The organism is Pseudomonas sp. LBUM1652 (assembly GCF_059716105.1).
In genome coordinates this window covers 2650816-2707404 of the sequence record NZ_CP166804.1, presented here as the reverse complement: position 1 = coordinate 2707404, position 56589 = coordinate 2650816, and the positions used below count along the sequence as shown (strand labels likewise).

Sequence of the window (56589 nt, the reverse complement as noted above, 5' to 3'; positions counted from 1 at the left end):
GAATGCTGCCATCTTTCTGGACACAAGCGTTATGCCAACTGGTTTCGCGGTCGCCCAGTTTCACCAGCAATGGTTTGCCGCGATTGAACTGGATGTTTGCACTGCCATCAGACTCCCGGCTGATCAATAGACCGCAATCATCCTCATCAGAGGTGTAACCAATCCCCAATAGACGTTTGTTCGTCTGCTTAACAAGGTTTTCCATCAGAAAGTTCATTTCGCCACTTCGCGGTTCAATCAACAGATAACCATTGTCGGCAAATGAGGTGTCGGTTTTACCCGTGGAATGCAATCTCGTGAACAGTGCCCGGGCATGCGGGATATACATTTCCTGGCAGTTACCGACCAGCACATACTTCCCATCGTCCGCCAGCAGAATGTCCGTGACTTGGGTATGGGTAAAGTCCGGATGAGCGACCCAGACGATGCCGCTCTCGTTGAAATCCGGATCAAGTACGCCATCAGGTGTCAGTCGAATGATCGCGGTTTGAGTTTCTTCTATGCCGTCATAAATCAGCTCATGCAACAGGATTCTACCGTCGGGCAGAATCGCGCTGTTGCCGGTGGCTCGCGCCATGGACGAACTGTGCAAGCTACCGAAACTGTCATCCTGCCCCTCACCGATACTGCCGAGCGCGATCAGCACTGTCCCGTTTTTGCCAAACGTCTGGTCCGGACTGCCATCAGGGTGCAGACGGATCAGGCCTTTCCAGGTATTGAAAGTGCCGTCGTGGTAGTTGCCGATCAGCAATAGCTTTCCGTCGCGCAACTCGACCACTTCGTTGATCTGTGAATAAGCGCGCCCACCGTTATTTTGCACAAACTCTGCGATCACATAGCCCGCCTGACCGAATGTCGGGTCGATCGCCCCGCTTGCCTTCAGCCTGACGCAGTAGTAGGCAAATCGCCTGGTAGAGGTGCGGATACTGCCGCAGACGTAAAAACGACCCGCAGAATCGACAGCCATACCTCGGGGGGAAATGTTGTCTCCTGGCTCATCGGGTCCTTTCAACAACACCAACCCGCCCTCCCCGAACGTCGGGTCGAGCTGACCTTCATCGCGCAAAAACAAGGCGTCGATTTTCATGCTGATTGCTCCTTGTGCGTTTAGCCGACGCGATGATCTGTCCTGATTCAATTTCGCCCGTGATAACGGAGTACCAGGCCTTGGGAATCTGGCGTGGATAGAAAGCCTGCGATCACGATTTTTCCATCGCCCTGCAGGTCTATGCCGTCAAAAGAGCCGACCCGCTCCAGTGAAGTGCTGACCCAGCCGACGCCGTTGAACGTGGTGTCAAGCGAACCATCGCTAAGCAGTCTGGCCACAACCAATTCCCCTTGCTCTTCTGACCGTTGGATCTTGCCAAGCAAAACAAGGGTTCCGTCAGGTTGCATGGCGGCGCGGCGCCAGAGGGTGTCGACGTTATCCAGTCGGGTCAGCAACGGTTGACCACGGTTGAACTGAATATTGGGGCTGCCATCCGGCTCGAGGCTGATCAGCAGGCCTTGACCCGCAGCCGTTCTCCCGATCGCCAATAGCCGCTTGTTCGGTTGCCCGATCATCGCGTTGATCGTAGGGGTCTGCAGTGTCGGCAATGACACAACGACAAACCCGTCATCGCCAAAGGTTCGATCAAGGTGGCCATCGATGTTATAGCGCGCGAAAAATGGCGCCGGCGTACCTGAACGGGGCGCCAGATTGCCGCCGACCACGATCTTGCCGTCGGGATCAATGAAGCCGTTGCGCAGTTTCACATCCGCCGGGACGCCTCCCGGGTAAACCACTTGGACATGGCCTTTCTGATTGAAAGATTCGTCCGCAGAGCCATCGCTGTTCAGCAAAAAGATCAACGCACGGGTGTCCGCCTCATGAGAGACGACATAGTTGTGCACGACCAGGATTTTTCCGCTATCCAGTGCCGTGAGGCTACACGCATGGTCTTGAGTCTCGCCTTGCGATTGCGGGGCGCGTTGCGCCTGAATGTCTTCGGGCAATCGGAGAATAACCAAGCCTTCAGAGCCAAAATCGCTGTCCAGCGTGCCGTCGCAGAGGAAACGGGCCAGTGTGGGGATTGTGCCCACCTGTCCTGTCAGGAGAATTTTGCCGTCAGCGAGCAACGCGATGGATCTACCCGCAGAGTTCATGTTGAGGGCAAATGAGCCGCTGGAAATGCCATCCACACCGAAGGATTCATCCAGTGTTCCATCCGGCATCAAGCGGCCCAATACGTACGGATAACCGAAAGCGCCTCCGATCGCATAGCCCGCAAAATAAAGGTATTCAAGGTTTGCAGAGCGTTGCACTGCGACGTCATGGATTAAGGTTTGCGACCCTACACGAGGAATATCCAGGCGAAAAATACCGGCATCGGCAAAGCTTTCATCAAGCGACCCGGGGGTCCGCACAGTGTTGTTCGAGTGGCTCATGGAGCGTTCCTTGAGGGGGATCTCGACTCAAGTAGCTACCCATCAGTCTTTTCCGTCTACTGTAAGGTCTGACAGTAGACACCGAATTTTATCTGTGTGTGCCGACGCTGCACCTACCGTCAAGTGAAGGTCTATAGTGGATTAATCCATTGCCCTCGTGGCCTGCTGTCGAGCGCTGTCCATGGTCAACACCGAACACCTGATCATTTGCGAACACTGCGATTGCGTGTATGAAAAAGTCGCGCTCGCCAAACATCAGAAAACCCTGTGCCAACGTTGCGGCGGGGTGCTCCAGCGCTACAACGGCCTGACGGTTGAACAACGTCTGGCCCTGACGTTCACGGCGGCGATGCTGTGGCTGTTCGCCAATTTCTATCCGGTGATGAGCATCAGCCTCAAAGGCCTGAAAAACAGTGCGACGCTGTGGGATTCGGTGCTCGCGCTGAGTCAGGGGCCGATCACGTTCATGGCGATGGTCGCGGCGATCTCGATCATCATTGCTCCGGCCTTTCAATTGGTGCTGCTGATCTGGGTGCTGAGTTTCGCCCTGTCGTCGCGCCGCGCACCGGGATTCAAGGTGTGCATGCGCTGGCTGGAAACCCTGCGTCCGTGGAGCATGCTTGAAGTGTGTTTGCTGGGAGCGATGGTGGCAGTGTTCAAACTCGCCGGACTGCTCGATGTCTTGCCCGGTATCGGCCTTTTTGCGCTGGCCGTGCTGAGCCTGATGATGATCCGTATTGCCGGCCGCGATATCCGTGACCTCTGGGACATGCCATGAATCGACCAGCGACCGCCAGCGAACTCAATCTGTGCCTGTGCCACAGCTGCGGCCTGGCCTGCGACATGACCGACGAACCGCATGAATGCCCCCGCTGCGACGCCCCCTTGCACCGGCGCAAGACCAATTCACTGACGCGCACCTGGGCCTATTTACTCGCTGCGCTGGTGTTTTATATCCCGGCCAATCTGCTGCCGGTGATGAACACCACCATGCTTGGCAGTGGCTCCGACAGCACGATCATGAGCGGCGTGCTCGAGTTCTGGCAGCACGGCGCCTGGGACATCGCCCTGATCATCTTCATCGCCAGTATCGCCGTGCCGGGCGTCAAGTTCGTCGCCCTGTCGCTGCTGCTGATTACTGTGCAGCGCGACAGTGGCTGGGCCCGCCGCGAGCGCTCGAAAATGTTCCGTTTCGTCGAGTTGATCGGCTACTGGTCGATGCTCGACGTGCTGGTGGTCGCACTGGTCGCGGCGCTGGTGAAATTCCAGGCGCTGGGCGATATCGAGCCACGCCCGGGCATCCTGTTTTTCGGCATGGTGGTGGTGTTCACCATGCTCTCGGCAATGAGCTTTGACCCGCGGCTGATCTGGGACAACGCCCCCGACGACGAACCGCTCAGCGATGAACAACCTCCAGCAGCACCTGCAATGGATGGCGTAGCGCCCGATCCGACTGGCGCTTGACCTGGCTGCGGCACGAATAACCGGTCGCCAATGCCTCGCCCTTCTCTGCCGGTGCATCGACTTGACGCGCCCACGATTGTTCGTAGATCACCGCCGAGGTTTCGCGGTTACGCGCCTCGTGACCATAGGTGCCGGACATCCCGCAGCAACCGGTGGCCTGAGTGGCCAGTTTCAACCCCACGCGCTCGAACACTTGTTCCCATTGCCGAGTGGCAGCCGGGGCATTGGTTTTCTCGGTGCAGTGCGCCAGTAAACGGAAGGTCTCGGCCCTGCTCTGGCTGGTCTGTTCCGGCATGACGTCGAGCAGCCATTCCTGCAACAGCGCGACCTCCGGGCATTGCTCCATGCCCGGCACTTTCTGATATTCCTGGCGATAAACCAGTGTCATCGCCGGATCCAGACCTAACAGCGGCACGCCGACATCCGCCAGCGCTCGCAATTGCTGCGCGTTGCGCACCGCCGCACGGTTGAATGCCGACAGAAAGCCCTGCACATGCAGCGGTTTGCCGTTGGCACTGAACGGCGCCAGATACACCTGATAACCCAGACGCGAAATCAGCTCGACCAGATCCGCCAGCAGCGGCGCTTCGAAATAGCGGGTAAACGCATCCTGCACCAGCACCACGCTGCGTTCACGCTGTGCCTGGGTCAGGCCAGACAGGGTCGACACCGTCGCCGGTTGCACCTGCCAACGACGCATCGCCGCGTGGAAATCAAAGCGACTGAGCAACGGCACATCGACCATTCCACCGACACGCTCAAGCATGCCGCGAACCCACGAGGCGCCCATTAAACCGTTGTACAACGCCGGAATTCGCGCCATCCAGGGGATGGTGTACTCCAGCGAGGCGATCAGATAGTCCCGCGCCGGGCGCAGATACCGGCTGTGATACAGCTCAAGAAAGCGTGAACGAAACTCCGGCACATTGACCTTCACCGGGCATTGCCCCGCGCAGGACTTGCACGCCAGGCAACCGGCCATGGCGTCGTAGACCTCATGGGAGAAGTCTTCGGACTGCGCGCGGCTATTGCGCCAGCGCTGCCACAACGAAGAGAAAAATGCCGGTCGGCGAACGGCATCCGACAATACATCTACACCCGCCTCGCCCTGCAACCGCAGCCACTCACGGATCAACGATGCCCGCCCCTTGGGCGATTGCGCGCGTTCGCGGGTGGCTTTCCATGACGGGCACATCGCATCGTCAGGGTCAAAGTTGTAGCAGGCGCCGTTGCCATTGCAATGCATGGCCGCGCCGTAGCTCTGCCAGACTTTTTCGTCGATCTGCCGATCCAGTTCGCCACGCAGAGTCACTTCGTCAATTTTCAACAACGCCGCGCCGGTGTTGGCTGGGGTGGCGATCTTGCCCGGGTTGAACTGATTGAACGGGTCAAACGCCGCCTTCAACGCTTGCAGGGCCGGATACAGTTCACCGAAAAACGCCGGCGCGTATTCCGAGCGCAGGCCTTTGCCGTGCTCACCCCAGAGCAGGCCGCCGTAACGTTGGGTCAGCGCCGCAACGCCATCGGACACTGGACGCACCAGCGCCGCTTGCTGTGGATCTTTCATGTCGAGAATCGGCCGCACGTGCAGCACGCCCGCGTCAACATGGCCGAACATGCCGTACTGCAAACCGTGGCTGTCGAGAAGCTCGCGCAACTCGGCGATGTATTCGGCCAGGTGCTGCGGCGGCACGGCGGTGTCTTCGACAAACGGCTGCGGCCGTGCTTCACCGGCGACGTTGCCGAGCAGACCGACCGCACGTTTGCGCATGCCATAGACCTTGTTCACTGCCGCGTGACCGACGGCCAGGGTGTGGCCGAGTCGCTCGACAGTGCGGTCACTGGCCAGGTGCTCGATGAAGGCTTCGACCCTTTTCTGCAAATCCTCGGGATCATCACCGCAAAATTCGACGAGGTTGATCCCCAGGGTCGGTCGCTCGGCGCTCTGCGGAAAATACTCGGCAACGCCGTGCCAGACGATGTCCTGCATTGCCAGCAGCAACACCTTCGAGTCCACGGTTTCAATCGATAGCGGCTTGAGTGCCATCAAGGCGCGAGCGTCGCGCAGCGCGTCCATGAACCCGGCGTAGCGGATGTTAACCAGCATCGTGTGCTTGGGGATCGGCAGCACGTTGAGCCTGGCCTCGACCACAAAACCCAGCGAACCTTCGGCGCCACACAACACGCTGTTGAGGTTGAAACGATTGTCTGCCTCGCGCAGATGTGCGAGGTCGTAACCGGTCAGGCATCGATTCAGGTCGGGAAAGCGCTCTTTGATCAGTGCGCCCTGCTCATCAATGATCTGCCGCGCACAACGATAGACTTCGCCCACCCGATCCTCGCGCGCGCACTGTGTCTCAAGTTCGCTGTCCTCAAGCGGCAAACCGTGCAGACGCTCACCGCCGCGCAGAATCATGTCGAGCTCGAGTACGTGGTCGCGGGTCTTGCCGTAGGTGCAACTGCCCTGGCCGCTGGCGTCGGTGTTGATCATGCCGCCGACGGTGGCACGGTTGGAGGTCGACAATTCTGGAGCGAAAAACAGTCCGGCGGATTTCAGCGCGGCGTTGAGCTGATCCTTGACCACCCCGGCCTGCACCCGCACCCAGCGTTCCTCAACATTGATTTCCAGAATACGGTTCATGTGCCGCGACAAGTCGACCACGATGCCGTCTGTCAACGATTGGCCATTGGTGCCGGTTCCACCGCCACGCGGGGTGATGACCACTTGTTGGTAGGCCGGTTCGGCAATCAGTCGTGCAACGCGCGCCACATCGTCGGCGTCCATGGGAAACACCGCAGCTTGCGGCAAGCGCTGATAGATAGAGTTGTCGGTGGCCAGCACCACGCGACTGGCGTAGTCGGCGCTGATTTCACCGCGAAATCCACTGGCCTTCAGGGCTTTGAGGAACTGCTGATAATCGGAGGTCAGAGCGGTAGCGGGCGACAGCTGGGCAATCATCGGTCAGGGTATCTCGGGTCAAAATCAGGCCGTGTGGCGGTGAACAGTTGTACGCAACGAATGATTGCGTCAGGCTCCGCCATCTCATGTTGTCCATATTCATTGCTGAAGGATCTTGGGACAACCGTAAATTCGACCCGCTATTAATGACTTTTACGAATGAATCCGCGAACTCTCACCCCTTCCATGTCGTTATTGCTCGCCTTCGAGGCTGCCGCGCGCCACGAAAGCTACACACGCGCCGCCCATGAACTGTCGCTGACGCAAAGTGCGGTCAGCCGTCAGGTGCAGATTCTGGAGAAGATGCTCGGCATGCGCCTGTTCAATCGGGAGGGACGCAAAGTCGTCCTGACGGATGTCGGACGCATGTATCAACGCGAACTCGCCGAGGCCCTTGGGCAGATCCGCAGCGCGACCCTGCAAGCCATGGCGTTTGGTTCGGGGATACACAGCTTGCGGCTGGCGACGCTGCCGACTTTCGGTTCGAAGTGGTTGTTGCCGCGACTCAAGGACTTCTACACAGCCCACCCGGGCATGACCGTGCACCTTCATTCACGCATTGAAGCCATCGACTTTGATACCAGTGAAATCGATGCGGCGATTTGTGTGGGCGCAGGGGAATGGCCGGGGCTGAGCGCCCTGCCCCTGCACACTGAAGAACTGGTAGTTATTGCCAGTGCGCAATTGTCCGTCGCCGAGCGCGATGACGCCGAAAAGCACGTCGCCGGGCAATTGCTGCTCAACGTCAGCAGTAACGCCCAAGCCTGGACCGAGTGGTTCACTCATCACGGGTTGCCGCATCGGAGCATGCGCATCGGCCCGAGCTTTGAAATGACCTCGCACTTGATTCAGGCGGTGCGGGCGAATATTGGTGTCGGCTTGGTGCCGAGGATTCTGGTCGAGGATGAATTGCTCAGCGGTGAGCTGCTGCAACTCGGAGAACCGATCACCAGTCGTCGCAGCTATTACCTGGTGTATCCGCCGCGCAATGAAGCGCTGCCATCGCTGAAGGCGTTTCGGGATTGGTTGATGGATACGCTCTGACCCGCATCAGCGCTTTAGCGGTGGAGGCGCACTCGGCCCCTTGAACAGTGGTTTCTCCAACGGCTTTCCGTCGGGCCCAAAGAATAGATATTCGTATTTCTTTGGCATTAACTGCATAGCTCTGGCGGTCATGACGAACCCTCTGATGCCGGGCTGAACTCAACCCATTTAACCTTCGCGGAATCTATCAGCAAAAACTCAGCGCCAAAAGGCACCGTTTGGCCATTGCCATCGAGCCAACGCGGATTATGGATCAGGAACTGCCCATTGGCTGACTCCGGCGGCCACTCGGCCGGCCAGCCAGCGACGCGCCTTTCGTCATGCAAATGCAGGGTGATGAGCCGATCAAATTGCGCAAATGCGCAGAACCATTCACTCGGGTAGGAAGATTGTTTCGTTACGTTTCTGCGACGCAACCAGCCATGCAACCTGTCATTGGTAGCAAAATAACAGGACAGCAATCCAAGTAACAGCGAAGAAAGGAATGCCCATGACGTCTGCGTCTTGCCATCCCATATTCCCACAGAAAGTCCCTTCGCCCCCAACCACAAACAGACCACACCAATACCTGTTACCGCCCCATGAATCACAAACGTAAATATCAACGCCTGCACAATCTGCCCGAAGGTATCAGGCCGCTTGAATGCGGTAAGCGTGTAAAAAATCCAGGTTGAGACAAATCCGGGGATGAGGTACTGCAGCAACGGAATAACTTCTTTGACCAGATCATCCATGATCTGCGGCTCCTTGAAAGACATGCCGCCCCCGATTGAGGGCTGGCACTTAAAAGCCTAGTGCACGCTGAAAAAATGCTCGCCGCCAACTGTCACAGGTCATTACCCGAGACCGAAAAACCTAAGCATCCTGCAAGATCAGATCCGCTCCCTTCTCCGCCACCATCAGCACGGCCGCGTGAGTATTGCCCGACGTCACATTCGGGAAAATCGACGCATCGACAATCCGCAACCCTTCAAAACCATGCACCTTGAGACGGTTGTCGACCACTGAAGTCTGCTCGTCCGCGCCCATCGCGCAAGAGCCGCACAGGTGATAGATCGAGCCGCAGTTCTCGCGGAAGTACTGCAACATCTGTTCGTCGGTCTCTACCGCAGGTCCCGGCAGAACTTCGTCGACGGTGATGCTCTTGAGCGCCGGGGCGTTCATGATTTTGCGCATCAGGCGACTGCCCTGGATGACTTCGTCGATGTCCTTCTGCGTGCTCAGATAATTCGGATCGATCAGCGCCGCATCACGGGGATTTTTTGAAGCTATCTCGATGTGCCCACGACTGGTCGGGCGGCAGGGGTTGAAACACAACAGGAAACCGGAATACGGCTCGGGCTTGAGACTGGCCTTGTTGTTTTTCGGGATCTGGTACGAAAGCGGATTGAAATAGAGCTGCAAATTCGGATGATTCTGTTGCTCGTCGCCACGGAAGAAACCGCCTGCCTGATTGACGCTCATCGCCAGTGCACCTTTGCGCGTCAGCAGGTACTTCACACCGAGCTTGAGCTGGCCGAACAGCGAACTCAGTTCATCGTTAAGCGTCGGGATATTGGCCTTGTAGTAGTAACTGGCGCACAAGTGATCCTGCAGGTTCTGCCCGACCGCCGGCAGATGTTTGACCAGAGGAATCTGGTGCCTGGCCAGCAACGCGCGGTCAGCCACACCGGACAGTTGCAGAATCTTTGGTGTATCGACTGCTCCCGCACAGAGGATCACTTCCTTGCGCGCTGTGAAGGTTCGCACCACGCCGTGCTGGGTAATGGAAATGCCCGTCGCGCGCTGTCGGGTTTCGTCGAACAACACCCGATCCACCAACGCGTAATGCTCAACCGTCAGGTTCGCCCGCTTCAGTGCCGGATGCAGGTGGGCGAAGCTGCTGGAGCAGCGCTGCCCATTTTTGGTGTTGACGTCATAAAGGCCGGCGCCTTCGAATTTCGCACCGTTGAAATCCTCGCTACGCGGGTAGCCGAGCTCAGAGCAGCCCTCAAGGAATACATCACAAATCGGATGAGTCTGGCCCTTCATCGGCGTAATGCTGATCGGGCCGCTGCCACCGTGGTATTCGCTGTCGCCCAGTGGATGGTTTTCCAGTTTGCGGAAGTACGGCAGCACATCCTTGAAGCCCCAACCGTCATTGCCATTGGCTGCCCAATCGTCGAAATCATGAGCCTGGCCGCGCACATAGATCATGGCATTGATCGAGCCCGAACCGCCCTGAACCTTGCCGCGTGGTGCATAGATTTCGCGGTTGCCCAACTGCTTCTGTGGCTGGCTGTAATACATCCAGTTGAAGGTCGGGTTGTAATACATTTTGGCGAACCCGACCGGGATCTTGAACCACAGGGAGCTGTCCTTGCCGCCCGCTTCCAGCAGCAGCACGGTGTGTTTGCCAGAGGCCGAGAGCCGGTTGGCCAGCACGCAACCCGCGGCGCCTGCGCCAGCGATGATGTAGTCGTATGTCATGCACGGTTACCGCGTAAGTCGTTGTACAAAAATCGGAATGAACACTGCGACCCCCTGTAGGAGCGAGCCTGCTCGCGATGGCGGCGTGTCAGTCGACATTTGCATGTCTTGCACACAGCTATCGCGAGAGGGTGAAGGCCTACAGGAACCGTGTCAGCCTCGGGCCGGCGATGTGTCTTTGACATCCACCGGCGTCGGCGCCATTTGCAGGTGCAGACGTTCGCCGGTGTAAGGCGAATGCTTGCGCACCACGTCCATGTTCAACTCGACCCCAAGGCCCGGCTCGGTGGACGGAATGATGTAGCCGTCCTCCCACTGCAACGGTTTGGTCAGCACCTCGGCGTGGAAACCGCCCCAGGTCTCGATGCTTTCCTGAATCAGGAAGTTCGGCGTGCAAGTCGCCAACTGGAAACTCGCCGCCGCACCGATCGGCCCGTTGTAAAGGTGCGGGGCGATTTGCGCGTAATAGGCCTCGGCCATGCTGGCGATCTTCTTGGCCTCGAGCAGGCCGCCGCAGCGTGCGACGTTCATCTGCAAAATCGACGCACCGCCAGCCTGCAACAACTTGAAGAATTCGTACTTGGTGGTCAGACGCTCGCCAGTAGCAATCGGAATGCTGGTCTTGGCCGCGACTTGCGCCATGGCCTCTTCCTGGCCCGGCGGTACGGGCTCTTCGAACCACAGCGGATCGTATTTTTCCAGGCGCTTGGCCAAACGGATCGCCGACGACGGCACCATCTGCCCGTGGGTGCCGAACAGCAGGTCACACTTGTCACCCACCGCTTCGCGAATCTTGCGGCAGAAGGTTTCGCAGCGCTCCAGCACTTCCAGTGAGATCTGGTGCCCGGAGTACGCGGTATACGGCCCGGCCGGGTCGAATTTCACGGCGGTGAAGCCTTTGTTCATATTCTCGATGGCGCATTCGGCCGCCAGATCCGCATCGTCGTAGTCGTATTCGCCGCGACTGTTGATCGGGTACAGATAGGTGTAGGAGCGCAGGCGCTCGTTGACTTTGCCGCCCAACAATTCGTAAACCGGTTTGTTCGCCGCCTTGCCGATGATGTCCCAGCAAGCCATCTCCAGGCCGCTGACCACGCCCATCATGGTCAGGTCGGGACGCTGGGTGAAACCACTGGAATAGGCCTGACGAAAGAAGCGCTCGATGTGGTGCGGGTCCTGATTGAGCAGATAGCGCTCGAACACGTCCTCAATGATCGGCAGCATGGCTTTGGGGCCGAAAGTGGCGGCGTAGATCTCGCCGACACCTTCGATACCGCAATCGGTCTTGAGTTTGACGAACAGCCAATACATGCCTCCGATGTGCGGTGGCGGTACGGCGACGATGTGAGTTTCAAGGGCGATGACTTTCATCTCAGGCACCTGTCTTTTTCAGTGATTTGCGGTTGATCCGGGCACGCAGGGTCAGCGCGGCAAAAGTGCCGAGCAGACCGACGAAGGCGATGTAGCCGAAATACAGCTGGTAGCCGAGGGCGCCCGGGTAGTGTTCGGTGAGGTAGCCATTGATCAGCGGAATAAAGGCATCCGGCATGTAACCCACTACCGAGACGATGCCGATGGCCAGGCCTGTGATGCGCAGCGGAATGTCACAGCTGTCGAGGATCGCCCAGTACAGACCACGAATCGCGTAGGTCATCAAACCGATGAAAATCACCGTGGCAATCAACAAGCCCATGCTGTTGAGTGCCGGAAACACGATCAGCCCGATCATCGCCAGCGAGGCCAGTAGCAGAGCAACGATCAGCACCGAGATGTTGGAAAACTTGTCGCCCAACCAGCCCCCGCCAATGCCACCCAGCGGGCGCATCCACAACTTGATCGTGGTGATGGTGCCCGCCATGACCGCCGTCAGACCGCCACCTTGCAGGTAATCCGAGAAGCTGTAGGTGGCCCAGAAGATGTGGTAACCGCAGAACACGATGGCGGTGACGAGCCACAACTCAGGGATTTTCACCAGCGTCGTCAGATCCTGGAGCAGGTTGAACTTGCCCTTCTCCACCGCTGGCGTGTCCTCCATCGATTTCGGATCCTTGATCAACACCAGCACACAGCCGATGGCGATACAGGTAAAGGCGTAGAGATAGACCACATGCTTGAAGCCTTCGGCAGTGGACTCGCCACGGGTCTCGGTGGCGAACGCAAACAGCGCCAATGCAACCGTCGCCAGCAACGCTTCAACCAGACCGCGACCACCATCAAGGATGCCGAAGAAACGACCCTGCTCGGTGTGATGAGCAATCATCTTCACCCGCTTGAGCACCGAGGCCCAAAAGGTCAAACCGGTGGTCAGGCCCCAGCAGCCAAAGATGATCATCAGCCCGGTCATCGACGGCGCGGTCGAATACCAGAGCCCCAGGGCGCCGGTGGCAACCAGCGAGAAGAAAATCAGAAAGCGTGGCGCAATTCGGTCGGCCAGCCAGCCGCTCGGCAAATAGCTGAGCAGGAAGATCGTGCCGAGCATCGAGTACAGATAGCCCAGTTCACTGTGGCTGATCTGAAACACCTCGAGCATCGTGGTCTGGTAGACCTGGCGCAGGTACAGAATCGGATAGATCGCGCCGGCGGCGAGCACCAGCAACATCAATTGGAAATAGCGACTTCCCTTGTCACTTTGGCTTTTCACAGCCGAATTGGAACCCTGAACAGCGGCAGCAGAGGATGCATGCTTGGACATTGAAGTGACCTCGGGCAACCCGGTGCTCCGGGCGCCCCTGATAATTGTTTTTATAGGTGCAGCGTGAGGCGTGTTGCGGTGGATCAGTACTTCATGACCACGAGTCGGGTCTGGGTAAATTCGAGCATGCCGTGCTTGCCGTCATCGCCGCCCAGACCGGAACGTTTCCATCCGGCGTGGTAGCCCTGATACGGATCGGCCGGGGTGCGATTGACGTACAACTCACCAGCCTCGATGGCATTGGCGATTTTCTGCGCGGTGCGATAGTTCTCGGTGTAGAGCACCGACGCCAGGCCGAACTGGTGGTCGTTGGCCATGGCCAGCGCCTCGTCGATATCCCGATACTTGAGCACCGGCAGCACCGGGCCGAAGATTTCTTCCTGAACGATTTCCATGTCCTGACGGCAGCCGCTCAGCAGCGTTGGCGGGTAGAAATGCCCCGGCCCTTGCGGCAAAACACCGCCACTTTCGAGGATCGCGCCATGTGCAACGGCGCGCTGGACCATGGCGTGGATGTTCTTCTGCGAACTGGCGTTGACCAGCGGGCCCATGAGGTTTGCGTCGGTCGCGCGATCGCCGAATTTGACGTTGGCGATTTTGGTCTTGAGCAGACCAAGGAACTGCTCATAGATGCTTTCCTGCACATAGACACGCTCCACCGCCGTGCACAACTGGCCGCAATGGGTGGTCTTGGAGGCAATGATCGCGCTCGCGGCAGCTTCCAGATCGGCATCCGCCTCGATGATCGCCGGAGTCTTGCCGCCCAACTCCAGCGACGGCTTGGCGATGTTGGTCTTGCAGTAGTCGAGCACGATACGCCCGGCGTTGACGCTGCCGGTCAGGGTAATCAGGCCCACCGCTTTATGAGTGCAAACCGCCGCTGCGGTGGCGTGATCCATGGTCAGGATATTGATGACACCCGCCGGCATGCCCGACTGCTGCACCGCTTTGGCGATTTCGAACGCCGAAGTCGGTGTGTTGTTGCTCGGACGCACCACCACGGTATTGCCGGCAATCAGCGCTGGGGCGATTTTGCGCAGCAAGGTATAGACCGGGTAGTTGAACGGGATCAGGCAGGCCACAACACCAATCGGCTCGCGATGCAGAAACAGGTTCTCGTCGGGACTGTCGCTGGGGATGATTTCGCCTTCAATACGCCGCGCCCACTCGGCGTGGTAGCGGGTGATCTGTGCGGCGTAGCGGGCTTCGTTGCTGGCATCGCTGACGCTTTTGCCGGACTCGGCTGCCAACGCGGCGCCGATGGCCTCGGCGCGATCCTCAAGAGCCGTGGCGAGCGCTCGCAGATGTTCGCCGCGTTCGATGCTGGTGAGTTTGCCCCAGACCTTTTGCGCCGCTGCGGCGGCGTCGACGGCGGCGGTGGCCTCTTCAGCAGTGGCGCCTGACACATGGCCGAGCAGCGCTTCGGTGGCCGGGTTGTAGACCGCGATCAGTGCCGCGCTGGCAGGCTCGATGAATTGGCCGTTAACAAAATTTCGCTCGGTTCGCATGTGCATCGCCCATCGTTGTTTTTATCAATGCCACCAGTCTTGTCATCGATGGCAGGTTGAACAAACGATTTATCGGGCGCCAGAACATTCGAAAAATGCAGGTTACTCCCAATAGCGATGTCTCAGATGGCCGCAGTCGAAGGCTCCAACTGGCGCTGGGCCAACCAGATCTCTTCCTGCAACCACTGACTGAACACCTGCAACTGCGGCATTTCAGTCTGCTCCGGCCGGGTTACCAGCCAATACGACTGATGCCCCTCAACATGCACGTTCAGCACTTGGGTCAACTGACCGCTGGCCAACTCTGCGGCGACCATGTGCCAGTCGGCAATGGTAATCCCCAGCCCATCGGTCGCCGCTTGTATCGCCAGATCCAGCAGGTCGAACTCATAGCCGCCCTGGGTATCGACACCGCTGATACGTGCCGCGTCGAGCCAGTGTTTCCAGGTCAGGTAACGCTGATCTTCCTTGGCCAACACATGCAGCAGTGTCAGGCGATTGAGATCGATGCCCTGCTCGCTACCCTCGCGGGTGTATAGAAAAGGCGCACACACGGCGATATGTCGCTCCTGGATCAGCAAAGAGCTGTCGAGCCCGTCCCACTCGCCGTCGCCAAAACGGATCGCACAGTCCAGGTTGCTGGTTTCCGCCAGGCTGTCCTGCAAGCGCGTGGTGATGCTCAACTCGAGTTCCGGGTGCTGCTCGCGCAAACGCCCCAGCCGCGGCATCAACCAGCGACTGGTAAAGGTTGGCGGCGCGTTGATGTGCAGACGATTGGAGTGGGTTTTCTGCTGGATGCTGCGCACCGTCAGCTCAATCTTGTCGAATGACTGATGCAGTGCCCGCAGCAGAACCTTGCCGGCACTGGTCAGCTCCAGATGATGATGGCGACGCTCCAGCAGGCTTTCGCCGAGCTGCTCTTCCAACTGCCGGACCTGACGGCTCACCGCGCTTTGGGTGACATTGAGCAACTCGGCGGCGCGGGTGAAGCTGCCGGTGCTACCGGCCACTTCGAACGCTTTGAGCGCATTCAGGCCGGGCATTTTGCGTTTCATATCAAGGCACTCGAAAACCACTGACAAGACGCGAAGCATCCCACGAGTTTGACGGACTGTCCTACAGGAATTTCCGAGTAACATGCATTCGACGCAGGTTCTTCTGTCGTTTTTATCGTTTGTTCCAGATCTGTCGGATGGCAAAACTGCGCGGCATCTCTAATAAAAACAATCGAGAGCCGCTCCATGCCCTTCCCCTCTTTGTTTCGCCTGCGCACGACCTCCATCGCTCTGTTCTGCAGCTTTGCCGCTCCGGCAATGGCGGTGCAGGTCACCGATAATCTTGACCTGGGCGGCGCCATTCGCGCGCGCTGGGATGTCGATCCTGATCGCGACATTCAAAAGTTCGGCCTCGACACGGTGTTCCTCAGCGCCAAGTACAACTCCGATACCTGGATCGGCGAGGCGCAGTATCGCTTCTACGGTCGCTCCTACCCTTACCAGTACAGCAAAAACTACGGCGACATCCGCTTCGCCAAGTTCGCGTGGGCCGGGTACAAATTCAATCCCGATCAGCAAGTGCAGGTGGGCTTGAACACGGTGCCGTTCGGTTTGCAGCCCTATTTCGGCAGCACCTTTTACGAAACCCTGGGCAACGTCATCGGCCTGGAAGATGTGCAGCAGGTCGGCGCCAAATACATCCAGCAAAGTGGCGACTGGAATTTCCAGGCCGGTTACTACCTGCGTCCTGCCTGGCAAGGCAAAGGCACCAGCAATGGCGTGACCTATTCCAGCGTGGTGTCCGAGGCTGACAGCTACGTCGCTGACGGCAGCGACAACCAGGAGCGCAACACCCTGGTGCTGCGAGTGGCCAAGGCCATGGATCTTGGTCCCTGGAAATCCGAAGTCGGCGTCTCGGGTCTGACTTCAAGCCTTCAGAACAGAGACACCGACAGCGATGGGCGACGCAACGCCGTCGCCGTCCACTATCTGGGCAAGAACGGCCCGTGGGGCGTGCAACTTCAGGCGGCGCGACAGCAGATGTCGCCGCGCAACCCCGGCAGCGATGAAGTGGTGACCCTCGGCGGTTACGACGGCACCTACAACGTTGCCAGTCGCGGCAATTTGTACGTCGCGGATGTGAGTTATGACGTCGCCGGCAAGTACCTTTTCGATCAAGTCAGCGGGATCAAGCTCTACGCCAACTACAGCGCTTTCGACAAGTCTGCCAGCGGCTTCAAGACATCAGAACGAATGATCCTCGGCAGCTCGTTTTCGGTGAGCAAGTTGTGGGTGGCCGCCGAATGGCTGATCGGCAAGAACGATCCCTACATCGGCGGCAGCAGTTACACCCAGAGCCTGGGCGCCGGCGGACTGGATCAGTGGGAGAACCAGATGTATGTGAACATTGGGTATTACTTCTGATCCGGGATTGACTGCGTATCAAAGTCAGCCTTCGCGAGCAAGCTCGCGAAGGCGTCCTGCCAAACACCACTTGCATCCGCCCCTCACCAATAGTCAGATAGGCCCTACAAACCAAACTTACAAAAATAAAACCGAGCTAAACGCTCGATCCGGGGTTCTGCCTCCATGCGTCAACTGCCCTCGCTCAACACCCTGCGCGTGTTCGAAGAAGTCGCGCGCCATCGCAGTTTCAGTCAAGCCGCACAAGGACTGAACGTCACTCAGGGCGCAGTCAGTCGCCAGATCAAACAACTCGAAGACTACCTGGGCGTGGCGCTGTTCGTCCGCACCCCGCAAGGCCTGTCACTGACCGAAGCCGGCAGCAACCTCAAACCGCATCTGGCCGAAGCGTTCGACCACATGGAACGTGCGCTGCAAGCGGTGCGCGTGCCCAACCTGCGTCAACGCCTGCGCGTGCTCGCACCGCCAACCTGGGCGACACGCTGGCTATCGCCGCACTTGCGTGCGTTCTGTCAGCGCTATCCAGACATCAGCCTGAGCGTGACCAATCAGGCCAGCCACGACAGCGCCGCAGAAATCGACTGCCACATCCGTTTCGGCCTTTGCGCCTCTACGCATTGCGCAAGTCAATTGTTGGTGATGGAACGGCACATCGCAGTGGCCAGCCCTGAGTTATTCAATGGCGATCAAGCGCCGGATTTGAGGGAGTTTCCACTGTTGCACATCCTCCACGACGGCAAGCGCCTGAAGGTTTGGGAGAACTGGCTGGCGGCCATGGGCCGGGAGGACATCGATGCCGGGCAGGGACTGGAATTCAGCACACTGGATCAGGTGATCCACACCGCGCTGTCCGGAGGTGGCCTGGCGGTGATCGATCGGCAGATGATCGAGAAGGAACTGGCTAACGGCAGCCTGTTACCGATCACCCCGATTGAAGTGATCGGCCCCTACGGTTACTGGCTGGATGTGGCGAATGACAAGCAAGGCTTGTCGAAAGTGAAGCTGTTTACCGACTGGTTGAGTCTGGTCAGTAATCCTTGAACATCTCACATCCTCTGTAGGAGCTGCCGCAGGCTGCGATCTTTTGATCTTGAAAGTCAAAATATCGCAGCCAGCGGCAACTCCTGCAGAGTGGTTTGTCAGATCGGGGTGGCGACCTTGGTCACGACAACCGCGCTGCCCTCCACCGGACTCTGCGCCTTGCACGCCTGACTCAACGTCAACGACTTGGTCTCCGGCGCCCACGCCCATGAAAGCAGCGCGCCAATCGCCAGGATCGCCGCCAGAATGCCCATGGTCGGACTCAGACCAATCCCCGCCACACTGACCGGCAGCAGGAACGTACTCACCGCCGAGCCCAAGCGACTCACTGCGGTTGCCAGGCCAATACCGCTGGCGCGCACTTCGGTCGGGAAACTCTCTGCCGGGAACACCCCGACCAGATTGCTCACCGCCGACAACACCAGTGTGAACACGCCGAACACCAGCACCATCAGCCACGCCGCGCTGCCCGGCAACACCGCCAGCAGGAGCAACGCCACCGCAAGGATGATGAACGAGTTGATCAGAAATCCGCGGCGGGTGAACTTGATCGTGCACCAGATGCCGATCAGCGCACCGAGGATCAGCAGCATGTTCAGCATCAGTTCGGTGCCAAAGCCTTCCGCCAGGCCCATCTGCTGCAGGATCGACGGCAGAAATGTGTAGATCGCAAAGTACGGCATCACGATGCACACGAAAAACAGGCAGTTGAACGCGGTGCGTTTGCGGTACTCGCGGCTGAACAACACCGCATAGCCGGAACGGGTTTCCGTGGAGCGGGTTTCATCCAGCTCTACGTTATCGCCCAGATGTTTTTTGACGATCGCCCGCGCCTCGGCCACCCGCCCTTGATTGACCAACCAGCGTGGCGACTCCGGCGTGCCGATCCGCGCAATCAGAATCAACGCAGCGGGGATCGCTGACGAGGCCAGCATCCAGCGCCAGGCATCGTCGCCAAGGCTGAGCATCGCGGTGCCGACGAAGGTGGCGGCAACGTAACCAAACGTCCAGATCACGCTGAACGACCCGAGCAACACGCCACGATGCTTCTTCGGCGAGAACTCGGCCAGCATCGCGTGACCGACGCTGAAATCACCGCCCAACCCAATGCCGATCAGCACGCGGCAGAGAAACAGGCTCATCGCCGTTTCAACGTAGAACTGCATCACCGAGGCAACAGTGATGAGCACGAAACTGACCAGGAAGATTTTCTGCCGGCCGACCTTGTCCGAGATCCAGCCGAAAAACAGACTGCCGAAAAACAGCCCGATCAACGCCGAAGCGCCAATCAATCCCTGCCAGAACGCATCCAGTTGCATTTGCGGGCTGAGCAAGGTGAACGCAATGCCGATCAGGCCAAGGATATAGCCGTCGGTGAAGTGCGCGCCGAAGGTCAGGCCGGCGATTTTGATGTGGAAGCGACCGATGGGCAGGTCGTCGATTTTTATCGGTTGAGCGGACATGTTCATCTCCAATTGTTGTTATTGACGGAGAAATCGATTGCTCTTGTTTTAACGGTGGACGCGATCCCTGTGGCGAGGGGATTCATCCCCGATGGGGTGCGAAGCAGCCCTTCTTTTGAATCAAAAAGCAGGGGAGTACTGCGCAACTCATCGGGGGATAAATCCCCTCGCCACATAACGCCTCACAAGGTTTCATCAGGAGAAGTCAGAGACCGCCCATCAACAAGTATTTGATCTCCAGATAGTCATCCAGACCGTACTTCGAACCTTCGCGCCCGAGGCCCGATTCCTTGATCCCGCCGAACGGCGCTACTTCCGTAGAAATGATCCCTTCGTTGATCCCGACCATCCCGGCCTCAAGTCCTTCGGCCATGCGCCACACCCGGCCAATGTCGCGACTGTAGAAATACGCCGACAGCCCGAATGGCGTGTCATTGGCGCGCTGCAATACTTCGGCTTCATCCTTGAAGCGGAAACACGCGGCGACCGGCCCGAAGGTTTCGTCCTGCGCGATCAGCATGTCGCCATTGACCTCGGTGAGGATGGTTGGCTCGTAGAACGTGCCGCCCAAGGCATGACGACGCCCGCCGCACAACAGCGTGGCGCCCTTCTCCAGTGCATCGCTGACATGGCTTTCAACCTTGGCCAGCGCGGCAGCGTTGATCAATGGGCCTTGCTCGGTATCACCTTCCAACGCACTGCCGACTCGCATCGCCGCAACGGCTTCAGCCAGTTTGCCGGTGAAGGCCTCGTACACACTGTCTTGAATGAAGAAGCGGTTGACGCACACGCAGGTCTGCCCGGTGTTGCGAAATTTGGAGGCCATCGCACCTTTGACGGCAGCGTCCAGATCGGCATCGTCGAAGACAATGAACGGCGCGTTGCCGCCCAGCTCCAGCGAGACCTTTTTCAACGTGTCGGCGGCCTGCCGCATCAGCAATTTGCCAGTGCGCGTAGAACCGGTGAACGACAGTTTGCGCACCACGCTGGAAGCTTGCAGCGCGCCACCAATAGCGACGGCATCGCCGGACACTATATTGAGCACACCCGCCGGAATGCCGGCCTGTTCAGCCAGTACCGCCAGGGCGAACGCCGACAATGGCGTCTCTTCCGAAGGTTTGAGAATCATCGTGCAACCCGCCGCCAACGCCGGCCCCACCTTGCGGGTGACCATTGCCAACGGGAAGTTCCAAGGGGTAATCGCCGCAACCACGCCGATGGCTTCCTTGACCACAATGATCCGTGCATCGGCCTTGTGGCTCGGGATCACATCACCGTAGGCCCGCTTGGCCTCTTCGCCGAACCATTCGAGGAAGCTTGCGGCATACACTACTTCGCCCATGGCCTCGGCCAACGGCTTGCCCTGCTCACGGCTGAGCAAAGTCGCCAGATCTTTCTGGTTGGCGAGCATCAAGTCACTCCAACGCTTGAGCCGTTGGCTGCGCTCCTTCGCCGTCAGTTTTCGCCACGCCGGCAACGCACGGTTGGCAGCCTCGATGGCCAGAACGGTTTCCTCGGCACCGGCCTTTTGCACCTCGGCAATCAACTCGCCATTGGCCGGATTGCGCACCGGATAAGTCGAGCCACCCCTGCCCCATTGGCCATCGATGAAGTTGCCGTACCGGATCAAATCGCTCATGCCACCGCTCCTTGCAGGGTGAACCGCTCCAGCCCCGGACGGGCCATGCGCAAGATGCGTTTGCCAGCGGTGTAATCGTTGATCACGTCGCACGGCGTGTAATTGCGTTCCAGTTCATGCAGCTCGTCAGCGTCGAGCCTGGTTTCCAGTGCGGCCAGCGCACTGTCGAACTGCGCCGTGGTATCAGCGCCGACCAGCATGCAGTCGACACCGGGGTGATTGGCCACCCAGGCCTGGGCGATTTGCGCATTCGACACGCCGCGAGCACGGGCTACGCGCTGCACCGAATGGGCGATCTCGAACGAGGCTTCGTCGCTGTACATCTGCTGGGTAAAGAAGTCGGTCTGGTTGCGGGTCGACTGCACGTCACCGGTCAGCAAGCCGCGAGCCAGCGGACTGAACACCGAGACGCCAATACCCTGGTCGCGGCAGAACGGAATCATCTCGCGCTCTTCTTCGCGGTAGGCGCAATTCAATTGCAGCTGCATGTTGATCGGCTTGACCCAACCATTGCGCTCGCAAGCCATGATGATCTTCGCCAGTTGCCCGGTGAGCATGGTGGATACGCCGATATAGCGAGCCTTGCCCGAGCGCACGATATCGTTCAAGGCGCTCATGGTTTCTTCGACCGGGGTGTTCACGTCGAAGTAATGCAGCATGAACACGTCGACGTAATCCATGTCCAGACGCTTCAGCGACGCATTAATGCTGTCCATGATGTGCTTGCGCGAATGGCCGCTGGCATTGATGCCGGTGCGAGTGCCGTAACCGACCTTAGTGGTAATCACCAGGTCTTCTCGACGAGCCAGACGCTTGACGATGCGCCCCACCACTTCTTCACCGACACCGGCAGAATAGAAGTCTGCGAGGTCGATGAAATTCACGCCGTTATCCAGTGCGTGCGCGACGATCGGCTCGCTCTGCTTTTCATTGAAGATCCACGGTTTCCAGTCCGGCGTGCCCATGTTCATGGTGCCCAGGCACAAGCGGGAAACTTGCAGGCCGGAGTTGCCCAAACGAATGTATTGCATGGCTCTGACCTCAGGCTTTCGGCGTGTAGAAAGGGTTGCTGATGTGCGCGACAACATCTTTGAGTTGCGCGGTTTCCGGCTTGCCGGTCAGGGCTGCGCGAATCGCAGTGCGGCAGGCGTTGTAGTTGTTCAGATACACAGCGTCGAGATCGTCGCAGGCCGGATTGACCCAATTGGCCGTGACGATCGCCCACTCATCTTCGGCTTCCGGTGGCAGCGTGCCATCGAGCAATGCTTCAAGCACTGCTTTAGCGATCCCGGCTTGCGAAGCGCCCCACGTTGCGTTGCCGTGCAAGTCGCTACTGATCGCGGCTTTGTTCACATACAGGGTCATCGGCTTGACTGGAATGTTTGGCTGCGCAATCACCATGAACGGGCAATGGCCCTGGCTCGGCGACGCGAGGCTGTTGGCGAAAGCCTGCCCCGCCGGACCATTGCGCGGACCGATCAGAATATTGATGTGCGCGGCGTTCACGCCCGGGCCTTCGAAACCTTCACCGATGTACAGGTCGAGTTCTTTCATCAGTCATTACTCTTTGTGATGCAGAGGGATTGTTCGGGTGATCGGCAGCTCACGCGGGCCGGATGGCGAGCGTGATCAATAACGGGCATGGGGAGGTGCGACGGGGAAGATGCGACATGGCTGCAAACGCTCTCTGGTTGTTATTGATGAGCTGTGTTTGCGATTTTTTAACACCGGGCCATGAGCCGGCTGTAACCATTAAAAATCATGGGGCAATGACTTTTAGTCATGGCCCCTTGAAGACGACTGGAGAAAGGCTGCTAGCGACGCAAGCCCTGGCTCACGGGCCTGAAGGCATTCACAGCGAGCCAGGCAAAGCCGATGCGGCTTTCGATCTGGTTCATACACACTGAAGGTCAACGCCGACCTGCACAACCCGTTGCTGTGCGTCAGCAGCGTCTATGACATTGCCTCTGGCGACCTCTCGCTGCCGGGCACCTGGAAAATGAAGGAGGGTAAATAATGTTCGTTAAAGTGTTCGATACCCACGTGCGGACCAAAGATGGCCGCTACCTGCACTTCGATGTGCTCACCGATCGCCAGGCAGACGCGGCGAAGTCCTACGCACGGCAGTTTCTGATCGACAACGGCTTGCAAGACGAGGACATTTCCCAGAGCCAGTGCCAGTTCTGCCACAGCGAACCGGCCAATCCGCAGGTCGCTGCGGCGATCAACGAAAAAGGCTACTTCATCATCACTCTGCAAGGCTTCGAGGAGTAACGCCATGACCCGCTATCAGCCACTGAACTGCGATTTGCACGACTATCTGGAAATCGCCTGCATGCGCGGCTATCAATTGGATATCGAGTTGATCGATGGTCAGCGGCTGGTTGCCCGGGCCATCACCACTCGCACCTCCAGCGACAAAGAGGAGTTCCTGGTTATCGAACAGGCAGGTGCGCAACAGGACATCCGTCTCGACCAACTCTTCGCAATCACGCCGCAGGATGCCAATGCCGAGTTCGGTCGGATCGTGCTCAGCGAAGCATCTTGCGGCATCTGAGAAAAAATCCCGTCCGGATTGAACCGGCGCGGGATTTTTTTGAAACGAAGAGGCTTTACGCAACCACAGGAATCATCGGATCGGCAGCCGCCAGAGCGCTCACGCGATCAGCCGCCGGCGGATAGATCCACTGAGTGTTGATCTGGGTTTTCAAAGCTTTGCCTTCCTGTTTAACCAGTTTCACCTGACGATCCCAGCCTTCGGTGTACACCGCGCCCCAGGCACCAAGGTCCAGACACGTTACGTATTTCGGCTGGCTGTACGGCGTCGGGTCAACACCGAGAATCTGCGCCGCAACGTTATTGCCGGCGTGACGACCGAGCGAGATCGCATGCTGGCAGGTCATCAGCGCGTAGTTGCCAATATCGTCGGTAGCGGCGTAGGCCACATCGCCGGTGGCGAAGATATCGTCCTGACCGATGACTTTCAGGTGCGCGTCGACGTGCAGGCGCCCTTGCTTATCGCGTTCGGCGGGGATTTGTTCAGTCAGAGAGCTGGCGCGCACACCGGTGGTCCAGATGACGGTTTTCGCGTCGATGTGCTGACCGTCCGACAGGGTCACACCGTTAGCGTCGATTGATTGCACCGAAACGCCCAAGCGCCATTCAACCCCCAGCTCCTCGCTGGCTTCGACGATGGATTTACTGATTTCTTCGCCCATCGAGGCACCGATCTTCTGTCCACGATCGACGACGATAACCTTGATATCAGCCTGCTCACCGAGAAGCTCGCGCAGACGCGCCGGCATTTCCGTCGCCGTTTCAATACCGGTGAAACCGCCACCTGCGACCACGACGGTATTGCGCGCCTGGTTTTCCGGCAGATTTTTCAGGGCTTTCAGGTGAGTTTCCAGGTGAATGGCCGCTTCGATCCGGTCCACATCAAAGGCGTGCTGGCTGACACCAGGTGTGTCTGATTGTGCCAGGCCACTGCCGGCCGCCAACACCAGTTTGTCGTAGTGGAGCACTTGCTTCACGCCAGAGGCATCGGTGTAGCCGACCGTTTTTTGCGCGACATCGATGGTCTCGGCCGCGCCTTTGATGAAGTGAACGCCGACCACTTCGAACAGTTCACTCAGCGGTGCAGCCAGTTGATGAGCATTCGGCTCGTAGAATCGCGGACGTACACGCAACTCGGCCTGCGGCGCGAGAACGCTGACTTCGACGTCATCACGACCGTGAAGATCCACCAGACGCGTCGCACTCAACGCCGACCACATACCGCCAAAACCCGCGCCGATAACCAGAATCTGCTGCTTCATTGTGTTTCTCCAGAAAAAGCCAAACCGCTGACAGAGAGGTGATCGATGTTGCCTAAAACCACACACTGCCAATCCAATAGCGCCGACTCTATTGGTCGGATATAAATCCAACAAGTCAGATTTACTGATAGATTTAAACGAAATATTAGATATTTATCGCGCTTGATGACCTGCGAAAAACCTAATATTTATTGGAGCAATGACACAGAAAGATGCAACTGCAGTTGATCTGACAGATTGCCGAGTCGGCATCAGACTGTTAGCATTTACGACAAATCAAGTCGGACTTATATATGTCTCTTTATAGCGCAGGCGTCGAATACGGCATTCATTGCCTGACTTTTCTGGTGGGTAGCGGAGGCGACAGCCGCGAAGCCAGCGTGCGTGACCTGGCAGAATTGCAAGGCGTGCCAGTGGAATATCTGGCGAAGATCTTCACCAAACTGGCCAAAGGCAAACTGGTAGTGGCGTCTGAAGGTGTGCGCGGCGGGTTCAGCCTGGCGCGGCCGGCCGACGAAATCACCCTGCTCGATATCGTCAAAGCCATCGATGGTCGCAAGAACATTTTCGAATGCCGGGACATTCGCGGGCGTTGCGCGCTGTTTGAAGGCAGTCCCCCGGAGTGGGCGATTGAAGGCACCTGCTCGATCCACGCGGCCATGATGACCGCGCAAAACCGCATGGAAGAAGCGCTTTCACAGCAAACCATTCTTGACATTGCGAGAAAAGTCGGACGCAAAGCGCCAGCGGAGTTCGGCCAGCAAGTGGAGGACTGGATTCAGGATCGCCGCGAGAAAAAGGGCAATTTCGGTACTATCCCACTGACCGACATTTCAGACTGACCGCCCCTGAAAGCCAAAAAAAAGCAGAAACCGTTGATGCGGTTTCTGCTTTTTTTACGCTCATAAATGGCGTTACAGGCAATCGCGCACCGATTTGCGCAACGACCCGGATTTTGCCCATGGCGGCCCCTGGTACAACGACACGCGGCTACCGTCCTTGTACTTCACGATATCGAGAATCTCGTCAGCCGTGATAATGCTTGGCGCAGTAATACGATAGCCGTTGGAAATCGAAGTCTGCGAGGTCTTGGCTACATCCTGTTGCCATAACGGTAATACACAAGCGGCATAGTCCCTTGGCGTCTTGTCACTGGTTTTGCTCACGTTGGGCTCACCCGGCACCAACGATGTCGGCAGCGAGCATCCCGCCAACATGGCCAACGCCAGACTCCCGATCCATATTCGCATGGTGTTCCCTTAATCAAAAAAAGCGAATGTAACGCCTAACCGTAGTACACATCCATCGTGGCACCGCGCCCTCAATGAACATAGGACAATTTTTTACATCGATCAGGCCAATGACAGACCAGCTACGCGCGACAGCTGAAAAATGCGGCTACTCTTTTCTACCGAGAATGTTCAGGAGGTGATCATGCGGCTCAACGAATACGAACACGAACTTCAGCGCGACCTGCAGAGTGTCGCATCGGATCTGCGCTGGTCGGCAGTCGACCTTAAACGCATCGCCGAACAGTTGCGCAAGTCCGGTAACGAAGCGGACGCCCAGACAGTCCTGAGATCCTGCGAGGTTTTGCAAAGCGATGAAGAGCGACTGCAGTTGTACGCCAGAGAAGTGAAGGCGCGCGCCATCAGCCGAATCAAAGTCCACTGATACTGACTCGCTCCACCCAACACGAGCCCCGGCGTAAACCGGGGCTTTTTCATTATTGCCTCCTGCAGGAACCTTTAAAGAATGGCTCGGCTCGAATATTGCAGTTTTATTACCTATTCGTGACAGGCAGTTAACAGGTAACAGATGAAAGTACGAGCAACCGTCATTTGCGAACAGGACCGTCACATTCTCCTGGTGCGCAAACCTCGATGCCGCTGGACTTTGCCCGGAGGCAAAGTCGAGCCCGGTGAAACCCGAGCGAATGCAGCCGTGCGCGAATTGCGCGAAGAAACAGGGCTGAAGGCCGACGACGTGCTTTACCTGATGGAACTACAAAGCGGCAGCACCCGGCATCACGTCTATGAAGCCTCAGTGCTGAATATTGATCAGGCACGCCCGCAGAACGAGATCATCGACTGCATCTGGCACCCGCTGAATGCCGTGCACAATCTGCATACCAACGACGCGACCTTGCGCATCGTCCAGGCTTTTCAACGACGTTTATGATGTTCAGCCGGCGAAAGCCCTGCGGCCCGCGCTTATTTCCGTGCGTAATTCGCCGATGAAATTGGAAATGTCACGGATCGTGACGAGATGTTCCGGGGAAACGCCATTGAGCAGTAACTCGACGCGCCCGCTGTCCGGCTCATAAACCTTGATCCGCAATAACCCCTGCCCTACTTGCGTGCAGTCGCACTTCAGCGCAGGGAAGCCGGATTCGACAATGCGGCAAATGTCGGCAATGGCGAGCATGAGCGGACGCCTCACAGGCGCGGGATCGATCCGATGAGCATAGATGAGCGATTACCGCCCCGCTCGCCCGAAAAACGCCAACTTGATCACATATTCCATCTGTCTCTCAGTGGGCGTCATGGCCCCAGATCCAGTTCCAGAGCCCCGGCAACTGCACCGACTCAGAGCTTTGCTGAACAGTACGCGCCAGTGCAGCCTTCTCCAATGCAGCGCGGTCATCATAGAACGGCTTGTCCGCCAGCTTCACGCCGGTAGCCGCAGCGCTATCAAGCAGGATTTGCAGGTATTCACGCGTATGCCGCGCGGTATAGCGGTTGAGGTCATGGAAGGTCACTACCACCGGAATCACCCCGTCCACGGTTGGAATTTCGCCTTGGGCAATGCGCTCGCGGACTTCCGATAACTGCCGAAGCATGTTCGCCCGTCGACGCGGGCTGGCATTGAAACCCCAGATCTTGCCGTCATTGGCACTCAAATCGGTCAACAAAACGTGCAGCCCGTGTTGCTGATAGGCGGCGAAAGTACGTTTGTCGTAGTTCCAGAATGGCGGGCGCAACAACTTGGGCGGCGCTCCGGTAATGGCCGCGATGTCCGCTGTGCCGTTGCTCAGGGACTCTTCGAGTTGTTGTGGGTCGAGCGAGCGATGGTTGGTGTGCCAGTGAGTGGCGGTATGAAACGCGAGAATATGCCCCTCATTGTGCTCACGTTGCATGATGCTACGGCCGATCTCGCTATGACCGGCCCGAGGCGCACGAGTCTGGACGAAAAACACGGCTTTGATGTCCGGTTGCAGCGGATTGTCCTTCAGACTGTCGAGCACCGTGGCCGATGGGTTCCAGAAACTTGAAGCGCTGGGGCCGTCATCGAACGTCAGCAGAAAACGAACCGGCGCTTGATCCTTCAGCCGTGTTTCGGTTTTCGCAGTCATTTCGATGGGCGCGGCGATACAGCCTGCCAGTCCGAAAACGATGGCCGTCGCACAAAGAAGCTTGAATCCGGATGTCATGTTTTGCCTTGAGCCCGACCACTGCGGTCATATTGTCGATCGGCAAAGCTCCCTCGCCCTTATCCATCCCTGCGCTCGGTTCTGCGAGCTGAGGTTGGATAAGGTACACAGGGTTTGGTTCCGGCGCTCGTTCAGCGAGTCAACGCCTGCTCGAACGAGGTGTCGATAATCCCCGACGTGGCCAGCGGTGCCGGCAACGCTTTAACTTTAAACAGGAAATCCGCAGTGCTTTGCAGGTCGGTCGCGGCTTGTTGATCGACCGGTCCGACCGTCATGTGCGCCTGGCGCAGCCAGTGCCGCGAAACCTCCTGATCAAGATTGGCCTTCTTCGCCCACAAGTCAGCGTACTCGTCGGTATGGCTATCGACCCACGCGCGCGCCTGCTTTAAACGCCCGAGAAAATCGGCTATCGCCTCACGTTTACTATCGACAGACGGTGTTGATGCTGCAATCGCACTAAGCCCCGGCATGAGATTCTTCGCGGTCAGAATCGGACGAGCGCCGGAGAACAGAATCTGCTGGGAAATGTACGGTTCCCACACCGGAAAGGCGTCGATGCTGCCCTGGGGCAAAGCAGCAGCCGCATCAATCGGCATCAGCTTGACGAAGTCAACGTAGCTCTCTGGCAGACCACTCTGCTCCAGTGCGCGCAAGGTCAGTTGCTGGCTCCATGCGCCGGGCCAGTAAGCGACTTTCTTGCCCTTCAGGTCAGCGATGGTTTTTACCGGCGAATCCTTTGGCACCAGCAACGCGATGGTGTCCGGGTTCTGCCGTGACACGCCGATCAGTTTCACGGGCGCCTGTTTCGCAGCGAGAAACAGAAAACCTGAATCGCCGAGGAATCCCAGATCGAGAGAACCTGTCTGCAAGGCCTCAGCCAACGGTGCGGCTGCCTGGAAATGCTTCCAGTCCACCGTGTACGGCGCGTCCTTCAACACGCCCGATGCTTCCACCGAGGCGCGGATGTTGTAGTAATTCTGGTCGCCGACATGCAGGACCACAGGCTCGGCAGCGTAGGAAAAAGGCGATGCGAGCAATGCAACGGTCAGCGTGTTGCGGAGGAAACGGGAAAGCTTCATGGCGAGTCCTGCAAATGAAGGATGCATAGACCATAACGCTCTTAACTACCTAATTTTAAATTCGATTAATGCATAAGCTCATCACTGCAAATACCGAGAGCCAACTAAGCTGATATTTCCTACAGGAGATTCAGCCCATGTGCGGAAGACTCTCGCAATACCGTGGCATTCACGACTTCGTCGCGGTGCTGAGCATTCCCGATGCGTTGATCAACCATGTCGGCGACGCACCACTGGCACACTACAACGCTGCGCCAACCACTTCGCTGGCCATCCTTCAGCAACACAATCACCAGGTTCATGCGCAAAATCTGCGCTGGGGCTGGCGCCCGCATTGGGCCAAGGACCGAGCACCGCCCATCAATGCGCGCGTTGAAAAAGTTGCCCACGGGCCGTTCTTCCGGTCGATCTGGCGTCATCGCCTGATCGTGCCTGTCGACAACTGGTTTGAGTGGGTGGATGCAGAGGATCACACCCGACAACCCTGGCTGATTCGTAGGGCCGATCACGGGCCGGTTTTCTGCGCCGGCATCGGTCAATTTCCGACACCCGATACGCAAGCACTGGATGACGATGGCTTCGTGATCATCACCGCCGACAGCGAGGGCGGCATGCTCGACATCCACGACCGCCGCCCGGTGGTGTTTTGCGCAGAACTGGCACGCGAATGGCTCGACACGGCCACACCGCTGGAGCGGGCCGAACAAATGCTGTTGTTCGAAGGTGAAAAAACCGAGGTGTTCGAATGGCACAAGGTCGACAGAGCCGTGGGCAATTCACGCAATCAAGGCGCAGGCTTGATTGATGAAGTGGCCTAAAGATTTCTTGCCGTGGCGCGTTATCAAAAGGCACCAACCGAGAGTGATTCCGTTTCGTTACAACGACTGTTTCAACAAAGAAACAGCAACCCGCTAAACAGTCGTTTGAGTGAATTAACCGCCTGTCTGACACTTCAACCGTCATACATACATTTAGATGCGCTACGGATAGCATGCGCGCCGCATTTCCATTTGGTATACCAGTTGACCAAAGAGTCAACAAACAAGGAAATTCCCTACAACTCTTTTTAAGCCTTGCAGAGAACTAAGTTGCGCGACGATTTTGCAATCAAACAGGCCAAGGGCCTGGAGTGTGTATATCTGTCCACGACAGAACGCTTTCAACTCGACTGTTTTATCGGCCATTACATCAAGACCCGAAACCTGAGTTCAGTCCCTGACATCGAACGTATCTTGCGCACCACCCTCGAGGGGTATCCCGGTCATGCGCCGGTGATGGTCAACGAACTCAACGCGTGGATCGACAGAACCTTGGGATATCGGGCAACACATCCGGACTTCACACAGTTGGAAGACCTTTAAAATGCAAAAAGCCCCGTTTGATACGGGGCTTTTTGTATGGGGCATTCAGGGTTTCAGCGGACGCTCCTGATCCCGATCCGACAACTCTCTGCTGTCATCATGTTTCCAGGTCTGTTCTTGTCGTCTTTTTTGCTCCTCTATCTCCGCTTCCGTTGGCTCATCGTCATCATCATCCGGACGTGTCTGCTCGATTGCCATGCCCACCTCGCTTTTGGAAGAAATCATCATCCTTAGAGCGTAGAACAGTTTCATCGACCCACTTAAAACCACCAATGCAGCAAAGCGAAGAAACCAGCCAAAGACTCTGCCAGCAAATGCCGTTGGAAAGCATGAACAATCTTGCGCAATTGCCCCAGCCCTGCGCGTAACATAGCGCCATTCACAATCGCGTCAGGGAAACGACATGCTGTACCGAATCGCAGCCGATGGGCTGGTGCTGTTTCATTTGCTATTCATTCTGTTCGTGCTGTTCGGCGGGCTGCTGGTGCTCAAGTGGCCGCGGCTGATGTGGCTGCATATACCCGCCGCCGCGTGGGGCTTTGCGGTCGAGATGTTGCACCTGACCTGCCCACTGACCTACTGGGAAAACCTCATGCGCCACGCCGCCGGGCAAACCGAATACGCCGGCGGTTTCATCGAGCATTACATCTGGCCGATCATCTACCCCGCCGGGCTCACCCCGCAGATTCAACTGGCGCTGGGCAGTGTGGTACTGGCGGTTAACCTGCTGGTCTACGGGCGGTTGATTCGCTCGTGGAAACTTCGCCGAGCCGCTGCACACTCTTAACTTGTCTCACCCTCGCGGACTGATGTGAAGCGCGCATCGAAATCTGCCGCCAAATCCGCCAGGGTGATGCCGCCCAACCTCGACAGCAACAGCGCCTGCGCTTCATCGAAGGTGCGCGTCAGCGCGGCATTCACCGCTTGCTCGACCAGACACTCCGGATGATCCGTCGACAAGCCGATGGCAAAAATCGACTGCGTGCCCAGCGCCTGATGAATCTCCAACAGCGAGATCTGCCCCAAAGGTTTGGCCAGCGCCCAACCACCCTGATGCCCCTTCTCCGACGTCACGAACCCCTGCTCCTTGAGCAAGCCCATGGTGCGCCGCACCACCACCGGATTGGTGCCCAGCATGCCGGCGATGGTTTCCGAGGTCGCACGTTTTTCGTGGCGATCCATGTGAATCAATACGTGAAGCATGCGCGACAGCCGAGTGTCATTTCTCATCGATGATCCTTTTCAAGCCCTTGCCAAGACGCGCCGAGTATCGCTTGCAATGTCTGAAGTTACGAGACTATTGACAGGCATATTTCACGTAACTTACGGTGTACCGTGAAAATCACACGGAGATTTGATCATGGTGTACGACGTCATCATCGTCGGCGGCAGCTATGCCGGACTGTCTGCAGGCCTGCAATTGGCCCGCGCCCGACGCAAAGTGCTGGTGATGGATTCGGGCCTGCGTCGCAACCGATTTGCCGAAACTTCCCACGGATTTCTCGGACAGGACGGACGTGCGCCAGGCGATATCGCCCACGACGCCCGGGAGCAACTGCTGGCTTATCCGACGGTGCAATGGCTGGCAGATACCGCGCTGGAAGCACGTCAGACAGACCAAGGCTTCCAGGTGCACACCACCACCGGACAGCAAGCCAGCGCCAGACGACTGATCATCGCCAGCGGTGTCATCGATGAATTACCCGCCATCGAGGGTCTTCAAGAGCGCTGGGGTAAAAGCGTGTTTCATTGTCCGTACTGCCACGGCTATGAACTGAATCAGGGCGCAATTGGCGTGCTGGCGACGTCACCGCTGTCGATCCACCACGCCTTGCTCTTGCCGGATTGGGGCCAGACCACTTTCTTCACCAACGGCGTGTTCGAGCCGGACGCCGAACAACTGGCAGAACTCGATCGACGCGGCGTGACGCTGGAACCTCAAACGGTCAGCCATATCAGCGGTAAGCGAGCAGATGTAGTGCTCAGCGATGGCCGGGTGATCAGCGTTGCCGGTCTTTTCGCCATGCCGCGCACTCGAATGGCCAGCCCGTTGGCCGAGCAACTGGGCTGTGTTTTTGAAGACGGCCCGATGGGCCCGTTCATTCAAACCGACGCCATGCAACAGACCAGCATACCGGGCGTGTTTGCATGCGGTGACGCGGCGCTCGCCGCCGGTTCGGTTGCCGTCTCGGTAGGTGATGGCGCACGTGCGGGAGCCGGCACTCACCGTTCACTGGTTTTTGTCTGATACAGACTAACGAGACGTCTGCTTGAGAACTTCCAGCCACGCCGGATCAAGGCGTGGCTGATCGATATCAAAACCAAGCGCATGCATCCGCTCCTTGTGCGCTTCGACTTCACGGTGCAGTTGCGCATGATCGCTGGAGTTACCGTCCAGCTCATGCATCTGCGTCAGTCCCAAGTGATAGAAACGCAATACCTTCATCGCCGTCGGATCATTCTTCTGCACTGCCGCCGTCACCTGATGCATCACATTGGTGACGCTCATAAGATTGCGCTTGAGCCGCCAGCTATAAACAGCCGGGGCCATCCAGGTCTGATTCCAGAAGCGCCCGCGCAACAAAGCCGCCGTCAGCAGGAACGCCGCAAACACTCCGCCAACATTGAAGCGCAGGTTATCGCCGCCGGGCTCGCCAAACAGTGCCACCGCCACCGTCGAAAACAACATCGCCAGCACCAGGAACAGCACGGCGATGATCATTGTGCTGCGCCGCGTCTGCTGGCGAAAAGTGACGGCGTCCATCGGCTGAATCTCGAACATCACGACTGACTTCCTTGAATGACAAAAAGGGCAACGGAAAAAACTGGCCCGCGCATTATCGCCTCTACCAAGGATTTAGCTATGCTGGGGCTCCTTTTCATCTTTTCACCAATCAACGGGGACATGGCGGTACAGCGCAGATCGTGCCATCTTCATTCATGGATACACACTATTCGGATGCCATTCGCCTGGTTTGGGGATGACATCGTTTTAAGGATCATTGCATGACCCAACGACACGTAATCAACGCCTCGGTCAGCCCTAAAGGCAGCCTGGAAACCCTTTCTCAACGTGAAGTTCAGCAACTGAGCGAAGCCGGATCCGGCAGCACCTACACCCTCTTTCGCCAGTGCGCCCTGGCCATCCTCAACACTGGCGCCCATGTCGATAACGCCAAGACCATCCTCGAAGCCTACAAGGACTTCGAAATCCGCATTCACCAACAGGATCGCGGTGTGCGCCTGGAGCTGTTGAACGCTCCGGCCGATGCTTTCGTCGATGGCGAAATGATCGCCAGCACCCGGGAAATGCTGTTCAGCGCCCTGCGCGACATCGTCTACACCGAAAACGAACTCGACAGCCAACGCATCGACCTGAGCACCTCGCAAGGCATCAGCGACTACGTCTTTCATCTCTTGCGCAACGCCCGCACGTTGCGCCCGGGCGTCGAGCCGAAGATCGTCGTGTGCTGGGGCGGCCACTCGATCAACACCGAAGAATACAAATACACCAAGAAAGTGGGCCACGAACTGGGCCTGCGCAGCCTCGACATCTGCACCGGCTGCGGCCCCGGCGTGATGAAAGGCCCGATGAAGGGCGCGACCATCGCCCACGCCAAACAGCGGATACATGGCGGTCGCTACCTGGGCCTGACCGAGCCAGGCATCATCGCCGCCGAAGCGCCGAACCCGATCGTCAACGAGCTGGTGATCCTGCCGGACATCGAAAAACGTCTGGAAGCCTTCGTCCGCGTTGGTCACGGCATCATCATCTTCCCGGGTGGCGCCGGGACCGCTGAAGAGTTCCTGTACTTGCTGGGCATCCTGATGCACCCGGATAACGCCGGCCTGCCGTTCCCGGTGATCCTGACCGGGCCGAAACATGCCGCACCGTATCTGGAGCAGCTCGACGCCTTCGTCATCGCCACCCTCGGCGAAGCGGCCAAGCAGCACTACGAAATCATCATCGACGACCCGGCTGAAGTCGCGCGCCAGATGACTCAGGGTCTGAAAGCCGTTAAGCAGTTCCGCCGCGAGCGCAACGATGCGTTCCACTTCAACTGGCTGTTGAAAATCGACGAAGGCTTCCAGCGTCCGTTCGATCCGACCCACGAAAACATGGCCAACCTGAAACTCAACCGCGACCAGCCACCGCACGAACTCGCGGCCAATCTGCGCCGGGCGTTTTCCGGGATCGTTGCCGGCAACGTCAAGGACAAGGGTATTCGCCTGATCGAAGAACACGGTCCGTATCAGATCCGTGGTGATGCGGTGATCATGCAACCGCTGGATGCTCTGCTCAAAGCCTTCGTCGCCCAGCACCGGATGAAACTGCCGGGCGGCGCGGCGTATGTGCCGTGCTATCGAGTGGTGGCGTAAGCGTTCAAACCTTCACGCCCTCTTGCGGGAACCAGAAAGTTGGCTTCCACAAGTGGGCATTCCTGCGAGGTAAGTATCAATCAGGCCGAAACCGTACCTCGCGATAACGAGGTACTGCCAGATGCCAACCAATGTTGCCGATCCATTGCACCCTGAATGCTTCGGCGCACTGTACGGCCTGCTCGCGAATGACCACATCACAGCCCAATCGATCCAGCTCATCAGGCAGCCGCGCCTTAAGATCGAAAAACATCAAGGCCCATGCTTCGATCCGTTGCCTCACTTCAGTCGCTGCCTGATCAGGGCTCAAGCCTTGATGATGGCGCAGGTGGGTCAGCAGGTTGTAAACATCCTCGTCGGGATTTTCCATAATGCGGAATGACAGAAGATCATTGACCGCCTTCATTAAGTTCAGGGTAATCCTGCGAAGCGTCTGCCATGGCGTGCTGTAGTAGACCGCCGAGGGAAGCTCGATCCGGGTTGCAAAATAGGTGAACTCGAAACAAACCTGAAAACCGCCAGCGTTGCGCCAGATGCTTTCATAATCATCAAGCATCGGTTGAGTTCCTTCAACTCGATGAACGGCAGCACACATACAGGCGTGAATGTAGCTGGTGTATTGATCGAGCGTCCGACATCTCCATTGCTCGGTCATGGACAACCCTGCCCGAGCAATGATGTTTGCCAGTCCCCCTGCCAACCCTTCGCACGTCCGAAAAGCCCCACCAAGCGCAACGTCATGCACCTTGCGCAGTACCTTTTCCAGTGCTTCGGGTGATCGGCTCAGGTCTTCGTCAGCCAAGTCATCCACGCGACTGAACCAACCCGTCAGATCAGAAAGGATATACAAATCTTCACGCTCAGCATCGGGCCACATGTAGCCCCCGTATTTGCCTGGAAGATAGATATCAAGTTGATGCGTCGCACGCGCGGAAGCCTCAAGCCCAAGGCCTTTGAGCCACTGACGAGTATGTTGCTCGGCCTCTTCACTCAGAGGGCTTAATGTAATCTCAAGCCCCTGTAAACAGGGAGGGAGGCAGTAGGTCACAGTGCACCTCGTGGATTTTTCTCATGGCGGAGGGAAACGTGGGGGTTGAGATTTGGCTGTCCTAGAAACTTCGTGACTGAAAGCGCAATACCCTTTGCATCAAGCGCACATTGCTGAAGGACTTCTTCCGGTGTGGCGTGCTCGATAAAGTCGTCCTCGAATCCAAGTTGCAAGGTTGGACGGAACAAGCCAGCGCTGTTCAAATACTCAAGACACGCCGAGCCGGCGCCACCTTTGATACAACCCTCCTCGACAGTAATCAGCACATCGTGACCACGCGCCAGTTCATCCAGTAAGGAATGATCCAGTGGCTTGATGAACCGCATATTGGCCAAGGTCGCATCCAGCGTTATTGCAGCCTCCAGAGAAGCAGCCACAACTGAACCGAAAGCAAGGATGGCAACTCTCGGGTAATCGAGGTGCGTGGACAAACGACAAACCTCACCTCGACCTACAGGAAGGCTTGCCAATGGCTCTCCATCGGGAACACCAACAACCCGCCCCCTTGGATATCGCACTGCAGCCGGCCCATCGTGCATGAGCGCGGTATTCAACATCTGTCGACACTCGTTTTCATCCGCCGGCGCCATCAACACCAAGCCGGGAATACAGCGCAGATAAGCAATATCAAAGGCTCCGGTATGCGTTGCACCGTCCGCCCCAACGACGCCAGCCCTGTCGATAGCCAATACGACTGGCAAATGCTGGATCGCTATGTCGTGGATCAATTGGTCGTAGGCACGCTGCAGAAAGGTCGAGTAGATCACCACCACCGGTTTGAGTCCCTCTACTGCCAAACCTGCGGCAAAAGTCAGGGCAGGTTGTTCGGCAATCCCGACATCGAAACACCGACCCGGAAAGCGCCGCTGAAACTCGACAAGCCCCGAGCCTTCGCACATGGCCGGGGATATGACCATCACTCGCGAGTCGTACTCGGCGACCTCGCATAACCATTGCCCAACGACGTCCGCATAAGTCCGAAGCGAAGCTTTCCCGACCTTGAATCCGCATGCAGGATCAAACTTTCCCGGTGCGTGATAGAGCACCGGGTCATGAACCGCAGGCGCATACCCATAACCTTTGCGGGTGACAACGTGCAGCACTCTGGGTCCTGGGCGCTTGGCGTACACGCGCAAGGCTGAAACCAGTTGATCGAGATCATGCCCATCGATCGGTCCTGAATAGTCAAAACCCAATGCCTGAAAAAAACCGGAAATTACCTGCTTGCCTTCGCTGCGAGCCAACACCTGAAGGTGCTCACACAAAGCGCCGACCGGCTTGGAAATGGACATGTGGTTGTCATTAAGAATGACTAGCAAGGGCAGGTGCGTGTGCATTCCCGCATTGTTCAACGCCTCGAATGCCATCCCACCGCTCAGCGCCCCGTCGCCAATCACCGCAATACAGTGCCTTGATTCACCCTTGTATTGTGCAGAGACAGCCATGCCTAGTACGGCTGACAGGGAAGTACTGGCATGAGCAGTGCCAAAGCAATCGAATTCAGACTCCTGGCGGCGAGGAAAGCCAGAAATGCCACCCCGCTGCCTGATCCCGGCCATCGCTTTGCGGCGACCAGTCAAAATCTTGTGCGCATAGGCTTGGTGTCCAACATCCCAGACGATACGGTCAGCAGGTGTTTGAAAAACGTAGTGCAAGGCGATGGTTAGCTCAATCGTCCCTAGATTTGCCGAGAGATGACCGCCAGTTGCAGCCACGCTTTTCAAGACGAACATACGCAATTCCTCAGCCAATCGAGGTAATGCTGATCGATGCAGACGACGCAGATCAGCGGGCGAGTCAATCAGGGCGAGCAGACCCGCCCTGGGTAATACGCAAGCTCTCGATAAGTCGCTCCATGCCTGAATACGTGCAATACCTTGCTGTTGAACAATCATCTGAAACCAAGCGGTGTACACCGAAGGACGAGCCTCCAGGTCCCGTTCAAGATCGGCGAGCGTCACCCACCTCCAATCAAGTGCCTCTTCGGGATTGGCCAAAGGGTCAAACGAACTGAAACCGACCAAAACGTGATCGTATTCATGCTCTGTCAGTTGATGGGAGACGCTGGCTCGATAGATAAACGCATGAACTTCGGCCAGGGCTTCACACGCCAGCCCCATTTCTTCATGCAGCCTTCGATTGGCCGCGTCAATGGTGATTTCACCCCATCGCGGATGGCCACAGCAGGTATTGGTCCAAAGTCCTTGCGAATGATATTTGCCCAGCGCTCTGCGCTGTAACAGCAGGCGACCCTCAATATCAAAAATAAATATTGAAAAGGCGCGATGCAAAATGCCGCGTTCGTGAATCTCCATTTTCCCTGCATGACCGACGATATTGTCCTGCTGATCGACAAGAATGAGTTGTTCCACGATAAACCTCGCCACACCCTCGACACTGGAAATAGTACGAACGAGAACCTGAATGCAAGCAATCGATATTAAATAACGCTAGTTGAATATAAAAAAAACTCAAAGATACAAACCGCCGTTCGTCACAACAATGCCTATACCTGTCATAGAATGCAATCCGGAAAAATCTATAACAAATAATTCTTTAAACAGTCTCGCAATGGCTAGAGGTCAACGCTATGGTGCAAAAGACATCGACTTATACATCAGCCCCCATGGACGGGTCGGAAGACGGAAACCATTATGCGCCCGATGTCCATACAGCAATACGAAGCCGCCAAACATAGCTGGGTAATGCCCTTCAACTATCAGGAACAACATGCTGGCATGAAAGTCAGGACTTCCCTGACTCATGCACTGGCTGCGCTGTATGGAATCGACCGCGATCAGACCCAGGCTATTTGTCACTGCGTCGAGCGCTTCAATACCGCCTCCCTGATACACGACGACATCGTCGACGAGGATCGGGTTCGTCGCGGAGCGCCGTCGGTCTGGGTCCAGTATGGTGTTGCCACGGCGATTATCTCAGGTATGTATGGATACATTGATGGCTTGCAGAAGCTGTGTCACACGCAAAACATTGCACTGGTGAAGGCGGGGCTGGAAAGTCTGGAGGCATTGCACATTGGCCAGTATCTCGACACACAGATCAGTGAAGGAGCGATGTTACCCACACTGGACGAATACCGATTTATCGCTGAAACCAATACCGGGTGTTTCTTCCTTTTCATCCTTGAAGCTTGCCAGCACATTAATCCGCTACCCGGGCACTGCTATCTTGAGTTGAAAAAAATGTTATTGGAGCTAGCGGTTTACTACCGCTTTATCAACGACTACTGCGACATCAATCACATCCCTCATTTCAAAAAGAAAGGTTTCGCCCCCGACCTTGAAGGCGGCCCAAAGTCCTTCCTGATGATTCTCGCAAAAGAGACATTGATTAAAAAACAAATAAGCAAACTGCAAAAAAAGAAAATCATTATCGCCTGGGGAAATGCCGGCATATTCTCTCGGGCGCTCCAACTAATGGAGGACAGCTATGAACAAATAGAACAGCACTTATATAATTTACAAAAAAACATAGATAATCGAGACTTCCGCCAACTTGAAGGTTTCTTGCAAAGCATTCATTTCCAGCAAAACTTGCAAGATAACTTCTACGAGAACTTGATTCGCTGACACCCGATGAGTCAAGAACTGTGCGGCCATTACCGATAAGCTGGGCTTCTGATACAAAAGCCAGCACTTTCCAGGGTACTAGGCTCCGTTGATGAAACAGGACGCTGTTAGATGCGATACCACGATAGTCATTGGCTGAACCGGCCTCTTCGCGGGCAAGCCCGCTCCCACAGGTTTCAGTGTTGTTCACACACCACATGTACGACTCGGACACTGTGGGAGCGGGCTTGCCCGCGAAGAGGCCCTGATCAGCAACGTTAATCCTCAGCCTTGCTCAGCACCCAATCGCCCCGCCAACGCCTTGGCCTGTAACGCCACATCCGTCACCGCCGTACTCTCCCACCACATTCCGCGCAACGGCGGGCCCATGGCGAACAACCGATCTGCCGCGTGTCCGTGTTGGTTCAGCACTGCGCCATCAATCGCAGCCGCAATTCCCAACGCCAGCGGCCCCGGTTTAACCAGCCCACGCGTCAATAACTGCTGCGGCAACGGTAGCGCGACCCGCCGCCAGTCGTACTCAATACCGCTTGAATTAATCAACGCCGCGCCACGAACTACGCAGGTTTCCGCTTCACCACGGCGACGAATGCGAATACTCACCTCACCCTCCGCGCACGGCTCAAGCCCTTTGAAAGAAGCGGCCTGAATCCGCAAACGTCCCTCGTCATGCAGACGCTCAACCAACTGCGCACTCAGCGGCGGCGAACGATGGTGATGGCTTTCCCACCAGGGTCGAACATGACGTACGAATTGGCGACGCTGCACGTCAGTCGCCTGACTCCACAACCGTCCTATATGCGCGCGCACCGTGTCCAGCGGTGCTTGCCAGTCGATGCCTTGGGCGATGGCATCGCGGCAATGTCGACGCAATTCGTGCAGCAACTGCCGGGGCGAACGAATGTTGTGATCTTCAGCGAGGAAATCCACCCAAACCGGTGGTTGGCGCCGCACATGGGGCAGCAGCCCATGACGGGAAAACACTTCAATCGGCCCCCGATGCCCGGCCTGCTCCAGCGAGACCACGGCATCAACCATGGTCAGGCCGGAGCCGATAATCAACACGGTCGATTGTGGATCGAGTTGACGCATGGCCTTGACATCCCACGGATCAAGTGCCGCGGCATTAACGCCACTGGATTGCTTTTGCGGCGTGCGCGCGGCGGGGAACATACCGGTGGCGAGCACCGCGTATGCGCCCCGTAAGTGCTGGCCATCGCTCAGAGTGAGTTGTACCGAATCGGTATCGGTTTGCAGGTCGACGACCTCTGCGCGTATATGCTCGACGGTCGAGCCTTGTTGCGCACCGACACTGCTCGCCTCGGCCAACCGCTGCTGCACGTAAATGCCAAACAACCCACGAGGCGGGAACAGTTCACTGACAGGCACATCTTGCTCAGCCGACTCTGGCCAGCCACCGGCGGTAATATGCTCGGTTAGCCACTGCGTAAGGTCATTCGGGTTATCCGGGTCAACGCTCATCCGCGCAGCGTTGCCATTAAGCGTATGGCCCAATTCGACAGCGCTGTAAGCCTCGCCCCGCCCCAGTTCGGCTCGCGGTTCAATGATCAGAATCTTGCGCTGACCGGGCAAACGCAGCAATTGCACCGCCAGCATCGTGCCGCTGAGGCCACCACCAATAACCAGGATATCTGCGCGCTGACTCATTCAAATCACCACATTACGGACAAACCGCGCCGCGACATCTCCGTCATTGCGATAGGCATGCGGCTGATTGCTGGCAAACATGAAGAACTCCCCTGCACCGATGGGCTGCGGCTGATCGCCCAGCATTAACGTCAGGCAGCCTTCAAACACGTAGATCTGTTCGCTCCAGCCGTCGGCATCCGGTTGCGAGGGATAGACCTCACCGGGTTGCAGGCACCATTCCCACTGTTCGACTTCACGGGTCGCGGTAGCTTTCGACAGCAATACCGCTTTGCTACCGGGAATCACGCCGGCCCACGCCACCTCGTTGATCCGGCTCGGATCACGAGCATCGGGCGCCTGAATCAGATCGCTGAAAGCGACGTCGAGCGCTTCGGCGACACGGTCGAGGGTGGTCAGGCTGACATTCTTTTCGCCCGCCTCGATCGCCACCAGCATGCGCCGGCTCACCCCGGATTTTTCCGCCAGCGCGGTCTGGCTCATGTCGGCCGCGTGGCGCAGGCGTCGGACATTTTGGCTGACGTGTTGCAGGACGGAGGTTCGTTGGCTGGAATCTTTGGGCACTATATTGCTCACTCGGTGGGGTTGGGCAGTATACTGCGCAACGTTGGGCGCATTGTGCGTCCTGCCTTTTATAGTGCGCAAGGTTATGACGTCAGTGAATCGCCCCGACACCTCCCTCCGTTTCTCCCGTTTCAGCAAAGCCGAGTGCGTCCTGGTGCTGATCACCATGGTCTGGGGCGGCACCTTTCTGCTGGTGCAACACGCGATGACCGTCAGTGGGCCGATGTTTTTTGTCGGTCTGCGATTCGCAGCGGCGGCAGCCATCGTCACCTTGTTCTCGTGGCGCCATTTGCGCGAACTGACCCTGTTCGAACTCAAGGCCGGCGCCTTCATCGGCGTGGCGATCATGCTCGGTTACGGCTTGCAGACAGTCGGACTGCAAACGATTCCGAGCAGTCAATCGGCATTCATTACCGCGCTTTATGTTCCATTCGTGCCGTTGCTGCAATGGCTGGTGCTGGGGCGTCGACCGGGGTTGATGCCGAGCATCGGGATCATGCTGGCGTTTACCGGGTTGATGCTGTTGTCGGGACCGTCCGGCGCTTCACTGAATTTCAGCCCGGGCGAGATTGCCACGCTGATCAGCGCCATTGCCATTGCGGCCGAGATCATTCTGATCAGCACTTACGCAGGCCAGGTTGATGTACGCCGGGTGACTGTGGTGCAACTGGCGACGACTTCGGTGTTGTCATTCTTGATGGTGGTACCGACAGGTGAAGCGATTCCGGACTTCTCCTGGCTATTGCTGGCGTCAGCGCTGGGCCTGGGCGCGGCGAGTGCGGCGATTCAAGTGGCGATGAACTGGGCGCAGAAGAGTGTTTCGCCGACCCGGGCGACGTTGATCTATGCCGGTGAGCCGGTGTGGGCCGGGATAGTCGGGCGGATCGCCGGTGAGCGGTTGCCGGCGATTGCGCTGGTGGGGGCCGGTTTGATTGTGGCGGCGGTGATTGTCAGTGAGTTGAAGACCAAGGGTAAAGCTGCCGTTGAAACTGAGGGCGCACTGGAGAACGACAACGGCAATTGAAAGCAAAGATCAAAAGATCGCAGCCTTCGGCAGCTCCCGAATTGGAATGCGTTTTCCTGCAGGAACTGCCGAAGGCTGCGATCTTTTTTCGCCGTTGAAACAAGGCCAAACACAAATATCCAGACTACTTTGTAGGATTCTGAGACATCCTCGCGTTTGGTGATCAGGGAGCTGGCACGTATGATGCTTCACAAACTTCCGCAGATTAGAAGCCTATGTCCCTGATAGTTCTACTGCTTCTGCCATTCATTGGCAGCTGTCTGGCAGCGATGCTGCCACACAACGCGCGTAATACCGAATCCCTGCTGGCTGGTCTGGTCGCTCTGATCGGCACCGTCCAGGTGGCAATGTTGTACCCGCAAATCGCCCACGGCGGCGTGATCCGCGAAGAATTCATGTGGCTGCCCAGCCTCGGCTTGAACTTCGTCCTGCGCATGGACGGCTTCGCCTGGCTGTTCTCGATGCTGGTATTGGGCATCGGCACACTCGTTTCCTTATATGCCCGCTATTACATGTCGCCGGATGATCCGGTGCCGCGTTTCTTCGCGTTTTTCCTGGCATTCATGGGCGCCATGCTGGGTCTGGTGATCTCCGGCAACCTGATCCAGATCGTGTTTTTCTGGGAACTCACCAGCCTTTTCTCCTTCCTGCTGATCGGCTACTGGCACCACCGCGCCGACGCTCGTCGCGGCGCCTATATGGCGTTGATGGTTACTGGTGCTGGCGGACTATGCCTGCTGGCGGGGGTCATGATCCTCGGCCATGTCGTCGGCAGCTATGACCTGGACAAGGTCCTGGCCGCCGGCGATCAGATTCGCGCACATGCCCTCTACCCTATTCTGCTACCCCTCATTCTTGTCGGCGCACTCAGCAAAAGCGCCCAGTTCCCGTTCCACTTCTGGCTGCCCCACGCGATGGCGGCGCCAACGCCCGTCTCCGCGTACCTGCACTCGGCAACCATGGTCAAGGCCGGGGTGTTCCTGCTAGCGCGCCTGTGGCCGTCGCTGTCCGGCAGTGAAGAATGGTTCTACATCGTCAGCGGCGCAGGCGCCTGTACGCTGTTACTCGGCGCCTATTGCGCGATGTTCCAGAACGATCTGAAAGGATTGCTGGCCTACTCGACCATCAGCCACCTTGGCCTGATCACTCTGCTGCTGGGCCTGAACAGTCCATTGGCCGCCGTCGCTGCGGTGTTCCATATCCTCAACCACGCTACGTTCAAAGCCTCGCTGTTCATGGCCGCGGGCATCATCGACCACGAAAGCGGCACCCGCGATATCCGCAAGCTCAGCGGTTTGATCAAACTGATTCCGTTCACAGCGACGCTGGCCATGGTTGCCAGTGCTTCGATGGCAGGCGTGCCGCTGCTCAACGGCTTCCTGTCGAAGGAAATGTTCTTCGCCGAAACCGTGTTCATCAACGCCACGGCGTGGGTTGAAGCGGCATTACCGATTGTCGCGACCATCGCCGGCACGTTCAGCGTCGCTTACTCGCTGCGCTTCACTGTCGATGTGTTCTTCGGCCCGACAGCCACCGACCTGCCGCACACTCCGCACGAACCGCCGCGCTGGATGCGTGCGCCGGTGGAATTGCTGGTGTTCACCTGCCTGTTGGTGGGGATTTTCCCGGCACAAATCGTCGGACCATTATTGGCCGCTGCGGCGTTGCCGGTAGTCGGCGGCACCCTTCCCGAATACAGCCTGGCAATCTGGCATGGTTTGAACGCGCCCATGATCATGAGCCTGATCGCCATGTCCGGCGGCATCGTGCTCTACCTGTTGCTGCGCAATCAGTTCAGACAGGGCCGCTTCAAATATCCGCCACTGGTGGGCCGCTTCAACGGTAAACGCCTGTTCGAGCGCAGCCTGGTAGTGATGATGCGCATGGCCCGTCGGGTAGAACGCCGACTCGGCACCCGACGCCTGCAAATGCAGCTGTTCCTTATGGTGTTGGCGGCCGTGCTCGCCGGCCTGATTCCGATGCTGCACAGCAGCCTGAGTTGGGGCGACCGGCCGAAGATTCCTGGTTCCATTGTTTTCGTGACTCTGTGGCTGCTGGCAATTGCCTGCGCCCTCGGTGCCGCGTGGCAGGCCAAGTATCACCGTCTCGCCGCTCTGACCATGGTCAGTGTCTGCGGGCTGATGACTTGCGTGACGTTCGTCTGGTTCTCTGCACCGGATCTGGCGCTGACGCAACTGGCGGTCGAAGTGGTGACCACCGTGCTGATCCTGCTGGGTCTGCGCTGGTTGCCACGTCGGATCGAAGAAGTCTCGCCATTGCCGAGCAGCCTGCGCAAGGCGCGCATTCGTCGTTTGCGCGACTTGCTGCTTTCGATTGCGGTCGGTGGCGGCATGGCACTGCTGTCCTACGCCATGCTGACGCGGCAGACGCCAAACAATATCTCCTCGTTCTACCTCAGCCGCGCCATGCCCGAGGGCGGTGGCAGCAACGTGGTCAACGTGATGCTGGTGGACTTCCGTGGCTTCGATACCCTTGGTGAAATCACCGTACTGGTCGCTGTGGCGCTGACGGTATTCGCGCTGCTGCGCCGCTTCCGCCCGCCGAAAGAAAGCCTGCAACTGCCAGCCCAGCAACGCCTGCTGGCGCCGGACGTGGTCACCGATCTGGTCAACCCGCGCTCGGCCAGCGACACCGCGCTCGGTTTCATGATGGTGCCGGCGGTACTGGTGCGCCTGTTGCTGCCGATTGCGCTGGTGGTGTCGTGCTATCTGTTCATGCGCGGGCACAACCAGCCGGGCGGCGGTTTTGTCGCCGGTTTGGTGATGTCGGTGGCGTTCATCCTGCAATACATGGTCGCCGGCACGCAGTGGGTCGAGGCGCAAATGAGTCTGCGGCCCCTGCGCTGGATGGGCACCGGGTTGCTGTTCGCTACCGCCACCGGTCTCGGTGCGATGGCCGTCGGTTACCCGTTCCTCACCACCCACACCTGGCATTTCACCCTGCCGCTGCTGGGTGACATCCATATCGCCAGTGCGCTGTTCTTTGATATCGGCGTGTACGCGGTGGTCGTGGGCTCGACGCTGTTGATCCTCACCGCCCTCGCCCACCAATCGGTGCGTGGTCACAAGACTGCAGCGCTGCCCAAGTCCGTCGCCAGCAAAGGAGCCGTCTGATGGAAGAAGTCATCGCAATCGCCATCGGCGTCCTCGCCGCATCCGGCGTCTGGCTGATCCTGCGGCCACGGACATTCCAGGTGGTCATGGGCCTGTGCCTGCTGTCCTACGGCGTCAACCTGTTCATCTTCAGCATGGGCAGCCTGTTCATCGGCAAGGAACCGGTGATCAAGGACGGCGTGACGCAAGACTTGCTGCACTACACCGACCCGCTGCCACAGGCACTGGTACTCACTGCAATCGTCATCAGCTTCGCCATGACCGCGCTGTTCCTCGTCGTTCTGCTCGCCTCGCGCGGCTTGACCGGCACTGACCATGTCGACGGCCGGGAGCCTAAAGAATGATGGCGATGACTCACCTGATCGCCGCACCGATTCTGCTGCCGCTGCTGACCGCCGCCATCATGCTGATGCTCGGTGAAAAGCACCGGCCGCTGAAGGCGAAAATCAATCTGTTCTCCAGCCTCGTCGGTCTGTTCATTTCCGTGATGCTGCTGCAATGGACGCAGACCACCGGCGTGCCCGGCTCCATCGGCGTATACCTGCCCGGCAACTGGCAGGCGCCGTTCGGCATCGTGCTGGTGGTCGATCGCCTGTCGGCACTGATGCTGGTGCTGACCGGGATCATCGGCGTCAGTGCCCTGCTCTTTGCGATGGCGCGCTGGGACGGCGCGGGATCGAGCTTCCACGCGTTGTTCCAGATTCAGTTGATGGGTCTGTATGGCGCGTTCCTGACCGCAGATCTGTTCAACCTGTTCGTGTTCTTCGAAGTGCTGCTCGCCGCTTCTTATGGCCTGTTGCTGCACGGCTCCGGTCGGGCCCGGGTGTCGTCGGGGCTGCATTACATCTCGATCAACCTGCTCGCCTCGTCGCTGTTTCTGATCGGCGCGGCATTGATCTATGGTGTGACCGGCACCCTGAACATGGCTGATCTGGCGCTGAAAATCCCCCTGGTGCCGGAAGCCGACCGAGGCTTGCTGCACGCCGGCGCAGGAATTCTCGCGGTAGCGTTCCTGGCCAAGGCCGGCATGTGGCCGCTGAACTTCTGGCTGGTACCGGCCTACTCCTCGGCCAGCGCACCGGTGGCGGCGATGTTCGCGATCATGACCAAGGTTGGCGTCTACACCCTGCTGCGCCTGTGGACACTGCTGTTCTCAGGGCAAGCCGGAGCTTCGGCGTTCTTTGGTGCTGACTGGCTGATCTACGGCGGTATGGCGACCATGGCCTGCGCGGCACTGGCGATTATTGCCGCACAACGCCTGGAACGCATGGCCAGCCTGAGCATTCTGGTGTCGGCGGGGATTCTGCTGTCGGCCGTTGGTTTCGCCCAGCCGAACCTGATTGGCGCCGCGCTGTTCTATCTGGTCAGCTCGACACTGGCATTGAGTGCGCTGTTTCTTCTTTCCGAGTTGATCGAACGTTCGCGCTCGGCCAACGAAATCCCACTGGAGGACGAAAGCGAATTGCTGCCTCGTCCGCAGGAATCACTGCAACCGCCCAAAGGCATCAACCTCGACGACGAGCAGAAAGCCGTGGTCGGTCAGGTCATTCCGTGGACCATGGCGTTTCTCGGCTTGAGCTTCATTGCCTGCGCCCTGCTGATCATCGGCATGCCGCCGCTGTCCGGCTTCATCGGCAAACTCAGCCTGATCGGTGCGTTGCTCAATCCACTGGGCCTCGGTACCGACGCGCCAATTTCCAACGCGGCGTGGGCGCTGCTGGCACTGCTGATCCTGTCCGGACTGGCCTCGTTGATGGCGTTCTCGCGCCTCGGTATCCAACGCTTCTGGACACCGGAGGAGCGCCCATCGCCGTTGCTGCGCAAACTCGAATGCGCACCGATCTTCCTGCTGCTGGGATTGAGCATCGCCCTGACCTTCAAGGCCGAACCGCTGCTGCGCTATACCCAGGCCACCGCCGATGCCCTGAACAACCCGCAGCAGTACGTGATGGCGGTGCTCGGCACCCGCGCCGTACCGAGTCCGGAAGCCAAGACAGCCCAGTTGGAGGTACAGCCATGAAGCGCGTATTTCCTGCACCGTTACTGTCGTTCGCGCTATGGGCATTGTGGTTGACGCTGAACCTGTCGATCAGCCCGGGCAATCTGCTGCTCGGCGCAATATTGGGTTTTGCTGCACCGCTGATGATGCGCAAGTTACGCCCGAAACAAGTGCGCATCCGCCGCCCGGGGACGATGCTGCGCCTGTTCCTCCTCGTCGGTCGTGACGTGGTGATGTCCAATCTGATCGTCGCCTGGGGTGTGCTCAATGCCGGCCGCCGCCCACCTCGTTCGTGCTTCGTCAAAGTGCCGCTCGACCTGCGCGATGCTCACGGTCTGGCGACGCTGGCGATGATCTGCACGGTGGTGCCCGGCACGGTGTGGTCGGAATTGGCACTGGATCGCAGCATTTTGTTGCTGCACGTTTGGGATCTGGATGACGAAGCGCAGTTCATTGAGCACTTCAAGACTGCTTACGAACGACCGCTGATGGAGATTTTCGAATGAGCCCATTACTGTCGAACGCAATTTTGCTGACGCTGTTTCTGTTCTCGCTGGCGATGGTGCTGACGCTGGTTCGGCTGTTCAAAGGACCCTCGGCTCAGGATCGGGTTCTGGCGCTGGATTACCTCTACATCGTCGCCATGTTGATGATGCTGACGCTGGGCATTCGTTATTCAAGTGACACCTACTTCGAGGCGGCGCTGCTGATTGCGCTGTTCGGCTTCGTCGGCTCGTTTGCCCTGGCGAAATTCCTGCTGCGTGGCGAGGTGATCGAATGAACGCTGAATTGTCTCTATGGGTTGAGATTCCGGTGGCGATCCTGCTGGTACTCAGCGGCATTTTTGCGCTGATCGGCGCGACCGGTTTGTTGCGAATGAAGGACTACTTCCAGCGCATGCATCCGCCGGCACTGGCCTCGACGCTGGGAGCGTGGTGCGTGGCGCTGGCTTCGATCATCTGCTTCTCGGCGCTGAAGTCCGGGCCGGTGATACATGCATGGCTGATTCCGATTCTGTTGGCGATCACGGTGCCGGTGACCACTTTGCTGCTGGCGCGGGCGGCGTTGTTCCGCAAGCGCATGGCTGGGGATGATGTGCCGGCCGAGGTCAGCAGTCGGCGGACTGAGAGCGGTAGCTAACCCTTTAAAAGATCGCAGCCTGCGGCTGCGATCTTTTGATACTGCTTTTCAGATCCAAGCCACCGCCAACAACCCCGCTCCCAACGCCAGACACAACGGCGAATACACCCACGTATCCAGCCGCGCAAATCGTGAATCCTTCACTTCCTTGAAGAACCCCACCAGATTCGAATCACCAATCGCCCGGGCAAACATCAACAGCGCAATCGCACTGATCACCCATTGCAGCGCCTTGTGATGCACCGCTGGCATTCCCCACCCGACCCGCAGACACACCAAAGCGGCAATCGCCAATAACGCAGCCGCCACCACCAAAGTAATCCACCCCGACGGTTTGAACGCCGGTCGCACCGTTTTCACAAAACCTTCCACCGGTACTTGCGGCACCGCCGCCACCGCCGCCCATTGCCCACCCAGCGCCCAATACACATGTACCAGGGCGATTACCGCGAACGTTGTCACCAGCCATTGAGCCAACACAAAGGTCATGGTTGAAATCCTTGAAAGGGATTTGAACAAATCATCCTAGTCGCATTTTTTTCAAGTGCACGACCGATCAGCGGTACGGTAAAGTGCCGCCCCATGAAATTCTCCCGTTCCGATCGCTCACTGCTGGCCTGGATGCTCTATTGTTGCGTCCTGTTCAACGTGTTCGTCTGCAGCATCGGACACGGGCAAATGGTCGGCATGCAGCTCAACGGTATCGGCGGCCAGTTCTGTACTGTGGACCCGGCGACGCAAGCGCCGCTCGCCGCCAATCCGTCCGAAGAAAAACTGCCAACCCTGTCCAAAGCCTTCGGTTGCCCACTTTGCTCAACAGGCGGCATGGGCCCGGCGTTCAATTCCAGCCTGACCCTGGCGATCCTGCCGGAACAACACAGTCCGCCACTGGCGCCGATCGTCAGCGCCGACCTCCCAGCCCGCTCCACCTGGCCCTCGGCCAACCCTCGCGCCCCACCGCTCGCCTGAGTGTTCTTGCCTTTTTGATTTGTCAGCCCACTGCGCCAACGCGCGGCGTTCGCCTGTGCGCTGACTCCTAGACAAGCATTCAGGATTCAACAATGAAACAACTCACTCTGCTGGCGAGCCTGTGCGGCTGCCTGTCCGTTAACGTCTGGGCGCAATCCACTGTGGATCTGGCGCCGATCACCATCGACGGCGAGTCCGGCACCGAACCGGGCCTAAACATCGACCAATCCAGCGGCATGGCCTCGCGCCTCGGCTTGAGCGTGCGCGATACGCCCGCCTCGGTGGCCATCGCCAATCGCAACGACATCGAACGCCACGGCGCACAGAACTTCCAGGACGCCGCCAACACCCTGCCCGGCGTCAATGCCAGCGCACCGCCAGGCTTTGGCGGCTTCGTCTCCTATCGCGGCTTCACCAGCAGCCAGATCACCCAGATGTTCAACGGCATCAACGTGTCCGGCGGACTCGCTCGCCCGGTAGATGCGTGGATTTACGATCGAGTGGAACTGGTCGGTGGTCCGTCATCGCTGATCAACGGCGCAGGCTCTGTGGGTGGTTCGTTGAACTACGTGACCAAACTGGCAACCCGCGACGAACAGGCTGTTGAAGGCAGGGTCAGCTACGGCACTTACGACACCACCGAAACCGCGTTCGGCCTCAACCATGCCCTGACCGACCCGAGCAGCGAGATGCAGCACTACGCACGTCTCGACGTCAGCCACAACACCAGTAACGGCTACATCTACCGTCAGGAACGCGATGCCTGGAGCGTGGCGTTCTCATTGCTCAGCGACCTCACGCCGAACCTGTCGCACACCCTGGCGCTGGAATATCAGGACGAACACGAAGACAGTCCGTATTGGGGCACCCCGGTGCTCAACCCCAAGGCCGGCGAGTTGAAGATCGATAAACACAATCGCTTCAACAACTACAACGTCGAAGACGGTCGATATGAACAGCGGACGATCTGGGTGCGCTCGATCATCGACTACCGGATCAACGACAACACCACCCTGCGCAATACCCTGTATCACCTCGACAGCCAGCGCGATTACCGCAACCTGGAAACCTACCAGTACAACGCCGACAACACGGCGGTGAATCGCTCGACGGCGTATCAGGTACGGCATCAGGGCGAGCAGAACGGCAACCAGTTCGAACTGCGGCACGACAACACGCTGCTGGGTCTGGATACAACGTGGTCAGGCGGCTTCGAGTACAAAGTCAATCAAACCACCAACTCGCCGCTCAACATCAAAGACGTGAGCACGGTTGACCCGAACAACTACCGGCCGGGGCATTTCTATGACATTCCCGGCACCAATCCCAAGCTGATCAGCGACAAGACCAACGAAGTCACCACCAAAGCGCTGTTCGTGGAAAACCGGCTGGCGCTCACCGACAAACTGTCACTGCTCACCGGCCTGCGTTATGACGACATCGATCTCGACGTGACCAACCACCGCACCGTAACCGCCACCAACCCCAAGCACCTCAAGCGCAGTTGGGAGCCAATCACCGGTCGCGCGGGTCTGACCTATCAGTTCATCCCATCGGCTAACGTCTACGTGCAATACAGCACCGCCGCCGAGCAGCCCAACGGCACGCAAGACTTCGACGTCTCGACCGGCAAGCAATGGGAAATCGGCAGCAAGTTCGATTATCTGAACGGGCGCGGCTCGGCGACGGTGGCGGCTTACACGATTGAACGAAAGGACTTTGCCGTCACCGACCCACTGGACCCGGCCAGCAGCATCCCGGTCGGTCAGCAGACGTCTAAAGGGATCGAGATTGCCAGCTCGTTGCGGATCACCGACAAACTGCTGGCCGAGGGTAACTTCGCCTGGGTCGACGCGCAGTACGATGACTTCACTGAGAAGAATGCGGCTGGCGTGGTCGTGTCGCGCAAAGGCAACACACCGACCAACGTTCCGGACCGGGTCGGCAATCTGTGGCTGACCTATGATTTCTCGCCGCAGTGGCAAGGCGGGGTCGATGCGCGTTACGTGGCGTCGGTGTTTGCCGATAACGCCAACACCATGACAGTGCCGTCGTACACGCTGTTCGGCAGTTTCCTCAGTTACAAGGTTGATTCGCACACCACCGTTACCGGGCGAGTGCGCAATTTGACCAATGAGGTGTATGCCGAGTTTGCGCATGTTTCGCCGGCGTACTATTTGGGTACGCCGCGAACCTTTGAGCTAGCAGTGCAAACTCGATTCTAAAAGCATCGCGGGCAAGCCCGCTCCCACAGTATTTTGTGTCGTACACATATTTTGCATCCGACGATAAACCTGTGGGAGCGGGCTTGCCCGCGATGAGGCCAGTGGTCGCGGCTCTCTATTTCAAATCAGCCGAAACCTTGTCCGCCACATCCTTCGGCAACCACGCCTGCCACACATCCGGATGCGCCTTCATGAATGCCACTGCCGCATCACGGGGCGCGGTGTGTTTCTCACTCATCTCAGCCAACGCCTTGTTCAACGGCCCGATCGGAAAATCAACCTTGCTGAAGAACTCGGCAATCTGCGGATACTGCTTCTGAAACGGCGTCGACACGCCAATCGACAGCTTCGAGGCCAGCGAGCGGGTTGGTTTCGGATTGGGATTATCGGCGTCGGTCAGCGTCTTCCACGCCTCGGCGTCAAACGGCGGCTCTTCCAGTTGCACCAGTTTGAATTTGCCCAGCAACGGTGTTGGCGACCAGTAATAGAACAGCACCGGTTTGCCCCGTCGAATCGAAGAACTGATCTCGGCGTCCAGCGCTGCACCGGAACCACTGCGGAAATTGGTGTAGTCGTCCTGCAATCCGTACGCGGTCAGCTTCTGCTTATTGACCACTTCCGACGTCCAGCCGATCGGGCTGTTGAGAAAACGCCCCTTGCTCGGGTTTTCCGGGTCCTTGAACACGTCTTTGTATTTCTTCAAATCACTGACACTGCGCAGGTCCGGTGCCAGCGGCTTGATGCCCTTGGCCGGGTCGCCCTTGATCACGTATTCCGGCACCCACCAGCCTTCGGTGGCGCCCTTGACTGTATCGCCCAGGCTCACGACCTTGCCTTCTGCCTCAGCCTTGACCCACACCGGACTGCGCCCGGCCCATTCTTCGCCGATGACCTGAATGTCATTGTTGGCCAGCGCGGTTTCCAGGGTGATGGTGGTGCCAGGCAAGGTGTCGGTCGACAATCCGTAGCCCTTCTCGACGATGATCCGCAGGACATCGGTGATCAGGCTGCCGCTTTCCCAGTTCAGGTCGGCAAAATGGATCGGCGCTTGTGCCGCCATGACCGATGGCACTGAAGTCAGCAAACCGAATGTGGCCACGCTGGCGGCCAATAACCGTCGAAATCCGTTCATGCATTGCACCTCGTGCTGTTCACAGCAATGGCAGGATGGCCTGAGAGAAGACCGCAAGCCTCTGCATACTCAGTCAACTGACTGTAGCCGAGGTTCCTGCTTTTTCAGGGCCAGACCCAGGACGAGGTCAGGTTTCAGACTTTTCCTGCATGCTTTGCAGCTCGCGTCTGACCATGCTGGCGTATTCCGCCGGGCGCAACGTGTAGATCTGCGCGGCGACCCAACCGAGCCAGGCGCCTTGTAACTCGGCCTTCGCGGCGAACAACCGCCGGGCCTCATCGCGCGCACTGTCGAGGTTTTGCGAATGGAAATCGGCGCGGCTCAAACCACCGATCACTCGCTGGCCTTGAAAGTCACCAGTTCACCCTTGCGCCATTTCGCGGCTTTGGCGGTGACGGCTTTCAGGGTCTTGGTCAGACCTTCCTGCAACTGCGCATGGGCGGCGAACACGGTCACCACGCTATGACCTTCCTTGAACAGGATCGCGTGGCCATCCGCCGTCTCGACGAAGGCGTAGTCGCCGATGCCATAGACCGTCAGTTTGATTTCGCGAAAACGGATATCCATCTTGCCGCCTTCACGGCTGGGCAACACCGACGCACTGAAATGATCGCCAACCTTGAGCTTCAGGCCCGGTTTGTCATCGACCACCAAAGCGCTTTCAGTGTCGATTTCGGCAACGTAGATGCCTTCAGCGTATTGCTCGGTGATGTAAACAAAACGTGATTGGAACAGCTTGACCAGCTTTGCACGCAAATCACCCAACACGAACAAAGCATGCATATCGAGATTACTGACTGCCAAAGAAACATCCCCACATCTGAATAAACCGCACACGGAAAACGCGCACGACAAAAAACGGCCAGGCCGATGGAACTGCCAAATGACTCAAATAAAAGCCCGAACTGAGCAGACTGCTCATTCAACGCGAGGTTCGTAAGACTACTGGAATGTCACTCGCGAAACTCACTCCAATGTCGCCAAAGCTCGAAGGAATAATCCTTACCGGCGACCAAAGAAAGCTGATTACGAACTTTAGGGAAAATTCTCACGAAAAAAAGCATTTTTCCGACATATCACTCGCGAAAAATTGCTTTAGATAAGCCCTGTCGTCAACAAGCACTGGCGATTCTAGAGCAGCGATGCTCATTACGACTACCCGAAACGGCCTGTAAATATCGGCCAACCGATGAAAAGGACTTCATATGTGCACTCTGACTCACTTCGCCATGCCCACTGACGCCCGACTCAAATCGCCCCTTATCCTGCATGTCGCCGATATGAACGATCTGCAGGAACACCAACAAAAGGATATGGCTCCGCGCTTTCAAGTCGTACCGGCCGGCAACGCTTTCTTCCACATCAAGGAAAAATCGACCGGCCGCGTAAGAGGTTTCCGCGAAGATCACAACGAAGCGTGCGCCCTCGCCCGCTCACTCGAAATGCAAATCGAACTCCTGGCCAGTGCCTGCCTCAGATAAAGAGAGCGATCGACTGCGCCATACCGGCGCACATCAGAAGGAGCAAATGATGGATCTTGAAGGTTATAACTTGAAAACCCTGTTCGATCAGTTGGGTCTGCCTTCAGAGGAAACTGATATCGATGATTTCATCGATGGGCATTCACTGGACGCTGACACCAAATTAGTCGATGCGCCCTTCTGGTCAGAATCTCAGAAGCAAACGCTTCAAGAGTGGATTGGCAAAGACGATGACAGGGCAATAGTCTTCGACGAACTGAACGTACGCCTTCACGACGGCAAGTAACCTCGATCAGTGCAGGCTGTCTCCAGGCGCGGCCTGCAACTGCGCGAGCCACGCAGCCCTGCACTCCTCGGCCTCGTCACGACTGGCAAACGCAGTACCGCGCCGCTCACCATTGAGCAAAACCACCCAGCAAACACTTCGGCCCATCGCGCGTAAACCGGCGGGCACACCGCTGCCAATCATCACGGCAACATCAACTCTGCACTGCATGCAGACCTCCCCAAATCATTAGCTACCTAACTATGTAGGCATGTTAATGATTTACTCGCGGAGGAAACAGCAACGCCCGTGCACAGATTCATTGCATCAATCGCAAGAATCGATCAGCGCGGGCTTTCCGGTTTGTAGCCCAAACGCAATCCGCCCCAGTGCCGACCCTTGATCGTGATCGGCACCGACAAGTCGTGCATCAACTCACCGGTATCGCGCGTGTAAGTCTGCAACAACACCGGTTGCTGATGACTGCCACAGCGAATCCCGGTGCGGTCGGCAAACTTGCGTTTAGTGCGATTGTTAACCGCATCGACCTGCGCATCTCCGGTCAACGGCTGACTGAACACCTGATTATGCGTCGGCACGTAACCCTGCTGTGTGCAGGCAATAGCAAACACCAATCCCTCATGACGCGGCAGCAACGGCTCCTGAATCGCCGGCAGCACCTGATCGGTGTAACGATCAAAACGAGTTTGAAATTTCGCCGGTTGCGTATTTGCGATCGGCTGATACTGACGGTCGAACAAATCGTCGAGGCTGATCCGCCCTTGCTCGATATCCGCCTCGAAACGCGCGGCAATCTGGCTCGCCCCTTCGCGCGCCAAGTCATAGATGCGCTGGTGATAGTCATCCAGCCCGACTTCGGCCAGACGCTCACTGATGGTTTCCGCCTGCCCTTCCATCTGCACCGCCGCTTCGGCGAGGCGACGGGTCTGCTGATCGCTGACCGCCAAATCGCTGCGCATCTGCTCGATGGCTTTGAACAGACTGTCGAGTTGCTCGCGGTTGGTCTCCGCACCCCTGGCGATCTCGCCGACCTGACTTTCCACCCCCGCCGCCAATCGCGCGATATTCTCCAGGTGCTGACCGGTGTGTTCGACCTGTTCGACGCCGCTGCTCAAATCGCTGGATAGTTCGC

Annotated in this window: 58 protein-coding genes and 1 pseudogene (2 of these 59 cut by a window edge); 27 read left to right on the top strand and 32 right to left on the bottom strand. The window is 57.8% G+C overall.

All coding sequences use genetic code 11. From position 1 onward, the window contains the following. A protein-coding gene (locus ACA069_RS12420; RefSeq protein WP_489880099.1) for an NHL repeat-containing protein crosses the window boundary here: on the bottom strand, positions 1-1087 show its 5' portion. The gene continues 236 nt to the left of window position 1, outside the view; 1087 of the gene's 1323 nt are visible here — the first part of the coding sequence; its start codon is at positions 1085-1087; the stop codon falls past the left edge of the window. A 47-nt stretch (positions 1088-1134) separates the two neighbouring features. After that, positions 1135-2427, bottom strand: coding sequence for an NHL repeat-containing protein (locus ACA069_RS12415; RefSeq protein WP_489880098.1), 1293 nt, complete (start codon positions 2425-2427; stop codon positions 1135-1137). Between the two features lie 181 nt (positions 2428-2608). On the opposite strand from ACA069_RS12415, the gene ACA069_RS12410 reads away from it, so the two are divergent. Further along, complete coding sequence (locus ACA069_RS12410; protein WP_401265361.1) at positions 2609-3205, top strand: paraquat-inducible protein A; 597 nt, start codon at positions 2609-2611, stop codon at positions 3203-3205. Beyond that, a complete protein-coding gene (locus tag ACA069_RS12405; protein ID WP_401265362.1) occupies positions 3202-3891 on the top strand; it encodes a paraquat-inducible protein A in 690 nt (229 codons plus the stop codon). Before ACA069_RS12410 ends, ACA069_RS12405 begins: the two co-directional genes overlap by 4 nt. Here the strand turns inward: ACA069_RS12405 and ydiJ are convergent. Then, entirely contained in the window at positions 3824-6850 is a 3027-nt protein-coding gene (gene ydiJ / locus ACA069_RS12400; protein ID WP_489880097.1) for a D-2-hydroxyglutarate dehydrogenase YdiJ, read from the bottom strand. The two genes, ACA069_RS12405 and ydiJ, sit on opposite strands and share 68 nt — an antisense overlap. A gap of 159 nt (positions 6851-7009) precedes the next feature. Here ydiJ and ACA069_RS12395 point away from each other — a divergent pair, with 159 nt between their 5' ends. Next, a complete protein-coding gene (locus ACA069_RS12395; RefSeq protein WP_497617747.1) occupies positions 7010-7894 on the top strand; it encodes a LysR substrate-binding domain-containing protein in 885 nt (294 codons plus the stop codon). A gap of 128 nt (positions 7895-8022) precedes the next feature. On the opposite strand, the gene ACA069_RS12390 is transcribed toward ACA069_RS12395, so the two are convergent. From ACA069_RS12390 to ACA069_RS12365, 6 genes are all read right to left on the bottom strand, one after another. After that, positions 8023-8628 carry a DUF6338 family protein gene (locus ACA069_RS12390; RefSeq protein WP_497617746.1) on the bottom strand — a complete coding sequence of 202 codons (606 nt, stop codon included), beginning with the start codon at positions 8626-8628 and terminating at the stop codon, positions 8023-8025. 121 nt (positions 8629-8749) lie between these two features. Continuing rightward, positions 8750-10363 (bottom strand): GMC family oxidoreductase, encoded by a 1614-nt coding sequence (locus tag ACA069_RS12385; protein ID WP_497617744.1) that lies wholly within the window; start codon positions 10361-10363, stop codon positions 8750-8752. 153 nt (positions 10364-10516) lie between these two features. After that, complete coding sequence (locus tag ACA069_RS12380) at positions 10517-11734, bottom strand: mandelate racemase/muconate lactonizing enzyme family protein (protein ID WP_497617742.1); 1218 nt, start codon at positions 11732-11734, stop codon at positions 10517-10519. Between the two features lies 1 nt (position 11735). Further along, positions 11736-13055 carry an MFS transporter gene (locus ACA069_RS12375; RefSeq protein ID WP_401265374.1) on the bottom strand — a complete coding sequence of 440 codons (1320 nt, stop codon included), beginning with the start codon at positions 13053-13055 and terminating at the stop codon, positions 11736-11738. Between the two features lie 83 nt (positions 13056-13138). Continuing rightward, positions 13139-14563, bottom strand: a complete 1425-nt coding sequence (gene aldA, locus ACA069_RS12370) for an aldehyde dehydrogenase (protein WP_497618226.1) — start codon at positions 14561-14563, stop codon at positions 13139-13141. A gap of 122 nt (positions 14564-14685) precedes the next feature. Further along, entirely contained in the window at positions 14686-15618 is a 933-nt protein-coding gene (locus ACA069_RS12365; protein WP_401265376.1) for a LysR substrate-binding domain-containing protein, read from the bottom strand. A gap of 186 nt (positions 15619-15804) precedes the next feature. Here ACA069_RS12365 and ACA069_RS12360 point away from each other — a divergent pair, with 186 nt between their 5' ends. Both ACA069_RS12360 and ACA069_RS12355 read left to right on the top strand, forming a co-directional pair. Next, a complete protein-coding gene (locus ACA069_RS12360) occupies positions 15805-16983 on the top strand; it encodes a hypothetical protein (RefSeq protein WP_497617739.1) in 1179 nt (392 codons plus the stop codon). Positions 16984-17148: 165 nt separating this feature from the next. After that, entirely contained in the window at positions 17149-18024 is an 876-nt protein-coding gene (locus tag ACA069_RS12355) for a LysR substrate-binding domain-containing protein (protein ID WP_489880090.1), read from the top strand. Positions 18025-18122: 98 nt separating this feature from the next. Here the strand turns inward: ACA069_RS12355 and ACA069_RS12350 are convergent, their stop codons facing one another. The 4 genes from ACA069_RS12350 to fae all read right to left on the bottom strand — a co-directional run bounded on the left by ACA069_RS12350 (position 18123) and on the right by fae (position 22680). Further along, entirely contained in the window at positions 18123-19487 is a 1365-nt protein-coding gene (locus tag ACA069_RS12350; protein ID WP_489880089.1) for an MFS transporter, read from the bottom strand. A 205-nt stretch (positions 19488-19692) separates the two neighbouring features. Further along, positions 19693-21126, bottom strand: a complete 1434-nt coding sequence (locus tag ACA069_RS12345) for an NAD-dependent succinate-semialdehyde dehydrogenase (RefSeq protein ID WP_187680688.1) — start codon at positions 21124-21126, stop codon at positions 19693-19695. Next, the gene (locus ACA069_RS12340; protein ID WP_497617735.1) at positions 21123-22157 is read right to left on the bottom strand and encodes an aldo/keto reductase; all 1035 of its coding nucleotides are present in this window, start codon (positions 22155-22157) and stop codon (positions 21123-21125) included. Before ACA069_RS12340 ends, ACA069_RS12345 begins: the two co-directional genes overlap by 4 nt. A gap of 10 nt (positions 22158-22167) precedes the next feature. Beyond that, on the bottom strand, positions 22168-22680 hold the full coding sequence (fae, locus tag ACA069_RS12335) for a formaldehyde-activating enzyme (protein WP_093437400.1): 513 nt from the start codon (positions 22678-22680) through the stop codon (positions 22168-22170). 462 nt (positions 22681-23142) lie between these two features. Here fae and ACA069_RS12330 point away from each other — a divergent pair, with 462 nt between their 5' ends. Then, positions 23143-23400 carry a DUF2024 family protein gene (locus ACA069_RS12330; RefSeq protein ID WP_187680692.1) on the top strand — a complete coding sequence of 86 codons (258 nt, stop codon included), beginning with the start codon at positions 23143-23145 and terminating at the stop codon, positions 23398-23400. 4 nt (positions 23401-23404) lie between these two features. Then, positions 23405-23683 carry a Rho-binding antiterminator gene (locus ACA069_RS12325; protein ID WP_489880087.1) on the top strand — a complete coding sequence of 93 codons (279 nt, stop codon included), beginning with the start codon at positions 23405-23407 and terminating at the stop codon, positions 23681-23683. Positions 23684-23738: 55 nt separating this feature from the next. Here ACA069_RS12325 and ACA069_RS12320 read toward each other — a convergent pair whose 3' ends face one another. Beyond that, complete coding sequence (locus tag ACA069_RS12320; protein WP_497617733.1) at positions 23739-24944, bottom strand: NAD(P)/FAD-dependent oxidoreductase; 1206 nt, start codon at positions 24942-24944, stop codon at positions 23739-23741. A gap of 293 nt (positions 24945-25237) precedes the next feature. Between ACA069_RS12320 and ACA069_RS12315 the strand changes: the two genes are divergently transcribed. After that, positions 25238-25786, top strand: coding sequence for an RrF2 family transcriptional regulator (locus ACA069_RS12315; RefSeq protein WP_401265394.1), 549 nt, complete (start codon positions 25238-25240; stop codon positions 25784-25786). A gap of 72 nt (positions 25787-25858) precedes the next feature. On the opposite strand, the gene ACA069_RS12310 is transcribed toward ACA069_RS12315, so the two are convergent. Further along, a complete protein-coding gene (locus tag ACA069_RS12310) occupies positions 25859-26194 on the bottom strand; it encodes a hypothetical protein (RefSeq protein ID WP_187680696.1) in 336 nt (111 codons plus the stop codon). Between the two features lie 184 nt (positions 26195-26378). Between ACA069_RS12310 and ACA069_RS12305 the strand changes: the two genes are divergently transcribed. Beyond that, positions 26379-26618, top strand: a complete 240-nt coding sequence (locus tag ACA069_RS12305) for a hypothetical protein (RefSeq protein ID WP_187680697.1) — start codon at positions 26379-26381, stop codon at positions 26616-26618. Positions 26619-26762: 144 nt separating this feature from the next. Next, positions 26763-27125, top strand: a complete 363-nt coding sequence (locus ACA069_RS12300) for an NUDIX hydrolase (RefSeq protein WP_497617730.1) — start codon at positions 26763-26765, stop codon at positions 27123-27125. A 3-nt stretch (positions 27126-27128) separates the two neighbouring features. Here ACA069_RS12300 and ACA069_RS12295 read toward each other — a convergent pair whose 3' ends face one another. From ACA069_RS12295 to ACA069_RS12285, 3 genes are all read right to left on the bottom strand, one after another. Next, positions 27129-27371, bottom strand: a complete 243-nt coding sequence (locus tag ACA069_RS12295; protein ID WP_187680699.1) for a DUF1652 domain-containing protein — start codon at positions 27369-27371, stop codon at positions 27129-27131. Between the two features lie 106 nt (positions 27372-27477). Further along, positions 27478-28377 (bottom strand): polysaccharide deacetylase family protein, encoded by a 900-nt coding sequence (locus ACA069_RS12290; RefSeq protein WP_497617728.1) that lies wholly within the window; start codon positions 28375-28377, stop codon positions 27478-27480. Between the two features lie 131 nt (positions 28378-28508). Then, on the bottom strand, positions 28509-29456 hold the full coding sequence (locus tag ACA069_RS12285; RefSeq protein WP_497617726.1) for an ABC transporter substrate-binding protein: 948 nt from the start codon (positions 29454-29456) through the stop codon (positions 28509-28511). Between the two features lie 137 nt (positions 29457-29593). On the opposite strand from ACA069_RS12285, the gene ACA069_RS12280 reads away from it, so the two are divergent. Both ACA069_RS12280 and ACA069_RS12275 read left to right on the top strand, forming a co-directional pair. Beyond that, the gene (locus tag ACA069_RS12280; protein ID WP_497617725.1) at positions 29594-30274 is read left to right on the top strand and encodes an SOS response-associated peptidase; all 681 of its coding nucleotides are present in this window, start codon (positions 29594-29596) and stop codon (positions 30272-30274) included. A 270-nt stretch (positions 30275-30544) separates the two neighbouring features. After that, a complete protein-coding gene (locus ACA069_RS12275) occupies positions 30545-30817 on the top strand; it encodes a hypothetical protein (protein WP_187680703.1) in 273 nt (90 codons plus the stop codon). Between the two features lie 45 nt (positions 30818-30862). On the opposite strand, the gene ACA069_RS12270 is transcribed toward ACA069_RS12275, so the two are convergent. Further along, the gene (locus ACA069_RS12270; protein ID WP_187680720.1) at positions 30863-31069 is read right to left on the bottom strand and encodes a hypothetical protein; all 207 of its coding nucleotides are present in this window, start codon (positions 31067-31069) and stop codon (positions 30863-30865) included. 151 nt (positions 31070-31220) lie between these two features. On the opposite strand from ACA069_RS12270, the gene ACA069_RS12265 reads away from it, so the two are divergent. After that, the gene (locus ACA069_RS12265) at positions 31221-31604 is read left to right on the top strand and encodes a DUF2784 domain-containing protein (RefSeq protein WP_187680704.1); all 384 of its coding nucleotides are present in this window, start codon (positions 31221-31223) and stop codon (positions 31602-31604) included. On the opposite strand, the gene ACA069_RS12260 is transcribed toward ACA069_RS12265, so the two are convergent. Then, positions 31601-32047: an Rrf2 family transcriptional regulator gene (locus ACA069_RS12260; protein WP_497617723.1), complete on the bottom strand. Its 447-nt coding sequence runs from the start codon at positions 32045-32047 to the stop codon at positions 31601-31603. The two genes, ACA069_RS12265 and ACA069_RS12260, sit on opposite strands and share 4 nt — an antisense overlap. A 130-nt stretch (positions 32048-32177) precedes the next feature. Here ACA069_RS12260 and ACA069_RS12255 point away from each other — a divergent pair, with 130 nt between their 5' ends. Then, on the top strand, positions 32178-33065 hold the full coding sequence (locus ACA069_RS12255; RefSeq protein WP_497617721.1) for an NAD(P)/FAD-dependent oxidoreductase: 888 nt from the start codon (positions 32178-32180) through the stop codon (positions 33063-33065). 6 nt (positions 33066-33071) lie between these two features. Here the strand turns inward: ACA069_RS12255 and ACA069_RS12250 are convergent, their stop codons facing one another. Beyond that, positions 33072-33599: a DUF3087 family protein gene (locus ACA069_RS12250; protein WP_497617720.1), complete on the bottom strand. Its 528-nt coding sequence runs from the start codon at positions 33597-33599 to the stop codon at positions 33072-33074. 224 nt (positions 33600-33823) lie between these two features. Here ACA069_RS12250 and ppnN point away from each other — a divergent pair, with 224 nt between their 5' ends. Then, positions 33824-35197, top strand: coding sequence for a nucleotide 5'-monophosphate nucleosidase PpnN (gene ppnN, locus ACA069_RS12245; protein ID WP_187680707.1), 1374 nt, complete (start codon positions 33824-33826; stop codon positions 35195-35197). Between the two features lie 76 nt (positions 35198-35273). Here ppnN and ACA069_RS12240 read toward each other — a convergent pair whose 3' ends face one another. The 3 genes and pseudogenes from ACA069_RS12240 to idi all read right to left on the bottom strand — a co-directional run. After that, the gene (locus ACA069_RS12240; RefSeq protein ID WP_497617718.1) at positions 35274-36245 is read right to left on the bottom strand and encodes a terpene synthase family protein; all 972 of its coding nucleotides are present in this window, start codon (positions 36243-36245) and stop codon (positions 35274-35276) included. Continuing rightward, the gene (gene dxs / locus ACA069_RS12235) at positions 36242-38059 is read right to left on the bottom strand and encodes a 1-deoxy-D-xylulose-5-phosphate synthase (protein ID WP_497618225.1); all 1818 of its coding nucleotides are present in this window, start codon (positions 38057-38059) and stop codon (positions 36242-36244) included. The genes ACA069_RS12240 and dxs overlap by 4 nt, the downstream gene beginning before the upstream one ends. Positions 38060-38134: 75 nt before the next feature. Then, positions 38135-38617, bottom strand: a pseudogene (idi, locus tag ACA069_RS12230) (isopentenyl-diphosphate Delta-isomerase); the annotation flags it as partial. 282 nt (positions 38618-38899) lie between these two features. Here idi and ACA069_RS12225 point away from each other — a divergent pair. After that, positions 38900-39835, top strand: coding sequence for a polyprenyl synthetase family protein (locus tag ACA069_RS12225; protein WP_401265418.1), 936 nt, complete (start codon positions 38900-38902; stop codon positions 39833-39835). Positions 39836-40099: 264 nt separating this feature from the next. Here ACA069_RS12225 and ACA069_RS12220 read toward each other — a convergent pair whose 3' ends face one another. Together ACA069_RS12220 and ACA069_RS12215 are read right to left on the bottom strand one after the other, a co-directional pair. After that, entirely contained in the window at positions 40100-41503 is a 1404-nt protein-coding gene (locus ACA069_RS12220; protein WP_489880078.1) for an FAD/NAD(P)-binding protein, read from the bottom strand. Then, positions 41504-42067: a helix-turn-helix domain-containing protein gene (locus ACA069_RS12215; protein WP_401265423.1), complete on the bottom strand. Its 564-nt coding sequence runs from the start codon at positions 42065-42067 to the stop codon at positions 41504-41506. 85 nt (positions 42068-42152) lie between these two features. On the opposite strand from ACA069_RS12215, the gene ACA069_RS12210 reads away from it, so the two are divergent. The 7 genes from ACA069_RS12210 to ACA069_RS12180 all read left to right on the top strand — a co-directional run bounded on the left by ACA069_RS12210 (position 42153) and on the right by ACA069_RS12180 (position 49364). Then, entirely contained in the window at positions 42153-43091 is a 939-nt protein-coding gene (locus ACA069_RS12210) for a DMT family transporter (RefSeq protein ID WP_497617716.1), read from the top strand. Positions 43092-43306: 215 nt separating this feature from the next. Next, a complete protein-coding gene (locus ACA069_RS12205; RefSeq protein ID WP_497617714.1) occupies positions 43307-46225 on the top strand; it encodes a monovalent cation/H+ antiporter subunit A in 2919 nt (972 codons plus the stop codon). Further along, a complete protein-coding gene (locus tag ACA069_RS12200) occupies positions 46225-46569 on the top strand; it encodes a Na+/H+ antiporter subunit C (protein WP_007910763.1) in 345 nt (114 codons plus the stop codon). The genes ACA069_RS12205 and ACA069_RS12200 overlap by 1 nt, the downstream gene beginning before the upstream one ends. Continuing rightward, positions 46566-48245, top strand: coding sequence for a monovalent cation/H+ antiporter subunit D (locus tag ACA069_RS12195; RefSeq protein ID WP_401265430.1), 1680 nt, complete (start codon positions 46566-46568; stop codon positions 48243-48245). Before ACA069_RS12200 ends, ACA069_RS12195 begins: the two co-directional genes overlap by 4 nt. Then, positions 48242-48730, top strand: coding sequence for a Na+/H+ antiporter subunit E (locus tag ACA069_RS12190; RefSeq protein ID WP_497617713.1), 489 nt, complete (start codon positions 48242-48244; stop codon positions 48728-48730). The genes ACA069_RS12195 and ACA069_RS12190 overlap by 4 nt, the downstream gene beginning before the upstream one ends. Further along, positions 48727-49005, top strand: a complete 279-nt coding sequence (locus ACA069_RS12185) for a K+/H+ antiporter subunit F (protein WP_007910754.1) — start codon at positions 48727-48729, stop codon at positions 49003-49005. Before ACA069_RS12190 ends, ACA069_RS12185 begins: the two co-directional genes overlap by 4 nt. Beyond that, a complete protein-coding gene (locus tag ACA069_RS12180; RefSeq protein ID WP_187680714.1) occupies positions 49002-49364 on the top strand; it encodes a Na+/H+ antiporter subunit G in 363 nt (120 codons plus the stop codon). The genes ACA069_RS12185 and ACA069_RS12180 overlap by 4 nt, the downstream gene beginning before the upstream one ends. Positions 49365-49412: 48 nt before the next feature. On the opposite strand, the gene ACA069_RS12175 is transcribed toward ACA069_RS12180, so the two are convergent. After that, positions 49413-49853 carry a DUF3995 domain-containing protein gene (locus ACA069_RS12175; protein ID WP_401265432.1) on the bottom strand — a complete coding sequence of 147 codons (441 nt, stop codon included), beginning with the start codon at positions 49851-49853 and terminating at the stop codon, positions 49413-49415. A gap of 93 nt (positions 49854-49946) precedes the next feature. Here ACA069_RS12175 and ACA069_RS12170 point away from each other — a divergent pair, with 93 nt between their 5' ends. Both ACA069_RS12170 and ACA069_RS12165 read left to right on the top strand, forming a co-directional pair. Beyond that, complete coding sequence (locus tag ACA069_RS12170) at positions 49947-50333, top strand: DUF2946 domain-containing protein (protein ID WP_187680716.1); 387 nt, start codon at positions 49947-49949, stop codon at positions 50331-50333. Between the two features lie 92 nt (positions 50334-50425). After that, on the top strand, positions 50426-52558 hold the full coding sequence (locus ACA069_RS12165) for a TonB-dependent receptor (protein WP_497617711.1): 2133 nt from the start codon (positions 50426-50428) through the stop codon (positions 52556-52558). A 115-nt stretch (positions 52559-52673) separates the two neighbouring features. Here the strand turns inward: ACA069_RS12165 and ACA069_RS12160 are convergent, their stop codons facing one another. From ACA069_RS12160 to ACA069_RS12150, 3 genes are all read right to left on the bottom strand, one after another. Further along, positions 52674-53690, bottom strand: a complete 1017-nt coding sequence (locus ACA069_RS12160) for an ABC transporter substrate-binding protein (RefSeq protein WP_497617710.1) — start codon at positions 53688-53690, stop codon at positions 52674-52676. Positions 53691-53817: 127 nt separating this feature from the next. Beyond that, a complete protein-coding gene (locus tag ACA069_RS12155; RefSeq protein ID WP_401265437.1) occupies positions 53818-54015 on the bottom strand; it encodes a hypothetical protein in 198 nt (65 codons plus the stop codon). Between the two features lie 8 nt (positions 54016-54023). Further along, on the bottom strand, positions 54024-54473 hold the full coding sequence (locus ACA069_RS12150) for a hypothetical protein (protein ID WP_497617709.1): 450 nt from the start codon (positions 54471-54473) through the stop codon (positions 54024-54026). A gap of 422 nt (positions 54474-54895) precedes the next feature. On the opposite strand from ACA069_RS12150, the gene ACA069_RS12145 reads away from it, so the two are divergent. Both ACA069_RS12145 and ACA069_RS12140 read left to right on the top strand, forming a co-directional pair. Next, positions 54896-55171 (top strand): hypothetical protein, encoded by a 276-nt coding sequence (locus ACA069_RS12145; protein WP_401265439.1) that lies wholly within the window; start codon positions 54896-54898, stop codon positions 55169-55171. A gap of 49 nt (positions 55172-55220) precedes the next feature. Then, complete coding sequence (locus ACA069_RS12140) at positions 55221-55457, top strand: DUF2789 family protein (RefSeq protein WP_489880076.1); 237 nt, start codon at positions 55221-55223, stop codon at positions 55455-55457. Between the two features lie 6 nt (positions 55458-55463). Here the strand turns inward: ACA069_RS12140 and ACA069_RS12135 are convergent, their stop codons facing one another. Together ACA069_RS12135 and ACA069_RS12130 are read right to left on the bottom strand one after the other, a co-directional pair. Continuing rightward, entirely contained in the window at positions 55464-55667 is a 204-nt protein-coding gene (locus ACA069_RS12135; protein WP_187681284.1) for a hypothetical protein, read from the bottom strand. A gap of 113 nt (positions 55668-55780) precedes the next feature. Further along, a protein-coding gene (locus ACA069_RS12130; RefSeq protein WP_489880125.1) for a methyl-accepting chemotaxis protein crosses the window boundary here: on the bottom strand, positions 55781-56589 show its 3' portion. Its footprint extends 415 nt past the window's final position; 809 of the gene's 1224 nt are visible here — the last part of the coding sequence; its start codon lies beyond the right edge, outside the window; the stop codon is at positions 55781-55783.

Bases quoted from the DNA above. Each gene is read 5' to 3' on its own strand.
- ACA069_RS12415 (WP_489880098.1), bottom strand. From the start codon at position 2,427: ATGAGCCACTCGAACAACACTGTGCGGACCCCCGGGTCGCTTGATGAA.
- ACA069_RS12410 (WP_401265361.1), top strand. From the start codon at position 2,609: ATGGTCAACACCGAACACCTGATCATTTGCGAACACTGCGATTGCGTG.
- ACA069_RS12405 (WP_401265362.1), top strand. From the start codon at position 3,202: ATGAATCGACCAGCGACCGCCAGCGAACTCAATCTGTGCCTGTGCCAC.
- ydiJ (WP_489880097.1), bottom strand. From the start codon at position 6,850: ATGATTGCCCAGCTGTCGCCCGCTACCGCTCTGACCTCCGATTATCAG.
- ACA069_RS12395 (WP_497617747.1), top strand. From the start codon at position 7,010: ATGAATCCGCGAACTCTCACCCCTTCCATGTCGTTATTGCTCGCCTTC.
- ACA069_RS12390 (WP_497617746.1), bottom strand. From the start codon at position 8,628: ATGGATGATCTGGTCAAAGAAGTTATTCCGTTGCTGCAGTACCTCATC.
- ACA069_RS12385 (WP_497617744.1), bottom strand. From the start codon at position 10,363: ATGACATACGACTACATCATCGCTGGCGCAGGCGCCGCGGGTTGCGTG.
- ACA069_RS12380 (WP_497617742.1), bottom strand. From the start codon at position 11,734: ATGAAAGTCATCGCCCTTGAAACTCACATCGTCGCCGTACCGCCACCG.
- ACA069_RS12375 (WP_401265374.1), bottom strand. From the start codon at position 13,055: ATGTCCAAGCATGCATCCTCTGCTGCCGCTGTTCAGGGTTCCAATTCG.
- aldA (WP_497618226.1), bottom strand. From the start codon at position 14,563: ATGCGAACCGAGCGAAATTTTGTTAACGGCCAATTCATCGAGCCTGCC.
- ACA069_RS12365 (WP_401265376.1), bottom strand. From the start codon at position 15,618: ATGAAACGCAAAATGCCCGGCCTGAATGCGCTCAAAGCGTTCGAAGTG.
- ACA069_RS12360 (WP_497617739.1), top strand. From the start codon at position 15,805: ATGCCCTTCCCCTCTTTGTTTCGCCTGCGCACGACCTCCATCGCTCTG.
- ACA069_RS12355 (WP_489880090.1), top strand. From the start codon at position 17,149: ATGCGTCAACTGCCCTCGCTCAACACCCTGCGCGTGTTCGAAGAAGTC.
- ACA069_RS12350 (WP_489880089.1), bottom strand. From the start codon at position 19,487: ATGTCCGCTCAACCGATAAAAATCGACGACCTGCCCATCGGTCGCTTC.
- ACA069_RS12345 (WP_187680688.1), bottom strand. From the start codon at position 21,126: ATGAGCGATTTGATCCGGTACGGCAACTTCATCGATGGCCAATGGGGC.
- ACA069_RS12340 (WP_497617735.1), bottom strand. From the start codon at position 22,157: ATGCAATACATTCGTTTGGGCAACTCCGGCCTGCAAGTTTCCCGCTTG.
- fae (WP_093437400.1), bottom strand. From the start codon at position 22,680: ATGAAAGAACTCGACCTGTACATCGGTGAAGGTTTCGAAGGCCCGGGC.
- ACA069_RS12330 (WP_187680692.1), top strand. From the start codon at position 23,143: ATGTTCGTTAAAGTGTTCGATACCCACGTGCGGACCAAAGATGGCCGC.
- ACA069_RS12325 (WP_489880087.1), top strand. From the start codon at position 23,405: ATGACCCGCTATCAGCCACTGAACTGCGATTTGCACGACTATCTGGAA.
- ACA069_RS12320 (WP_497617733.1), bottom strand. From the start codon at position 24,944: ATGAAGCAGCAGATTCTGGTTATCGGCGCGGGTTTTGGCGGTATGTGG.
- ACA069_RS12315 (WP_401265394.1), top strand. From the start codon at position 25,238: ATGTCTCTTTATAGCGCAGGCGTCGAATACGGCATTCATTGCCTGACT.
- ACA069_RS12310 (WP_187680696.1), bottom strand. From the start codon at position 26,194: ATGCGAATATGGATCGGGAGTCTGGCGTTGGCCATGTTGGCGGGATGC.
- ACA069_RS12305 (WP_187680697.1), top strand. From the start codon at position 26,379: ATGCGGCTCAACGAATACGAACACGAACTTCAGCGCGACCTGCAGAGT.
- ACA069_RS12300 (WP_497617730.1), top strand. From the start codon at position 26,763: ATGAAAGTACGAGCAACCGTCATTTGCGAACAGGACCGTCACATTCTC.
- ACA069_RS12295 (WP_187680699.1), bottom strand. From the start codon at position 27,371: ATGCTCGCCATTGCCGACATTTGCCGCATTGTCGAATCCGGCTTCCCT.
- ACA069_RS12290 (WP_497617728.1), bottom strand. From the start codon at position 28,377: ATGACATCCGGATTCAAGCTTCTTTGTGCGACGGCCATCGTTTTCGGA.
- ACA069_RS12285 (WP_497617726.1), bottom strand. From the start codon at position 29,456: ATGAAGCTTTCCCGTTTCCTCCGCAACACGCTGACCGTTGCATTGCTC.
- ACA069_RS12280 (WP_497617725.1), top strand. From the start codon at position 29,594: ATGTGCGGAAGACTCTCGCAATACCGTGGCATTCACGACTTCGTCGCG.
- ACA069_RS12270 (WP_187680720.1), bottom strand. From the start codon at position 31,069: ATGAAACTGTTCTACGCTCTAAGGATGATGATTTCTTCCAAAAGCGAG.
- ACA069_RS12265 (WP_187680704.1), top strand. From the start codon at position 31,221: ATGCTGTACCGAATCGCAGCCGATGGGCTGGTGCTGTTTCATTTGCTA.
- ACA069_RS12260 (WP_497617723.1), bottom strand. From the start codon at position 32,047: ATGAGAAATGACACTCGGCTGTCGCGCATGCTTCACGTATTGATTCAC.
- ACA069_RS12255 (WP_497617721.1), top strand. From the start codon at position 32,178: ATGGTGTACGACGTCATCATCGTCGGCGGCAGCTATGCCGGACTGTCT.
- ACA069_RS12250 (WP_497617720.1), bottom strand. From the start codon at position 33,599: ATGTTCGAGATTCAGCCGATGGACGCCGTCACTTTTCGCCAGCAGACG.
- ppnN (WP_187680707.1), top strand. From the start codon at position 33,824: ATGACCCAACGACACGTAATCAACGCCTCGGTCAGCCCTAAAGGCAGC.
- ACA069_RS12225 (WP_401265418.1), top strand. From the start codon at position 38,900: ATGCGCCCGATGTCCATACAGCAATACGAAGCCGCCAAACATAGCTGG.
- ACA069_RS12220 (WP_489880078.1), bottom strand. From the start codon at position 41,503: ATGAGTCAGCGCGCAGATATCCTGGTTATTGGTGGTGGCCTCAGCGGC.
- ACA069_RS12210 (WP_497617716.1), top strand. From the start codon at position 42,153: ATGACGTCAGTGAATCGCCCCGACACCTCCCTCCGTTTCTCCCGTTTC.
- ACA069_RS12205 (WP_497617714.1), top strand. From the start codon at position 43,307: ATGTCCCTGATAGTTCTACTGCTTCTGCCATTCATTGGCAGCTGTCTG.
- ACA069_RS12200 (WP_007910763.1), top strand. From the start codon at position 46,225: ATGGAAGAAGTCATCGCAATCGCCATCGGCGTCCTCGCCGCATCCGGC.
- ACA069_RS12195 (WP_401265430.1), top strand. From the start codon at position 46,566: ATGATGGCGATGACTCACCTGATCGCCGCACCGATTCTGCTGCCGCTG.
- ACA069_RS12190 (WP_497617713.1), top strand. From the start codon at position 48,242: ATGAAGCGCGTATTTCCTGCACCGTTACTGTCGTTCGCGCTATGGGCA.
- ACA069_RS12185 (WP_007910754.1), top strand. From the start codon at position 48,727: ATGAGCCCATTACTGTCGAACGCAATTTTGCTGACGCTGTTTCTGTTC.
- ACA069_RS12180 (WP_187680714.1), top strand. From the start codon at position 49,002: ATGAACGCTGAATTGTCTCTATGGGTTGAGATTCCGGTGGCGATCCTG.
- ACA069_RS12175 (WP_401265432.1), bottom strand. From the start codon at position 49,853: ATGACCTTTGTGTTGGCTCAATGGCTGGTGACAACGTTCGCGGTAATC.
- ACA069_RS12170 (WP_187680716.1), top strand. From the start codon at position 49,947: ATGAAATTCTCCCGTTCCGATCGCTCACTGCTGGCCTGGATGCTCTAT.
- ACA069_RS12165 (WP_497617711.1), top strand. From the start codon at position 50,426: ATGAAACAACTCACTCTGCTGGCGAGCCTGTGCGGCTGCCTGTCCGTT.
- ACA069_RS12160 (WP_497617710.1), bottom strand. From the start codon at position 53,690: ATGAACGGATTTCGACGGTTATTGGCCGCCAGCGTGGCCACATTCGGT.
- ACA069_RS12150 (WP_497617709.1), bottom strand. From the start codon at position 54,473: ATGCATGCTTTGTTCGTGTTGGGTGATTTGCGTGCAAAGCTGGTCAAG.
- ACA069_RS12145 (WP_401265439.1), top strand. From the start codon at position 54,896: ATGTGCACTCTGACTCACTTCGCCATGCCCACTGACGCCCGACTCAAA.
- ACA069_RS12140 (WP_489880076.1), top strand. From the start codon at position 55,221: ATGGATCTTGAAGGTTATAACTTGAAAACCCTGTTCGATCAGTTGGGT.
- ACA069_RS12135 (WP_187681284.1), bottom strand. From the start codon at position 55,667: ATGCAGTGCAGAGTTGATGTTGCCGTGATGATTGGCAGCGGTGTGCCC.